This is a genomic window from Psychromonas sp. MME2 (assembly GCF_040566515.1).
GTDB lineage: Bacteria > Pseudomonadota > Gammaproteobacteria > Enterobacterales > Psychromonadaceae > Psychromonas.
On sequence record NZ_JBEWXI010000002.1, the window covers coordinates 1 to 57,671 of the forward strand.

General features: G+C 38.9%; 47 protein-coding genes, 1 tRNA gene, 2 rRNA genes and 2 pseudogenes. 20 read left to right on the plus strand and 32 right to left on the minus strand.

Going from position 1 to position 57,671, the window contains the following annotated elements:
* The 3 genes from AB1A03_RS00280 to AB1A03_RS00290 form a co-directional block, all read right to left on the minus strand.
* A 23S ribosomal RNA gene (locus tag AB1A03_RS00280) occupies positions 1-2,054 on the minus strand; the annotation flags it as partial.
* A gap of 522 nt (positions 2,055-2,576) precedes the next feature.
* Positions 2,577-2,651: transfer RNA gene (locus tag AB1A03_RS00285), tRNA-Glu, on the minus strand.
* A 72-nt stretch (positions 2,652-2,723) separates the two neighbouring features.
* A 16S ribosomal RNA gene (locus AB1A03_RS00290) occupies positions 2,724-4,265 on the minus strand.
* Positions 4,266-4,811: 546 nt separating this feature from the next.
* Here AB1A03_RS00290 and AB1A03_RS00295 point away from each other — a divergent pair.
* Positions 4,812-5,357, plus strand: coding sequence for a gamma carbonic anhydrase family protein (locus AB1A03_RS00295; RefSeq protein WP_354622610.1), 546 nt, complete (start codon positions 4,812-4,814; stop codon positions 5,355-5,357).
* 49 nt (positions 5,358-5,406) lie between these two features.
* On the opposite strand, the gene argH is transcribed toward AB1A03_RS00295, so the two are convergent.
* The 5 genes and pseudogenes from argH to argC all read right to left on the minus strand — a co-directional run bounded on the left by argH (position 5,407) and on the right by argC (position 11,373).
* The gene (gene argH / locus AB1A03_RS00300; RefSeq protein WP_354622611.1) at positions 5,407-7,281 is read right to left on the minus strand and encodes an argininosuccinate lyase; all 1,875 of its coding nucleotides are present in this window, start codon (positions 7,279-7,281) and stop codon (positions 5,407-5,409) included.
* A 142-nt stretch (positions 7,282-7,423) separates the two neighbouring features.
* Positions 7,424-8,630, minus strand: a pseudogene (locus tag AB1A03_RS00305) (argininosuccinate synthase).
* 4 nt (positions 8,631-8,634) lie between these two features.
* Entirely contained in the window at positions 8,635-9,546 is a 912-nt protein-coding gene (locus AB1A03_RS00310) for an ornithine carbamoyltransferase (RefSeq protein ID WP_354622612.1), read from the minus strand.
* A 19-nt stretch (positions 9,547-9,565) separates the two neighbouring features.
* A complete protein-coding gene (gene argB / locus AB1A03_RS00315; RefSeq protein ID WP_354622613.1) occupies positions 9,566-10,345 on the minus strand; it encodes an acetylglutamate kinase in 780 nt (259 codons plus the stop codon).
* 14 nt (positions 10,346-10,359) lie between these two features.
* Positions 10,360-11,373, minus strand: a complete 1,014-nt coding sequence (argC, locus tag AB1A03_RS00320) for an N-acetyl-gamma-glutamyl-phosphate reductase (protein ID WP_354623457.1) — start codon at positions 11,371-11,373, stop codon at positions 10,360-10,362.
* A 390-nt stretch (positions 11,374-11,763) separates the two neighbouring features.
* Here argC and AB1A03_RS00325 point away from each other — a divergent pair, with 390 nt between their 5' ends.
* From AB1A03_RS00325 to tusA, 4 genes are all read left to right on the plus strand, one after another.
* Positions 11,764-12,903 (plus strand): HAMP domain-containing protein, encoded by a 1,140-nt coding sequence (locus tag AB1A03_RS00325; RefSeq protein WP_354622614.1) that lies wholly within the window; start codon positions 11,764-11,766, stop codon positions 12,901-12,903.
* A gap of 323 nt (positions 12,904-13,226) precedes the next feature.
* Positions 13,227-14,375 carry an acetylornithine deacetylase gene (gene argE / locus AB1A03_RS00330; protein WP_354622615.1) on the plus strand — a complete coding sequence of 383 codons (1,149 nt, stop codon included), beginning with the start codon at positions 13,227-13,229 and terminating at the stop codon, positions 14,373-14,375.
* A 137-nt stretch (positions 14,376-14,512) separates the two neighbouring features.
* Entirely contained in the window at positions 14,513-17,155 is a 2,643-nt protein-coding gene (gene ppc / locus AB1A03_RS00335) for a phosphoenolpyruvate carboxylase (RefSeq protein WP_354622616.1), read from the plus strand.
* 78 nt (positions 17,156-17,233) lie between these two features.
* Complete coding sequence (tusA, locus tag AB1A03_RS00340) at positions 17,234-17,470, plus strand: sulfurtransferase TusA (protein ID WP_354622617.1); 237 nt, start codon at positions 17,234-17,236, stop codon at positions 17,468-17,470.
* 38 nt (positions 17,471-17,508) lie between these two features.
* On the opposite strand, the gene galU is transcribed toward tusA, so the two are convergent.
* From galU to AB1A03_RS00355, 3 genes and pseudogenes are all read right to left on the minus strand, one after another.
* Complete coding sequence (gene galU / locus AB1A03_RS00345) at positions 17,509-18,333, minus strand: UTP--glucose-1-phosphate uridylyltransferase GalU (protein WP_354622618.1); 825 nt, start codon at positions 18,331-18,333, stop codon at positions 17,509-17,511.
* A 45-nt stretch (positions 18,334-18,378) separates the two neighbouring features.
* Positions 18,379-19,389: pseudogene (gene galE, locus AB1A03_RS00350) on the minus strand (UDP-glucose 4-epimerase GalE).
* A 173-nt stretch (positions 19,390-19,562) separates the two neighbouring features.
* Positions 19,563-19,880 carry a ComEA family DNA-binding protein gene (locus AB1A03_RS00355; RefSeq protein WP_354622619.1) on the minus strand — a complete coding sequence of 106 codons (318 nt, stop codon included), beginning with the start codon at positions 19,878-19,880 and terminating at the stop codon, positions 19,563-19,565.
* 161 nt (positions 19,881-20,041) lie between these two features.
* Here AB1A03_RS00355 and rfaH point away from each other — a divergent pair, with 161 nt between their 5' ends.
* From rfaH to AB1A03_RS00370, 3 genes are all read left to right on the plus strand, one after another.
* Complete coding sequence (rfaH, locus tag AB1A03_RS00360; RefSeq protein WP_354622620.1) at positions 20,042-20,554, plus strand: transcription/translation regulatory transformer protein RfaH; 513 nt, start codon at positions 20,042-20,044, stop codon at positions 20,552-20,554.
* Positions 20,555-20,557: 3 nt separating this feature from the next.
* Positions 20,558-20,956, plus strand: a complete 399-nt coding sequence (locus tag AB1A03_RS00365) for a hypothetical protein (RefSeq protein ID WP_354622621.1) — start codon at positions 20,558-20,560, stop codon at positions 20,954-20,956.
* A 152-nt stretch (positions 20,957-21,108) separates the two neighbouring features.
* Positions 21,109-21,402: a rhomboid family intramembrane serine protease gene (locus AB1A03_RS00370; RefSeq protein ID WP_354622622.1), complete on the plus strand. Its 294-nt coding sequence runs from the start codon at positions 21,109-21,111 to the stop codon at positions 21,400-21,402.
* Between the two features lie 13 nt (positions 21,403-21,415).
* On the opposite strand, the gene AB1A03_RS00375 is transcribed toward AB1A03_RS00370, so the two are convergent.
* Complete coding sequence (locus AB1A03_RS00375) at positions 21,416-21,706, minus strand: flagellar basal body-associated FliL family protein (protein ID WP_354623458.1); 291 nt, start codon at positions 21,704-21,706, stop codon at positions 21,416-21,418.
* Between the two features lie 225 nt (positions 21,707-21,931).
* Between AB1A03_RS00375 and AB1A03_RS00380 the strand changes: the two genes are divergently transcribed.
* Together AB1A03_RS00380 and ubiA are read left to right on the plus strand one after the other, a co-directional pair.
* The gene (locus tag AB1A03_RS00380) at positions 21,932-22,492 is read left to right on the plus strand and encodes a chorismate--pyruvate lyase family protein (protein ID WP_354622623.1); all 561 of its coding nucleotides are present in this window, start codon (positions 21,932-21,934) and stop codon (positions 22,490-22,492) included.
* The gene (gene ubiA, locus AB1A03_RS00385; RefSeq protein WP_354622624.1) at positions 22,489-23,352 is read left to right on the plus strand and encodes a 4-hydroxybenzoate octaprenyltransferase; all 864 of its coding nucleotides are present in this window, start codon (positions 22,489-22,491) and stop codon (positions 23,350-23,352) included. The genes AB1A03_RS00380 and ubiA overlap by 4 nt, the downstream gene beginning before the upstream one ends.
* Here the strand turns inward: ubiA and AB1A03_RS00390 are convergent.
* The 3 genes from AB1A03_RS00390 to hldE all read right to left on the minus strand — a co-directional run bounded on the left by AB1A03_RS00390 (position 23,349) and on the right by hldE (position 27,236).
* Positions 23,349-24,800 carry a dihydrolipoyl dehydrogenase gene (locus tag AB1A03_RS00390; RefSeq protein WP_354622625.1) on the minus strand — a complete coding sequence of 484 codons (1,452 nt, stop codon included), beginning with the start codon at positions 24,798-24,800 and terminating at the stop codon, positions 23,349-23,351. The two genes, ubiA and AB1A03_RS00390, sit on opposite strands and share 4 nt — an antisense overlap.
* A gap of 123 nt (positions 24,801-24,923) precedes the next feature.
* Entirely contained in the window at positions 24,924-25,655 is a 732-nt protein-coding gene (locus AB1A03_RS00395; protein ID WP_354622626.1) for a glutathione peroxidase, read from the minus strand.
* A 150-nt stretch (positions 25,656-25,805) separates the two neighbouring features.
* Positions 25,806-27,236, minus strand: coding sequence for a bifunctional D-glycero-beta-D-manno-heptose-7-phosphate kinase/D-glycero-beta-D-manno-heptose 1-phosphate adenylyltransferase HldE (gene hldE / locus AB1A03_RS00400; RefSeq protein ID WP_354622627.1), 1,431 nt, complete (start codon positions 27,234-27,236; stop codon positions 25,806-25,808).
* 185 nt (positions 27,237-27,421) lie between these two features.
* On the opposite strand from hldE, the gene AB1A03_RS00405 reads away from it, so the two are divergent.
* Entirely contained in the window at positions 27,422-27,955 is a 534-nt protein-coding gene (locus AB1A03_RS00405; RefSeq protein ID WP_354622628.1) for a hypothetical protein, read from the plus strand.
* Positions 27,956-28,028: 73 nt separating this feature from the next.
* Complete coding sequence (locus AB1A03_RS00410) at positions 28,029-29,363, plus strand: ATP-binding protein (RefSeq protein WP_354623459.1); 1,335 nt, start codon at positions 28,029-28,031, stop codon at positions 29,361-29,363.
* A 10-nt stretch (positions 29,364-29,373) separates the two neighbouring features.
* On the opposite strand, the gene AB1A03_RS00415 is transcribed toward AB1A03_RS00410, so the two are convergent.
* The 6 genes from AB1A03_RS00415 to ffh form a co-directional block, all read right to left on the minus strand.
* The gene (locus tag AB1A03_RS00415) at positions 29,374-29,745 is read right to left on the minus strand and encodes a YbaN family protein (protein WP_354622629.1); all 372 of its coding nucleotides are present in this window, start codon (positions 29,743-29,745) and stop codon (positions 29,374-29,376) included.
* A 277-nt stretch (positions 29,746-30,022) separates the two neighbouring features.
* Entirely contained in the window at positions 30,023-30,376 is a 354-nt protein-coding gene (gene rplS / locus AB1A03_RS00420) for a 50S ribosomal protein L19 (RefSeq protein WP_354622630.1), read from the minus strand.
* Between the two features lie 41 nt (positions 30,377-30,417).
* Positions 30,418-31,164: a tRNA (guanosine(37)-N1)-methyltransferase TrmD gene (gene trmD, locus AB1A03_RS00425; RefSeq protein ID WP_354622631.1), complete on the minus strand. Its 747-nt coding sequence runs from the start codon at positions 31,162-31,164 to the stop codon at positions 30,418-30,420.
* Between the two features lie 19 nt (positions 31,165-31,183).
* A complete protein-coding gene (gene rimM / locus AB1A03_RS00430) occupies positions 31,184-31,711 on the minus strand; it encodes a ribosome maturation factor RimM (RefSeq protein ID WP_354622632.1) in 528 nt (175 codons plus the stop codon).
* 24 nt (positions 31,712-31,735) lie between these two features.
* The gene (gene rpsP, locus AB1A03_RS00435) at positions 31,736-31,984 is read right to left on the minus strand and encodes a 30S ribosomal protein S16 (RefSeq protein ID WP_354623460.1); all 249 of its coding nucleotides are present in this window, start codon (positions 31,982-31,984) and stop codon (positions 31,736-31,738) included.
* Between the two features lie 234 nt (positions 31,985-32,218).
* Complete coding sequence (ffh, locus tag AB1A03_RS00440; RefSeq protein WP_354622633.1) at positions 32,219-33,637, minus strand: signal recognition particle protein; 1,419 nt, start codon at positions 33,635-33,637, stop codon at positions 32,219-32,221.
* A gap of 163 nt (positions 33,638-33,800) precedes the next feature.
* Between ffh and AB1A03_RS00445 the strand changes: the two genes are divergently transcribed.
* Together AB1A03_RS00445 and AB1A03_RS00450 are read left to right on the plus strand one after the other, a co-directional pair.
* Positions 33,801-34,592: a cytochrome C assembly family protein gene (locus AB1A03_RS00445; protein ID WP_354622634.1), complete on the plus strand. Its 792-nt coding sequence runs from the start codon at positions 33,801-33,803 to the stop codon at positions 34,590-34,592.
* 509 nt (positions 34,593-35,101) lie between these two features.
* Positions 35,102-36,121, plus strand: coding sequence for a porin (locus tag AB1A03_RS00450; RefSeq protein ID WP_354622635.1), 1,020 nt, complete (start codon positions 35,102-35,104; stop codon positions 36,119-36,121).
* Between the two features lie 78 nt (positions 36,122-36,199).
* Here the strand turns inward: AB1A03_RS00450 and AB1A03_RS00455 are convergent, their stop codons facing one another.
* On the minus strand, positions 36,200-36,760 hold the full coding sequence (locus AB1A03_RS00455; protein WP_354622636.1) for a hypothetical protein: 561 nt from the start codon (positions 36,758-36,760) through the stop codon (positions 36,200-36,202).
* A gap of 17 nt (positions 36,761-36,777) precedes the next feature.
* On the minus strand, positions 36,778-37,140 hold the full coding sequence (locus AB1A03_RS00460; protein ID WP_354622637.1) for a hypothetical protein: 363 nt from the start codon (positions 37,138-37,140) through the stop codon (positions 36,778-36,780).
* 225 nt (positions 37,141-37,365) lie between these two features.
* Here AB1A03_RS00460 and AB1A03_RS00465 point away from each other — a divergent pair, with 225 nt between their 5' ends.
* The 4 genes from AB1A03_RS00465 to AB1A03_RS00480 are packed head-to-tail and all read left to right on the plus strand — an operon-like array spanning position 37,366 to position 42,640.
* On the plus strand, positions 37,366-38,412 hold the full coding sequence (locus tag AB1A03_RS00465; protein WP_354622638.1) for a polysaccharide deacetylase family protein: 1,047 nt from the start codon (positions 37,366-37,368) through the stop codon (positions 38,410-38,412).
* 15 nt (positions 38,413-38,427) lie between these two features.
* The gene (locus tag AB1A03_RS00470) at positions 38,428-40,341 is read left to right on the plus strand and encodes a methyltransferase domain-containing protein (RefSeq protein WP_354622639.1); all 1,914 of its coding nucleotides are present in this window, start codon (positions 38,428-38,430) and stop codon (positions 40,339-40,341) included.
* Entirely contained in the window at positions 40,338-41,486 is a 1,149-nt protein-coding gene (locus AB1A03_RS00475) for a glycosyltransferase (protein ID WP_354622640.1), read from the plus strand. The genes AB1A03_RS00470 and AB1A03_RS00475 overlap by 4 nt, the downstream gene beginning before the upstream one ends.
* Before the next feature lie 23 nt (positions 41,487-41,509).
* Positions 41,510-42,640 carry a glycosyltransferase family 4 protein gene (locus AB1A03_RS00480; protein ID WP_354622641.1) on the plus strand — a complete coding sequence of 377 codons (1,131 nt, stop codon included), beginning with the start codon at positions 41,510-41,512 and terminating at the stop codon, positions 42,638-42,640.
* On the opposite strand, the gene AB1A03_RS00485 is transcribed toward AB1A03_RS00480, so the two are convergent.
* The 8 genes from AB1A03_RS00485 to AB1A03_RS00520 all read right to left on the minus strand — a co-directional run bounded on the left by AB1A03_RS00485 (position 42,637) and on the right by AB1A03_RS00520 (position 52,631).
* Positions 42,637-43,452 (minus strand): polysaccharide pyruvyl transferase family protein, encoded by an 816-nt coding sequence (locus AB1A03_RS00485; RefSeq protein ID WP_354622642.1) that lies wholly within the window; start codon positions 43,450-43,452, stop codon positions 42,637-42,639. The genes AB1A03_RS00480 and AB1A03_RS00485 overlap by 4 nt on opposite strands.
* A 46-nt stretch (positions 43,453-43,498) precedes the next feature.
* Positions 43,499-45,196 (minus strand): right-handed parallel beta-helix repeat-containing protein, encoded by a 1,698-nt coding sequence (locus AB1A03_RS00490; RefSeq protein WP_354622643.1) that lies wholly within the window; start codon positions 45,194-45,196, stop codon positions 43,499-43,501.
* 142 nt (positions 45,197-45,338) lie between these two features.
* On the minus strand, positions 45,339-46,679 hold the full coding sequence (locus tag AB1A03_RS00495) for an O-antigen ligase family protein (protein ID WP_354622644.1): 1,341 nt from the start codon (positions 46,677-46,679) through the stop codon (positions 45,339-45,341).
* A gap of 88 nt (positions 46,680-46,767) precedes the next feature.
* Complete coding sequence (locus AB1A03_RS00500; protein WP_354622645.1) at positions 46,768-48,024, minus strand: glycosyltransferase; 1,257 nt, start codon at positions 48,022-48,024, stop codon at positions 46,768-46,770.
* A gap of 7 nt (positions 48,025-48,031) precedes the next feature.
* Positions 48,032-49,243, minus strand: a complete 1,212-nt coding sequence (locus tag AB1A03_RS00505; RefSeq protein ID WP_354622646.1) for a hypothetical protein — start codon at positions 49,241-49,243, stop codon at positions 48,032-48,034.
* 253 nt (positions 49,244-49,496) lie between these two features.
* Entirely contained in the window at positions 49,497-50,819 is a 1,323-nt protein-coding gene (locus tag AB1A03_RS00510) for a lipopolysaccharide biosynthesis protein (protein ID WP_354622647.1), read from the minus strand.
* A 1-nt stretch (position 50,820) separates the two neighbouring features.
* A complete protein-coding gene (locus AB1A03_RS00515) occupies positions 50,821-51,807 on the minus strand; it encodes a sulfotransferase domain-containing protein (protein WP_354622648.1) in 987 nt (328 codons plus the stop codon).
* A 23-nt stretch (positions 51,808-51,830) separates the two neighbouring features.
* Positions 51,831-52,631 (minus strand): WecB/TagA/CpsF family glycosyltransferase, encoded by an 801-nt coding sequence (locus AB1A03_RS00520; RefSeq protein WP_354622649.1) that lies wholly within the window; start codon positions 52,629-52,631, stop codon positions 51,831-51,833.
* Positions 52,632-52,918: 287 nt separating this feature from the next.
* Here AB1A03_RS00520 and AB1A03_RS00525 point away from each other — a divergent pair, with 287 nt between their 5' ends.
* Both AB1A03_RS00525 and AB1A03_RS00530 read left to right on the plus strand, forming a co-directional pair.
* On the plus strand, positions 52,919-54,415 hold the full coding sequence (locus AB1A03_RS00525) for an exosortase C-terminal domain/associated protein EpsI (protein WP_354622650.1): 1,497 nt from the start codon (positions 52,919-52,921) through the stop codon (positions 54,413-54,415).
* Positions 54,416-54,424: 9 nt separating this feature from the next.
* Positions 54,425-56,431, plus strand: coding sequence for an alginate lyase family protein (locus AB1A03_RS00530; RefSeq protein WP_354622651.1), 2,007 nt, complete (start codon positions 54,425-54,427; stop codon positions 56,429-56,431).
* Positions 56,432-56,438: 7 nt separating this feature from the next.
* Here the strand turns inward: AB1A03_RS00530 and AB1A03_RS00535 are convergent, their stop codons facing one another.
* Positions 56,439-57,536 (minus strand): GNAT family N-acetyltransferase, encoded by a 1,098-nt coding sequence (locus tag AB1A03_RS00535; RefSeq protein ID WP_354622652.1) that lies wholly within the window; start codon positions 57,534-57,536, stop codon positions 56,439-56,441.
* Between the last annotated feature and the right edge of the window lie 135 nt (positions 57,537-57,671).

A 57,671-nucleotide genomic window follows, 5' to 3' on the forward strand; every position in this document is an offset into this window, starting at 1 on the left:
TAGCCGCGGGTACACTGCATCTTCACAGCGATTTCAACTTCACTGAGTCTCGGGTGGAGACAGCATGGCCATCATTACGCCATTCGTGCAGGTCGGAACTTACCCGACAAGGAATTTCGCTACCTTAGGACCGTTATAGTTACGGCCGCCGTTTACCGGGGCTTCGATCAAGAGCTTCGACCTAAGTCTAACCCCATCATTTAACCTTCCGTACCGGGCAGGCGTCACACCGTATACGTCATCTTGCGATTTAGCACAGTGCTACGTTTTAATAAACAGTTGCAGCCATCTGGTATCTTCGGCCGCCAATAGCTCCATCCGCAAGGGACTTCACCGTCAGCCAGGTAACCTTCTCCCGAGTTACGGTACCATTTTGCCTAGTTCCTTCACCCGAAGTTCTCTCAAGCGCCTTGGTATTCTCTACCTGACCACCTGTGTCGGTTTGGGGTACGATCCTTATATTTCTGAAGCTTAGAGACTTTTCCTGGAAGCATGGCATCAATGACTTCATCACCTTAGTGACTCGACATCGTAATCCCAGTGTTAAGAAAACCCGGATTTACCTGAAAGTCTTCCACCTACATACTTAAACCTGGACAACCATCGCCAGGCCCACCTAGTCTTTTCCGTCCTCCCATCGCAAAATATAAGGGTACGGGAATATTAACCCGTTTCCCATCGACTACGCCTTTCGGCCTCGCCTTAGGGGTCGACCGACCCGGCCCCATTAACGTTGGACAGGAACCCTTGGTCTTCCGGCGGGGAGGTTTTTCACCCCCGTTAGTTCGTTACTCATGTCAACATTCGCACTTCTGATACCTCCAAAGGACGCCTTACAGCTTTCCCTTCGACGGCTTACAGAACGCTCCTCTACCATGCCTATAAATAAGCATCCGCAGCTTCGGCGATATGTTTAGCCCCGTTAAAATCTTCCTGGCGCAGGCCGACTCGACTAGTGAGCTATTACGCTTTCTTTAAAATATGGTCCTGCTTCTAAGCCAACTTCCTAGCTGTTCAAGCCTTCCCACATCGTTTCCCACTTAACATATACTTTGGGACCTTAGCTGGCGGTCTGGGTTGTTTCCCTTTCCACTTGAGTTGCGTTAGCACCCGCCGTGTGTCTCCCGTGATTGCACTTGTTGGTATTCGGAGTTTGCATGGGGTTGGTAAGTCGGGATGACCCCCTAGCCCAAACAGTGCCCCCACCCCAACAGTGATACACTAGGCGCTACCTAAATAGCTTTCGAGGAGAACCAGCTATCTCTTGGTTTGATTGGCCTTTCACCCCCAGCCACAAGTCATCCCCTAATTTTTCAACATTAGTGGGTTCGGTCCTCCAGTTGATGTTACTCAACCTTCAACCTGCTCATGGCTAGATTACCAAGTTTCGGGTCTAATCCCAGCAACTATTCGCCCAGTTACAAATACTCGGTTTCCCTACGGCTCCCCTATACGGTTAACCTTGCGATCTAATGTTAAGTCGTTGACCCATTATACAAAAGGTACGCAGTCACCGAACTAAGTCGGCTCCTACTGCTTGTACGTACACGGTTTCAGGTTCATTTCACTCCCCTCACAGGGGTTCTTTTCGCCTTTCCCTCACGGTACTGGTTCACTATCGGTCAATTAGGAGTATTTAGCCTTGGAGGATGGGCCCCCCATATTCAAACAGGATTTCTCGTGTCCCGTCTTACTCGTTTTCACTGTAAAAGAGTTGTCATATACGGGACTATCACCCTGTATCGTCGGACTTTCCAGACCATTCTACTAACTTCTAAACAGCTTAAGGGCTGTTCCAATTTCGCTCGCCGCTACTTCTGGAATCTCGGTCCATTGGCTTTTTCCTAAGGGTACTTAGATGTTTCAGTTCCCCTCGTTCGCTTCGTTAAGCGTACGCATTCACCTAACGATGACACTAAGTGCCGGGTTGCCCCATTCGGAAATTCCAGGATATAACGCTTGTTATCAACTCCCCTGGACTTATCGCAGATTACCACGTCCTTCATCGCCTCTAATTGCCTAGGCATCCACCGTGCACGCTTATTCACTTAACCATACAACACCGTAAAAGTGTCAAACGCAGTGATGCGTTTTAGGTGTTGTTCCCAACAAGAGATTGACGTCTTTTTGTCAATGTCTGAGTGGGCAACACCATTTGGCATCACTACTTAATACTGATTTTTGTTTTGTATGTCGTTTCCAAGACGCTTGCGATTTCTCATATTTTACAATACAAAAAACAACATTCGTTTTTCGTGCACCTATCAATGATAAGATTGAATAGATACGTACTGTTCACATTTCACTACGTGAAAAATGAACTTTTTATTTTTGCTTGATTACAATGATTAATAAATTAATCATTGAGAACAATTTCGTTTCGTTTGAACATATTGATATCTATATCGATACGTTCAAACAGAACTTTATCAGCTTTCCTAATTGTTAAAGAGCAGTGTTAAAAAACACTTTATAAGCATTAAAACTTAATGTTTATAAAGTGACTTTCACTTAAAGCGTAAACTCAGTTCCTACCAATGGATGGTTAAAAAGATTGAATATCTTTTTTATCGTAGTGGTATCCCCAAGGGGATTGAACCCCTGTTACCGCCGTGAAAGGGCGGTGTCCTAGGCCTCTAGACGATGGGGACATAGAACTTCTGCACTTCTTCAGTCTAATCAAACAATCTGTGTGAGCACTCATTATTGTGAATTTCTTTACGTAAGGAGGTGATCCAGCCCCAGGTTCCCCTAGGGCTACCTTGTTACGACTTCACCCCAGTCATGAACCACACCGTGGTCATCGCCATCCCGAAGGTTAAGCTAATGACTTCTGGTGCAGCCCACTCCCATGGTGTGACGGGCGGTGTGTACAAGGCCCGGGAACGTATTCACCGTGGCATTCTGATCCACGATTACTAGCGATTCCAACTTCACGGAGTCGAGTTGCAGACTCCGATCCGGACTACGACAAACTTTATGAGATTCGCATACCCTCGCAGGTTAGCAACCCTTTGTATTTGCCATTGTAGCACGTGTGTAGCCCATCCCGTAAGGGCCATGATGACTTGACGTCGTCCCCACCTTCCTCCGGTTTATCACCGGCAGTCTCCCTGAGTTCCCGGCTTGACCCGCTGGCAAATAAGGATAGGGGTGCGCTCGTTGCGGGACTTAACCAACATTTCACAACACGAGCTGACGACAGCCATGCAGCACCTGTCTCAGAGCTCCCGAAGGCACTCATCAATCTCTTGGTGATTCTCTGGATGTCAAGGGATGGTAAGGTTCTTCGCGTTCGCATCGAATTAAACCACATGCTCCACCGCTTGTGCGGGCCCCCCGTCAATTCATTTGAGTTTTAACCTTGCGGCCGTACTCCCCAGGCGGTCTATTTAATGCGTTAGCTTTGAAACCCACGGCATATAGCCACAAACTTCTAATAGACATCGTTTACTGCGTGGACTACCGGGGTATCTAATCCCGTTTGCTCCCCACGCCTTCGCGCCTCAGTGTCAGTCTCTGTCCAGGTGGCCGCCTTCGCCACTGGTATTCCTTCAGATCTCTACGCATTTCACCGCTACACCTGAAATTCTACCACCCTCTACAAAACTCTAGTTAACCAGTTTCAAATGCAGTTCCAAGGTTGAGCCCTGGGCTTTCACATCTGACTTAATTAACCACCTACGCGCGCTTTACGCCCAGTAATTCCGATTAACGCTCGCACCCTCCGTATTACCGCGGCTGCTGGCACGGAGTTACGGTGCTTCTTCTGCGAGTAACGTCACAGATACAGGGTATTAACCTGCACCCTTTCCTCCTCGCTGAAAGTGCTTTACAACCCGAAAGCCTTCTTCACACACGCGGCATGGCTGCATCAGGGTTTCCCCCATTGTGCAATATTCCCCACTGCTGCCTCCCGTAGGAGTCTGGACCGTGTCTCAGTTCCAGTGTGGCTGGTCATCCTCTAAGACCAGCTAGGGATCGTCGCCTTGGTAGGCCTTTACCCTACCAACTAGCTAATCCCACTTGGGCTCATCTTGTCGCGATAGCTTATAAATAGAGGCCACCTTTGATCAAAAGACATTATGCGGTATTAGCAGTCGTTTCCAACTGTTGTCCCCCACAACAAGGTAAATTCCCAAGCATTACTCACCCGTCCGCCACTCGTCAGCAAAATAGCAAGCTATTCTCTGTTACCGTTCGACTTGCATGTGTTAAGCCTGCCGCCAGCGTTCAATCTGAGCCATGATCAAACTCTTCAATTTAAAGTTTAATTTGTATCTTTCGATACGACTCAATATTACTGACTAAAACTAAAGAACTTACGTTCTTTTTGTTATTCTGAATTAATGAATTAATTCGTGTGTCACTTCTATTGATGTTACCTAAACAAGTTAGGTGTAACTTTCTGCAAGCAGAAACGTTACTTTTTGATTATTTGAAATCACATCAACAATAAGTGCCCACACAGATTGTTTGATTAAATTGTTAAAGAGCGCGCCTTGCGGCGAGGTGCGTATATTACGCCCCTTTCGAACAATGTCAACGTCTTATTTTACGTTTCTTACGAAGCGATAAATGCGTTTGTTTTATTCTCAAACTGGTTGCTAACTTGCGTTACGCCCCGTGTCTGTGGATGCGCATTATAGGGATTCAGATCACATTGGCAAGGTTTTTTTTGCTATATTTCAGTTATTTTTAAAATAAATTTTTATACCTTAATTACAAACACGTTATCCACAACTTAGCTTTTGTTATCCACACAAAGTTATCGTATAGTTTCTTTTTCTATCCTATTTGAAGAGGTTTTTATGCTTCCTGTTTTACGCCCTTATAGGGGCATTTTTCCAAAAGTTGCCGATTCTGTATATATTGATCCCTTTTCTTCTATTATTGGCGATGTTGTATTAGATGAGGACGTCAGTGTTTGGCCTATGTCAGTATTACGTGGCGATGTGAATAGCATTAAAGTAGGAAAACGCACAAATATTCAAGATGGTTCCGTTTTACATGTTGCACGTAAAGGTGAAGCGAATATAGATGGTTACTCTTTACACATTGGTGAAGATGTTACCGTAGGCCATAAAGCAATGCTTCATGCTTGTAAAATCGGTGATCGCGTTTTAATTGGAATGGGGGCCATCGTTTTAGATAATGCCCATATTGATGACGATGTTATCCTCGGCGCTGGAGCATTAGTTCCACCAAATAAACATCTTGCAACGGGTTATCTATATGTTGGTTCGCCAGCAAAAGCGGTAAGGAAACTTAGCGAAGATGAACGAGCATTTTTGAAGCGCTCTGCTGCTCATTACGTTAAGCTAAAAAATGAGTACCAACAAGAAAGTTGTAATTAAATCGCTCAGCCAAAACAAGGCCACAGGGCTGTGGCCTTGTTTTTAAAAATTACAGTATTTCTTTATGAATTAAAGTACTGCTATTAATATGAAATTCTAACGCAACTTCATCGCAGGCATGCTGACGAATACACATTGCGCAATCTTTCATCACTTTTTCAGGCATTAATGATTTGCTTGTAGGGCTAAAACCTAGTTTCATAAAAAACTCAGGCATACGTGTTAAGACAAATACACGTTTAATAGCTAGTTTTTCAGCGCGTTTGATAATCCGTTCAACAAGAATTCGTCCCTGCCCTTTACGTTCATAACCAGGTTCAACACCTAACGAACGGATCTCAGCAAGTCCTGTGTCATAGACATATAATGAACCACAGCCAGTTACTTTCCCTTCATATTCAGTTACCGAAAATTCACCAACCGATTTTACCAAATCAGACTTATCTCGAGGTAAATTTTCCCCCTTTTCAGCCCAGTGATTGACCATCGATTCAATACGCTCTAAATCAGTTAAGCGAGCTGTACGAATCACTAACCCACTCGTATCACGATCTGTTAAACGTTGTTCCGCTTCGGTTAGTGCATATTCTATTTGTTCTGGAGCCACGCCACCTTGAGCTTTACGTGCAGATAATGTCGCTTCTAATGTTAATACAGGGTAAACATCTTCTTCTATAACTTGTGAAAACGCTTTGAATTCAGGCACGGTTAACCCTTCAAGCGGCACTCCTTTTTCAATAGCAGCGACCACGGCAACGCCAACAATATGATGCGCTTCTCGGAAGGGGATCCCTTTTGCCACAAGGTAATCAGCCAATTCAGTGGCATTTGAGTAACCGCCTTGTGCGGCTTCCTTCGTACGCGCTTCATTTACTTTAAGGTCAGTCAATGCCATCGCGGCCATTTCTAGACAATCCCCCCATGTATCTAACGCATCAAATAGTCCTTCTTTATCTTCTTGCATATCTTTATTATAGGCAAGAGGCAACGCTTTTAAGGTCATTAACATTCCAGCCAAAGAGCCAAATACACGACCAGATTTCCCGCGTATCAATTCCATCGCATCTGGATTTTTTTTCTGTGGCATCAGAGATGAACCTGACGTAACTAAGTCAGACATTTCTATAAACGCAGACTCGCCACTGTTGTAAAAAATTAAATCTTCAGCCATTCGTGATAAATGTACCATTGATAGTGTTGCACAACTCATCAATTCCACGACATGGTCTCTGTCTGAAACAGAATCTAAACTATTTCGTGTGGCTCTAGCAAAACCTAATGAATGTGCCAATGCAGTCCTGTCTATAGCATAAGCAGTACCTGCTAATGCCCCACTTCCTAGCGGACAGGTATTTAGCCTATCAATACAGCCTTTTAAACGGCTATAATCACGTTCGAGCATTTCTAAATAAGCAAGGCACCAATGTGAAAATGTCACTGGTTGTGCTCGCTGCAAGTGCGTATACCCTGGTAATACAACATCTTGATGAATACGCGCCAATTCGATCAATTTTTTTTGTAACGTATCGAGATGCAATACTAATTCTTGTGCTGTTTTTTTACACCAAAGCTTTAAATCAGTTGCAACTTGATCATTACGACTCCGCCCAGTGTGTAATTTTTTACCTAAATCACCAACACGATGAATCAGCTGAGTTTCAACCCAAGAATGTATATCTTCTGCATCGGATTGCAATACTTGACTTGGGTTTAGTTGAACTGAAATTAATAATTCATTTAATGCTGATTCTAACTGTTTTTGCTCTTCTTCAGTCAAAACATTCACTGATTGCAATGATTTAGACCAAGCTATTGAACCAATTATATCCTGCTCTGCAAGACGATAATCGAATTTTAATGAATCATTAAATAGTTTAAATTTAACGTCTGCCGCTTGGCTAAAACGCCCACCCCATAATGCCATGTTAATGCTCCATCACTTAGTTTGTTTTTTTATTTATATAGAATCTTGATTAAATCAGGTTTTAGAACCTATATAAATAGAAATTCCTGTTTGCCTATACAACAAGGTAAACAGGAATAGAATAGAAATCTAGTTGCTTAAATTATTTACTATTTAACTTACGAATACGACTAGATAGTGAATATAAACGGATAAAACCTTCGGCATGTTTTTTGATCATACACGTTGTCATCACCAAATGTAGCAAACTCCTCTGAATAAAGGCTATTTGGCGAACGTTTCTGTACTGCCGTCACTTGCCCCTTATACATTTTAACAACAACTTCACCATTAACATCTTTTGCTAATGCTTCAGAAGCAGCTAGTAAAGAGCCGCATAAAGGTGTAAACCAACGACCATCATAAACTAAATGCGCAAATTCTTGCCCAACTTGATCTCGCCATTTACGTGATGGCTTGTCATGAACTAATTCATCAATGCCACGCAGTGCTGTTACCATTACGGTGCCTCCTGGTGTTTCATAACAACCTCGAGACTTCATACCAACAGTACGGTTTTCTGTAATATCAATACGACCAACACCATGAGCAGCTGCTTTTTTGTTTAATAGCATCAATGCATCGTATGGTGATAACTCAACACCATCAACAGCAGTAACACGCCCACATTCAACTTTAATGGTTAAATATTCGGGTTCATTAGGGGCATCAATCGGATCAACCGTTAACGTCCACACACCTTTACTTGGCTCATTCCACGGGTCCTCTAATTCACCGCCCTCATGAGAAATATGCCATGCGTTTGCATCTCGGCTATATATCTTAGCTGCACTCGCCGTTGTTTTAATATTACGTTCAGCAAGGTAATCAAGCAGATCTTCACGCGAAACCATATCCCATTCACGCCATGGCGCAATGACTTTTAATTCTGGCGCTAATGCTGCGAAACAACTCTCAAAACGAATTTGGTCATTACCTTTACCAGTACAACCATGGCAAACCGCATCCGCCCCAACTTTAAGTGCAACTTCCACTTGTGCTTTGGCAATAATTGGACGCGCCATCGATGTACCTAATAAATAAGTACCTTCGTATACGGCACCAGTTGCCATCGTTGGATAAATGTAGTCTTTAACAAACTCTTCTTTAAGATCTACAATATGACATTCAGAAGCACCTGATGCTATCGCTTTCTCATGTAAACCAACTAATTCTTCTGCACCTTGACCAACATCAGCACAAAAAGCAACAATTTCACAATCATCATAAGTTTCTTTTAACCATGGAATGATTGCTGAAGTATCTAGACCACCCGAATAAGCGAGTACCACTTTTTTAACTTTACTCATTTGATTATTTTCCTTTGATCAGTGTCAGCATGATAGCATTTTGAATATGCATTCTATTTTCTGCTTGGTCAAAAATCAACGAAGCAGGACCATCCATTACCTCTGATGTGATATCTAAACCACGATGGGCTGGTTGGCAATGTAATACGTGTTTAATTCCCGTTAAATTCAGTAATTCTCGGTTAATTTGGTAAGGCATAAATTTACTTTTTATTTCTGCAAGAGGAGTCGCGTCCCCCATAGATATCCAAGTGTCGCCGTATACCACATCATAACCTTTAATATCATTAATATCGTTAGTAACTCTGATACTACCGCCATTTTTGGCAGCTATCTCTTCGGCCATTTTCATTACTTGTGCATCAGGGCTATGACCGATCGGACAAACAGCTGTGACCTCTGCTCCCAATATGGCACCAGCAATAAAAAGGGAATGAGTGACATTATTGCCATCACCAATATAAGCTAATTTGACCTTAGAAACATCATCATATTGCTCAGAAATAGTTAAAAAATCTGCCATCGCCTGACACGGATGGTAAAGGTCACATAGCGAGTTAATGACCGGCACGCTCGAGTATTGTTGCATTTCAAGTAATGTATTATGATCAAAAACACGTGCAACAATACAATCAGCCCAGCGAGAAATATTAGCGGCAAAATCTTTAACATCTTCACGGCTACCCATGGCACCATTTGTTTGGTCTAAGTAGACAACATGCCCCCCTAATTTATTGACACCAATATCAAAGGTAACACGCGTTCGCAATGATTGTTTTTCAAATAACGTCACCACACTTTTGCCAGCTAATGCTTGATGATATTTAGCAGGATTTGCTTTTAACTCTTTGCCTAATGCAATCAGATCCAATGCCTGTTGCTGCGTCATTTCCATACCTGTTAATAAATCTTTCATCGCTTTACTCTCTACTTAACTACTTTTGTTCCACGGCTTGCCCTGCAAGCAATGACACTAAATTTTCAGGATTCTTCCAACTAGCCAACATAACATAACCTAGTTTATCTGCTGCCTGTAGCGCAGCTTGCACTTTCACAACCATACCGTCTTTGATTACTTCATCGGCGATAAGTGTATCAGCTAATTGTGTATTTAGCTCAGCTATGACCTGTTTATTCTCATCCCATACGCCATCGACATCGGACAAGAATACTAATTCGGCACCAATCAATTCACATATAGCAATGGCAGCTTGATCTGCATTAACATTATATAAGCGGCCATCATCACCAATTCCAATAGATGATATAACTGGTAAATGTCCTGCAGCTAATAAGCCATTTATTAAGGTTGGGTTGTTAGCACTGCAGACACCAACGGCTCCTAGTTCAGGATCGAGCTGCGTCACTTTGCAACTAAAACCATCGGCAAGCGAAAGCCCAACCGCCGAAAGCCCAGACTGTAGCGCCTGCGCCATTAGCAATTTATTAGATGTTCCAGCTAATGCTCCGGCAACATAAGGTATTTGCTCGAAGGGCGTTATGCGTAAACCATTTTTTTTTTCACTAACGATGTTCATTTTGCGCAATACATCTTCAACAATAACGCCGCCTCCGTGCACTAATAACAAAGGACGCTGTTGATCTTGTAAATAGACGGTTAAAGCTGAAAATAAATTAGCTAAGGCCTGTTGGTTTTCAAGCACAGCACCACCCAATTTTATCAGTAATGGCTGTGTAGACAAAGGTTGAGTCATTTTTATTATTCCACTTAAATAAGAGACGTTGTCATGGCAAATCCAAAACGTATATTAATACATTGTATCGCCTGCGACGAAGCACCTTTCAATAAATTGTCAATTGCGCTAAACACGACCAGATCGTTACCATCTACAGCCCATCCCAAGTCACAAAAAGGAGTATTAACAACATTTTTTAATGCAGGATATTTACCATGAGGCATCAAACGAACAATTTCTTTATCTGCATAAGCGTCGTGATATGCTTGATCAACCTGAGCGTTGCTCACCCCTTCTTTGAGCTGCACATTGATACTTGCTAAAATACCACGCTTGAAACTACCTAAATGCGGAGTAAATACAACAGGAGTTCCTAGATGTTGATCTATTTCGGGTTTATGGCGGTGATTGAATACACCATATGGCTGTAAACTTACTTCACAAAAACTACTCGCTATACTCGCTTTTCTACCTGCGCCACTTACCCCACTGGTTGCATTAATGGTTGGTTTGCAACCTTCTTTAATTAACCCAGCTTCAAATAATGGCTTAAGTGCCGTTAACGATGCAGTGGTATAACAACCAGGTACGGCAATTAAATCTGTTTTTTTAATTGCGGCGACATTCCATTCAGCTAGACCATAAACAGCTTTATCTAACAAATCTGGGTATTGATGAGTAAATCCGTAATACTTATCATAAAAACCAGAGCTTTGGACTCGGAATGCACCGGAAAGATCGAAAACCACGGTATTTTGTTCAAGAAAAAGAGCTGCCAAATCATGACTTACTTCATGTGCAGTCGCTAAAATGACAATATCAATACCCGCACAAATAGTGGCAACATTATCACTTGCAAGCGGCTGTAATGGTAAATCAACAACACCTAGTAAGTTTCCATAAAGGTCTGATATTTTTTTTCCTTTATCGAGACTATTCTCTGAAACATATAAGCCACTTAATTCAATATATTTATGACGAGTTAAAAAAAGAGCCAATTCAGCGCCAGTATAACCACTTGCACCAACTACAATTGCTTTTAACATAGGGAGTCCCTGTTTCATCTGCTCAATAAAAATAGAGAGCCCCATTTTGGCACTCTCCGTAGTATGAAGGGCATTCTAATAAGTTCTGAGTATTTATTCAATATTTATGAATAATTATATAAATGAATTTAACCAGCACAGAGCGAAAACAGAATATTTACAAATTACCTCTATCAGGTGCAAAGTATGTGTTATTAAAAATAAAAATAAGCAAACATGTATAAATTTATTACTTTTGTTAAGTTAGCTCACAAAAAGCTATTTATTAATATAAATTGTACGCCATAACCTGCCAGTTCTTAGTAAGATGTGCAAAAAATTATTGGCAGCAACAAAAACAATAATTATATTTAGTTACATTCATTTTCATTCAAAGGGAATTCAACACAAATGTTAATCAAACAAAAATTAAGAGCCTCTACTCTTGTAACAGCAGTCAGTATGCTAGCTATGCTATTGCTAATGACCTTCGCTGCCACATCCTTTAAACAGGATATTGTCCTAACAGAAAATATCGGCAAAATTGAAACCAGCATTTGGAAATTAAGAACACACGAAAAGGACTTTTTAGTCAGTAAAAAAAATGAATATTATGAAACCTTCAACAACGAAATATTGGCATTACAAACACAAATCAACAAATTGGATTATGACCTGAGAAACATTAACCGCTCAAGTGAAGAACCGTTGCGATTAGGTAAATTACTCAATGAATACCAAAATATCTTCATTGAAGTATTTAATACACAAAAACGTATAGGATTTGATTCACAAAGTGGTTTCTATGGTCAACTTAGAGAGACAGCACATACGGCAGAGGTCGAGATTGGTGACTCAGTGATGTTTCATAAAATGATGCTGAATGTTCGCAACAGTGAAAAAAATTACATGCTACTGCTTGACGATAAATATATCGATATCTTTACTGAAGACTTTGATAACTTTTATGCTGACGTGAAAAAAAGTTACTTAGTAACACCGCAAAAAAATGCGATTTTAAGTGCCCTTGATGCATATAAAAATGCGTTTATGTCATTAATAGCAGCACAACAACAATTAGGTTATAACGACAACGATGGTTTACGAAAAAAATTAAATGAAACAGTATCAAAAATTAGCATAGTGCAAGCAAGTCTAGTAACAACAATTAATGATGTGATCACTGATTATATAGATTCCATGAAACAGATGACCTATATCTTGTTCGCCGTTGCTTTATTTATTTCAATGATTGTTACTTGGTTTATTTCTCATAGTATTATGGGTGCAATTTTGCACATTAAAAACTCAATTATAAAAATATCAGAGACCAATGATTTAACGATATCCGTTTCAACAAAGAGTAATGATGAACTTGCTGATATGGCAAAGGCATTTAACTATATGGTTTCTAATTTCCAGCGTTTATTAGCATCAGTAAAAAAATCAGAGGCAACCTCTGCCGATAGCAAAAAAATATTAGAAGAAAATCCTCTTTGGGCAGATTTTATCTATGATGAATTACTTGAAGGCTCTAAAGATAAAAAATAAATAGCACCTTTTACTCTATTATTCACTACGCCTGTGAATAATAGAGTCCTCAACCATATTAAACTTATTCCTCTTAATAATTTACTCTACCACTACGCTTATCTATTTTTTATATTGAGAATAAAGGTGTATATTTACTATAAAATAATACGTGAAGATCTCATACCAATCCGCATAACATTGAAGTCATCGCTTGTTGAAGTAAAAATTTATTTTTTTAACCAACAAGATAGACCTGATAATGATACAGATTGATATAATCAAGCATTGCTTGAAAATTGATTATTTACCCTCTCTTTCTCATACCCTACTGAAGGTGTTATATGTCATTACCATCATTTATTAATCTCTACCAAGATCTTATCGCAATCCCATCAATTAGCTCGACAGACTCTGCTTGGGATCAAAGCAATTTACCCGTTATTAACCAACTTGCGACTTGGTTAGCTGAACTTGGTTTTAAAAATGAGATACGTGAAGTAGAGGCAGCCCCTGGAAAATATAATTTAATTGCGACGTTTGGTGAAGGTAAAGGAGGGTTATTACTAGCTGGACATACCGATACAGTACCATATGACGCGGGTCAATGGTCTACAGATCCCTTCAAGGTTGTTGAAAAAGATAATCGCTTATACGGTTTAGGGACTATCGATATGAAAGGATTCTTTGCCTTTGTTATTGAAGTACTTAAAGGCATTGACCTACATAAATTAGATAAACCATTATACATATTAGCGACAGCCGATGAAGAAACAACCATGTCTGGGGCACAAGCTATCGCTGAGCAAAAAGCAATCAAACCCGATTACGCTATCATTGGTGAACCAACAGGATTAACTCCAGTTGTTATGCATAAAGGCCATATGTCTGAAGGAATTCGCATAACCGGACGTAGCGGCCACAGCTCAGATCCAGACAAAGGATTAAATGCAATTGAAATTATGTATCTAGTGATTGGTGAATTAAAAAAACTACAGCAAAAATTTAAAGAAAAATATAACAATGAACACTTTGCGGTTCCTTATCCAACGCTTAATTTTGGCGCAATACACGGAGGCGATAGCCCCAACCGTATTTGTGGCTGCTGTGATTTGCATATTGATATGCGACCAATTCCCGGCGTTAGCACCAATGAACTTTTTATTAGTGTAAAACAAGCACTATCGGAAGTTGAAAAGCGTTATCCGAACTGTGTTGATATTTATCATATGCACGAACCAATCCCTTCATACCAATGCCCAATGCATTCAGATTTAATTGATCAGGCTCAGATCTACACGGGAAAGCAAGCTCAAAGTGTCAATTACTGCACTGAAGCACCCTTTATAGAACAACTTGGCTGCGACACCATTGTTTTAGGCCCTGGACATATCGCACAAGCACATCAACCCAATGAATACTTAGACTTAGCTTTTGTTAAACCAACCCAAGAGGTTATTGAAAAATTAATTCATCGCTATTGCCGTAATTGAGTTTCAGAATCATTATTTATTATCAAAGAACAGTAAACTTTTATGGACAAATATTGACTGTGTAGCACGTTGTGTTAATTTATCCCACTATTGAGGATGAAATAATGTAATTTTATTACAGGGCATAAAGGGGTTGTATGACAGAGCAATACGCAAATTTACGCAGTAATGTTGGTTTATTAGGACAATTACTCGGCAAAAGTATCAGTGACCATTTAGGTGATGAGTTTCTTGAAAAAATAGAATATATTCGTCAGCTATCTAAGTCTTCTCGCGCAGGCAATCAGGAAGATGGTAAGGAATTAGTCACAGTACTGGCAAATCTTTCCGATGAAGAGTTAGTGCCCGTTGCACGTGCTTTTACTCATTTTTTAAATCTAGCGAATATCGCCGAACAGTTCCATGGCATTTCTCGCCAGTGTGACAGTGGTGTCTGTGCGCCAGATCCTATGCAAACTCTTATTGCTAAATTAAAAAATGCTAATGTTTCTCAAGAAACAATGCAACAGGCAGTCTCCGATTTACAAATGAATATGGTGCTAACTGCTCACCCGACAGAAATAACACGTCGTACTTTAATTAGTAAACATATTGCCATTAACGAATGTTTAAGTTTATTAGAAATAACTGAAATATCAGATAAAGAACGAGAGCAATTACTAAATCGCCTAGAACAATTAATTACCCAAGCTTGGCATACCAACGATATTCGTAAGAATCGTCCGACCCCCGTTGATGAAGCAAAATGGGGTTTCGCTGTGATAGAGAACAGCTTATGGGATGCGGTTCCTCAATATGTTCGAGAGCTAGAAAGTAAACTCCAAAATGAGCTAGGTTTATCTCTACCAATAGATTCCTCTCCAATTCAGTTTACTTCTTGGATGGGGGGAGACAGAGATGGGAACCCATTTGTTACAGCAAAGGTAACACAGGAAGTGCTATTAACTAGCCGTTGGGTGGCAGTCAGCCTATACCTCCAAGATATAAAACAACTTACCACAGAACTATCTATGGATAAGTGCGATGAAAATTTACGCACAACCGTTGGCGATGATACCGATGAACCATATCGTTATATTTTACGTAAATTACGCGCAGACTTAAAAGAGACATTAACCTCTCTCAGTGCACAATTACAAGGGTTAAATACCAACGCACAAGATATCGTAACCCGAACAGAACAGATAAAAGAGCCGCTCGAGCTCTGTTATCACTCACTTAAAAATGTCGGATTGCATTCAATTGCCAATGGATTAATTTTAGATATCCTACGTCGCATAGCCTGCTTTGGTATTAATTTGGTTAAGCTCGATATACGCCAAGATGGCGAACGTCATGGTAATACATTAGCGGAATTAACTCGTTACTTAGGATTAGGTGATTATAACGCTTGGAGTGAAGCGGATAAACAAGCCTTTTTATTACAAGAGCTAAATAGTAAACGGCCATTAATACCTGCATCGTGGCAGCCATCTGCAGAGGTTCAAGAGGTCCTAGATACTTGCAAAGTTATTGCACAAACGGATCAACAAGCGCTTGGTATTTACATCATATCAATGGCACGACAAGCCTCAGACGTACTATCTGTCCAGCTATTATTAAAAGAAGTGGGCTGCCCATTCCGCATTCCCGTTGCGCCATTATTTGAAACACTTGATGATTTAAATAATGCTGCGGATGTTATTTCACGCCTTTTTGCCGTAGATTGGTACCGTGGTTATATCAATGGCGAGCAACACGTTATGATTGGCTACTCAGATTCAGCAAAAGATGCAGGAGTGATGGCGGCGAACTGGGCTCAATACACCGCACAGGAAGCATTAGTAAAAATCAGTGCAGAAAATGATATTAAGCTGGTTCTATTCCATGGTCGTGGCGGTACAATTGGACGCGGTGGAGCTCCAGCACACCAAGCGCTGTTATCACAACCACCAGGCTCCTTAAAGGGTGGGTTACGGGTAACCGAACAAGGAGAAATGATCCGCTTTAAATTCGGCTTACCAAAAGTAGCAATACAGAGCTTAAACCTTTATACATCCGCTATTTTAGAAGCTAATTTATTGCCACCACCGGCACCAAAACAAGAGTGGCGCGATATAATGGAGCGATTTTCTGAGGAATCATGTCAAGAGTATCGTCACTTTATTCAAGATGAGCCTCAATTTGTTCCCTATTTCCGTAGCGTCACCCCAGAACAAGAATTGGGTAAACTTGCGCTTGGCAGTCGTCCTGCAAAGCGTAAACCAAATGGTGGCATTGAAAGTTTACGTGCTATTCCTTGGATTTTTGCTTGGAGTCAAAACCGATTAATGTTGCCAGCATGGTTAGGCGCAGGCACGCCACTTAAGAAGTTTCTTGATGAAGGTAAAAAAGAACTGATCCGAGATATGTATCAACACTGGCCTTTCTTCCATACCCGTTTAGAGATGCTTGAAATGGTCTTTATGAAGGCAGATGAAGAGTTAACACAATTCTATGAAGAGCGCCTGGTACCAGAAGATCTATGGCCGTTAGGTCAACGCCTACGCGAAAACTTGGTATTAACACGTAACACTGTGTTAGAGGCTATTCCTGACCACATGTTAATGCAGGAACAACCTTGGATTAAAGAGTCAATATCACTCCGCAATCCTTATGTTGACCCACTCAATATGTTACAGGCCGAGTTACTTTCCCGTTTCCGCAGTCACAACGAACAAAATGAAGTATGTCCGGTTGTTGACCAAGCGTTAATGGTAACTATTGCAGGTATTGCGGCAGGTTTGCGCAATACAGGCTAATTCAATCAAGTAAAATAATTATTAACCTCACGCTATTGGTGGGGTTAATATTTTTAACACAAACAATAAATGAAAACGATGAATGAAGAGCAGCCGAAAATACTAGATACGCTTGGACTACGTTGCCCAGAGCCTGTCATGTTACTTCGTAAAACGGTTCGGAAAATGCAGCAAGGCGATTTATTACTTGTCATTGCTGATGATCCAGCAACGACTAGAGATATTCCTAGTTTTTGCCGCTTTATGGATCACACATTAGTGAAAATAGAAACACAAGATATACCTTATCGATACCTCATTCGCAAGGGAGCTTGAGCACAAGACTCAAGCATTCGATCTTTATTAAAAAACGGTTAGTCTTTATATATATTTTCATATACATAATTGGTTGCCTCAATAAAACCCGGCACACTACCACAGTCAAAACGCTTTCCTTTAAATTTATATGCCAACACACAGCCTCTTTTCGCTTGCGTTAATAATGCATCGGTAATTTGAATTTCACCATTTTTCCCGGGAGGTGTATCTTCAATAATATCAAAGATGTCTGGGGTCAATATATAACGCCCAATAATAGCAAGATTACTCGGAGCAGTACCCGGTGCTGGTTTCTCAACCATATCATCAACACGATAAATATCGTCTTTGATCATTTCACCTTTAATCACACCATATTTATGAATTTCACTCTCAGGGACTTCTTCAACGGCAATAATCGTACAACGAAATTGGTTATACAGACCGACCATCTGTTTAAGTACCCCTTCTTGCTCATTCACACAAAGGTCATCGGCCAATACGACAGCAAATGGTTCATCGCCAACAAGCTCTTTACCGATCAAAATAGCATGACCAAGACCACGCATTTCTCGTTGACGAATAAAAGAGAAGCTCGCTTTATCCATAATCGCGCGAATATCTTTTAACTTCTCTTCCTTTGGCGTACCACTAATTTCGCGCTCTAATTCATAATTCAGGTCAAAATGGTCCATTAATGAGTGCTTACCACGCCCAGTAACAATGCACATTCCTGTCATACCTGCTTCTAATGCTTCATCGACACCAAATTCGATCAAAGGTTTATTGACAACCGGCATCATCTCTTTCGGCATAGATTTAGTAGCGGGCAAAAAGCGAGTTCCATACCCAGCGGCTGGAAATAAACATTTTTTTATCATATAACCTCAATTATCAATAGAATTTAAAAACGTAAAAATGGTTTTTTAATAACCATTTGGATTGTTAGATTGCCATCGCCATGTATCTTGCATCATATCACTCAAGCTGCGTTGTGCTTGCCAACTCAGCTCTGACATTGCTTTATCAGGTGCCGCATAACAAGCGGCAATATCTCCCTCGCGACGAGGTGCAATATGATAAGCGACCTGCTTTTCGCTAGCTTGCTCAAATGCATTGATCATATCGAAAACCGAATACCCCTTTACCGGTTCCTAGATTATAGATAAAGACACCCGTATCTTGATTTAATTTATCTAAAGCACGCAGATGCCCAAGAGCAAGATCCACGACATGGATATAATCACGCACCCCAGTCCCGTCCTTTGTCTCATAATCATTACCAAACACGGCAAGTGACTTTAATTTACCAACGGCAACTTGCGCAATATAGGGTAATAAATTATTTGGAATACCATTGGGATCTTCACCAATTAAGCCTGAAATATGTGCCCCCACAGGATTAAAATAGCGGAGTATAGCAAATCGCCAACGTGGATCTGATTTAGCGACATCCTGAAGTACCATTTCAACCATCAATTTCGAGCTACCATAGGGATTAGTCGTCCCCCTACCGGCGCATTTTCACTAATAGGTAAAGTAGCGGGATCACCATAGACAGTAGCAGAGGAGCTAAATACCAATTTAAAAACACAGGCTGTTGCCATCGCATCTAACAGTGTTAAGGTGCCTTGAACATTATTTTGATAATAAGAAACGGGCTTAGCAACGGATTCTCCCACGGCCTTTAAACCAGCAAAATGGATCACCGCATCAATATCGTTTTCGCTAAATATAGAGTCGAGGAATTTTTAATCTAAGATATCACCTTGATAAAAAAGCGCTTGTTTACCGGTAATTTTAGCTACTCTGTGTAACGACTCTAGTGAAGAATTACACAGATTATCAACAACAACAACCTCTTCACCTGCTTGCAATAACTCCAAAACGGTATGCGAACCAATATATCCTGCACCACCTGTAACTAAAAAAGCCATACACCCTCAACTCACGAGAAATCAATATTCAATTATCAAGTACAGAGCCTTTAATATCAAGCCATTATCATTTGCACAGTTCAAATAAGGTCGAAAATGAGGCTCAACACAAAGGAGAAATATCTTTATCACCCTTCCCTATATCAATGAAGGATGATAAAGATGAAGCTTAATTATAGTGTAAGAAAGGGTTCTATTTTGGCCAGTGTTCCCGTCCCGATGCCTTTAACATTAGTTAATTCATCAAGGCTTTTAAAATGGCCATTTAGTTCTCGATAATCAACAATTGCCTGCGCTTTTTTATTGCCCAACCCCTTTAAACTTGCCAACTGTTCATTACTCGCTGTATTGATATTAATTTTTGTTGTAGCCTGCGCTGAGCTAAGCTCCCCTTTGTTTATGCTGTTATCTGCAGCATAGACTGAAATGCCACCTGAAAAGATAAATAGCAATAAAAAAACTAATAGCCGATTAATTGGATAAGTTAACATACACACTCCTTTTCTTGATTAAATAAAGTCAAAATTTAGACTAAAAAATGATTTTATCAATAAATATAAATTTACTTTTTATCAAACTATGTAGATAACAATAAAAAATGTAGACTGATATCACTTAGTAATAGTATGGATAATGACGAACAAGAGGAAATATGATGGCCAAGAAATGGTTTGTTATCTATTGCAAAAGTCGTGAAGAGCAACGAGCAGTAGAAAATTTACAACAACAGGGCATTGACTCTTTTTTTCCAAAAATAAGCAAAGAGAAAATACTTCGTGGCAAAAAAAGCATTATTCAAGAAGCGCTCTTTCCCTCCTACTTATTCGTATTTATTGATCCCAAAGATGCCGCGTTTAGCTCTATTCAATCCACACGAGGCGTGCTCGATTTTATCCGCTTCGGTGCGAAAATAGCACAAGTCAATATCGACTTAATCGAAAAATTAAAAAACATATGCGCATCAAACAACGCATTACAGAGCTTACCAGAGCAATTTTTATCCTATGGCGATAGTGTTGAGATATTACATGGCCCTTTTCAAGGACTATCAGCCATCTTTTCACAAACGGATGGTTTAGAACGTTCAGTATTACTTCTTAATGTACTCAATCAAGAGAATAAGATATCGTTTCGTAATAGCGACATTAATAAATTGGAACATTAATCAATGCAAATATTACATGAATTTCAAAATTTACGTGCTGCACAGGCATTTTCAGACTATTTACATTCACTCGGTATTGCCAATCATATTGAGGATAATGAATTTATTTATCCTTTACTAATAGAAGAACAAACGCAATATGATGCAGCTAAAATGGAACTACAGACCTTTTTGCACAACCCCAATAAAGAGAAATATCTCGCTGCGAGTTGGCAAACAGGCTCAACCAATCAGATTTCGCCTTCGTTGTCTGCTGAAAATAGTCATTTACTGGCCAACTTTATTGCCCATGGTGGTTTACTAACGAATTTAATTATTGCCATCTGTATCGCCATTTATGCGCTAACTAGCTTAGGGCTCTTCGATCCCATTCAATCATCACTCGCTTTTTTTTACCAATAATCACTTTAATTATTGGCAAAGTTGGCGATTTGTTACCCCTGCATTCCTCCATTTTAGCGCCTTGCATATTATTTTTAATCTTTTATGGTGGTGGCAGCTAGCTGGAATTATTGAAAAAATAGAAGGTAAACAACGTTTAACCTTGATTCTTTTTGCTTACCGCTATTATTTCAAATTTTGCACAGTACCACTTAGTTGGCCCCTATTTTGGTGGTTTAAGCGGCGTAGTATATGGGTTAGTCGGCTATTGTTGGTTATTTGGAAAGCTTAATAAACAGAGTAAAATTAATTTACCCAATGCTTATTTTGGATTTTTACTTGGGTGGTTAGTATTAGGTTTCATCGACATATTACCTGTAAATGTGGCCAACTATGCACATCTTGCCGGTTTATTTACAGGTATAATATTGGCAATTATTTGCTCATTACCGATTTTTAAACGATAAAAACTAGCCACATTTACTCATATAGGTATTTAGTGAACAATAAATCTGCAAGCGGGTTATTAACAGTTGGTGTTGATAACATCGCATTAATTTCATTCAGGCAACGTAGGCGGATATTTTCTCTTTCAGCGATTGATTTGACCATATCCTCACTTTGTTCACCCAATATTGTAATGATTTTATCGCGAATTAACGGTTCATGACGCGCTAATAACGCATAATTAGTACTAGATTTAGCCATTAACTCTACAGAAACTCGAATATAGCCGATTCTTTTACCCTGTTTATCGTAATTAGTAATAATATCGGGATGATTAAGAGGTACTCATAATAATTTACCTCTTCCGTTGCAGCTTCCTCTGCAACAATATGCACGGGAAAAAACGAAAAACAGAATAGGCAAAAGAGCATTTTTTTAAACATGATTATTTCCTTACAACAAAGCTAAACGATTTCTATATTTGGGTGCTACAATAGCAAATTATTTTGCTTTTATCCTCTTTAACATATTTAATAAATAAAGGTTTTCATGCTTAATCAGTTGCTTCCTATCAGCTTCTCAAATACTTGGTATAGCGAAATAGACACTGGCGAATGCTCAGAAACGTTACGCTCATGGTTATTTGATCAGAGTTCATTGACAGAGAAACTCGAACAACAATGCAATAAATTCCACGTACGACTAAGACAACAAATAGCAATCAACCCCCAAAAAAATCCACTTTCAGGTTATTTCTTAAATGAAAAACAGCTATTAGTCCGCGAAGTATTGCTCTATTGCGATGATGTAGCAATGATTTGTGCGCAAACTGAAATACCTTTCTCAACATTAACAGCACAACAAGCGACATTAGCAAATCTCGGCGAACAATCACTAGGTCGAGTGCTATTTCAAGATGCTAGTATGCAACGAGGCACTATAGAGGTATGCCAATTTCCCGAAAAATCAGCGGTGCATCAATTTACAGCAACGATTAATCAAGCATGCGAATATGCACTATGGGCAAGACGATCATTTTTTTACCTTAATAATAAACCTCTGTTGGTCAGTGAGCTATTTTTACCTGCTTCGGGGGTATATCAAAAATGACCATTTTTACTCAGCAAAAAATTCATGCTTATGCACAATTAATGCGTATCGATAAACCAATCGGCACCCTATTATTACTTTGGCCTACCCTCTGGGCGCTATGGATAGCTGCACAGGGAATCCCTGACCTCTCGGTTTTAGCAGTTTTTGTAACGGGTGTATTCATTATGCGCAGCGCGGGTTGTGTGATCAATGATTTTGCCGATAGAAATGTAGATGGTTTTGTAGAACGCACTAAAAACAGACCTTTACCTTCAGGGAGAGCGACAGGGAAAGAAGCCATCTGGCTATTTGTTGGGCTAATAATCTGCGCATTTTTACTGGTTTTAACACAGAATAAGTTGACTATTACACTATCTCTTGCAGCCCTATTACTGGCGTTTTGCTATCCATTTATGAAACGTTTCACACATCTTCCACAGTTTGTATTAGGTCTCGCTTTTAGCTGGGCAATCCCCATGGCGTTTGCAGCACAGGCCAACCAACTTCCTTCGGTAGTATGGATTCTATTTTCCATCAATATTCTCTGGACCATTGCTTACGATACCTTATATGCCATGGTTGACCGTGATGATGATGTGAGAATAGGGATAAAATCAACGGCCATTTTATTCGCTGATTACGATAAATTAATCGTTGCCTTATTACAGCTAAGTTGCCTTATCTTATTACTCATTGTTGGTATTATTGAATCGTTAAGCAGCAGCTATTATGTGGCTTTGCTCATCGTTTTTGGCCTATTTGTGAAACAGCAAATGGATATAAAAGAGAGGGATAAAAAGGCCTGCTTTAAAGCCTTTTTAGATAACAACTATGTCGGATTAGTGATTTTTCTTGCTCTATTTATAAGCTACCTCTAACAGCCAGGCCCACACTCCATGCATTGATTTGCCATCGAGCTGCCTAATTTCAATTTGGCATTAAGGTCTCGCAAAGCTGTACGAACACCTTCTTCAATAACAGGATGGTAAAAAGGCATATCAAGCATCTGCGAAATAGTCATTCTATTTTGATGCGCCCAAGCTAAAAGATGTGCCAAATGTTCTGCCTGTGGGCCAATCATCTCAGCTCCCAGAAAACGTCCCGTACCATGTTCCCCATAAATATTTAATAACCCTTTATTTTTCAGCATGACGCGACTACGCCCCTGATCTTCAAAGGAGACACTGCCTGTCTCAAAACAATGGCAACCCGTATACTTTTCACTCACCTGCTTATACGTTAAACCAACCATTGCCAGCTGTGGGTCAGTAAATACCGCTGCTAATGGTGTACGACGCAGACCAGCACGCACATTAGGATAAACAGCTGCGTTACTACCTGCAATTTTACCTTGATCAGCCGCTTCGTGAAGTAATGGAATTTGGTTACTGGCATCTCCAGCGATAAATATAGAGGGCTGCGAAGTTTGCATGGTATAGGGATCGGCAATCGGTACGCCTCGCGAATCACTATCTATCTCTATATTTTCTAAGCCTAAATTATCAATATTTGGTCGGCGACCAGTAGCAGCAAGCACATAATCAACTCGGCTTATTTGCTCTACGCCAGTTTTATCAATGTAAGTAATTTCAACAACATCACCTATACGAACCATATTGGTGACATTCGCATCCGCATCTAAATAAAATTCATCGGAGAAAGTTTTCTGCGCATAGGCCATCACTTTAGGATCGGTAAAAGGACCAACTTGCCCACCCATGCCAAACATTAGCACCTTAACACCAAGGCGATGTAATGACTGACCTAGCTCCAAACCAATCACCCCTGGACCAAAAACAGCCACAGATTTAGGCAAATCAGTCCAATTAAAAAGGTCATCATTAATAATCAGCTTATCGCCTAATTCGTTCCAAACAGGTGGATAAGCAGGTCGAGATCCGGTCGCAATAACAATGCGATCTGCGATTAACAGCGTATGATCATCAATCTGTAACGTTTTTTCATTAATAAAGCGTGCTTTACCAATAATTTTATCTTGAGTCGGAATACCTTCTACAGCATCAACCACAAAACCGACAAAACGATCCCGTTCATCGCGCACACGCTGCATCACTTTCTGTCCATCAATGCGCACATCACCATCTACAAAGACACCAAAAGGCGCCGTATGCGCCGCACCATGCGCCGCCTCTGCCGCTGCAATTAGCAATTTGCTAGGCATGCAGCCGACACGGGCACAAGTAGTGCCAAATACGCCTCCTTCAATAAGCACAACCGAATCGTTTTTTTCTTTAGCGGCACGGTATGCTGCTAATCCAGCGGTCCCACCACCGATTACTGCTACATCTACTTTAATTTCATTCATAAATCCTCCTAACAGCTGATTTATTCCCTATTTATGCTGCACGTTACGAAATTTAGGGTCAAAAAAAGCGCATTTTCAAAATCCTGAAAATACGCTTAAATATTGGTCTTATTTAAGGAAGTATTAACCTTTAACGTAGGCGACTACTGCATCGCTATCACCAATATGTTTTCCATCAACAAATAGTTGTGGCACAGTGGTTGCCCCTGTCACAGCTTTAAGGCTAACACTCGTTGCATCTTTACCTAATACAATTTCTTCAAAAGCAATATTACTTTCAGCTAAAACGGCTTTCGCTTTCGCACAGAAAGGGCAACCAGGCTTAGTAAAGAGAGCAACTGCAGCAGGTGCTTTCGCATTAGGGTTAATATAATTAAGCATGGTATCTGCATCTGATACTTCAAATGGGTCGCCCGGCTTGTTTGGCTCAATAAACATTTTTTCAATCACGCCATCTTTAACTAACATGCTGTAACGCCAGCTGCGCTTACCAAAACCGATATCACTTTTATCAACTAACATTCCCATACCTTCAGTAAAGGTTCCGCAGCCATCTGGTACAACCGTGATATTTTCCGCTTCTTGATCGGCAAGCCATGCATTCATAACAAAAGTATCATTAACACTAATACAGACAATTTCATCAACGCCATTTTCTTTTAATACACCAGCTAATTCATTATAGCGAGGTAAATGAGTAGAAGAACAAGTGGGTGTAAATGCACCGGGCAGAGAAAACACTGCCACCGTTTTGCCAGCAAATAATTGATCCGTTGTGATCGTTGTCCACTCATCGCCTTTGCGAGCAGGGAATGAAACATTTGGTACTTTTTGTCCTTCGATATTATTTAACATTGCTATCTCCTAATTATCAGTAAAATTGAATAAATAAATTTAAAATTGATTAACTTAACGACTTACCCGTCCCTATGAAAACATTATGGTGAAAAACATGCGAAAGGTAAAATCGTTTATATTTAAAAAATTAATAGCTAAAACCTATTATTAGCGGTGATTGCGAATAGCTTTAATTATTTCTGTCGTTGAACAACCGTCTTTAAATTGTAAAACCCTTACTTCACCACCATTTGCGATGACTTCAGCGCCCCCTGCAATATCCTCAGGTTTATAATCCCCGCCTTTAACAAGCAAATCGGGTAATATTTGTGCAATTAAACGTTGTGGGGTCTCCTCACTAAACTCAACAACCCAATCAACTGCCCCAAGTCCGGCTAAAACAGCCATTCTTCTATCAACAGGATTAACGGGACGCCCCTCTCCCTTTAAACCACGTACAGACTGGTCACTATTAACAGCAACGATCAATCGATCTCCCTGTTCTCTAGCTGTATTTAAATAGGAAACATGCCCCGCATGTAAAATATCAAAACAGCCATTAGTCATAACCACTTTTTCACCACGATGCTGTGCCAGTTTAACAGCTAGCTGTAACTGCTCTTGACTAAGCACACCAAAACCAATCTCTTGCTGACTATAAACGGCATTGGCAAGTTCAATAGTATTCACCGTAGACGTACCTATTTTACCCACTACAACCCCTGCGCCAGCATTGGCAAGTGTGCAGGCATGTTCGAATGAACTACCCGCGGCTAATGATGCTGCTAATACTGAAATAACCGTATCCCCAGCCCCAGTAACATCATAAACCTCTTGGGCCTGAGTTGGCAGATGAAATGCCTCGTGGCCACGGCGAATTAATGTCATGCCATGCTCACTACGTGTCACCAAAAGCGCTTGTAATTCATATTGTTCGATTAATGCTAAGCCTTTATCGACTAATTCTTGATCATTTTTGCAATGACCAACAACCGCCTCAAACTCAGCCAAATTAGGAGTTAATAATGTCGCACCACGGTATTTTTCAAAATTAGTACCTTTAGGATCAACCAATACAATCGCACCAGCATTTTTAGCCAATTGAATCATTTTTTGTACATCGGTGAGAGAACCTTTGTCATAGTCTGAAAAAATAACAACACGTAAGCCATTATCAAGACTCACTTGCATTTTATCTAATATCAAAGCGCTATCAATATCATGAAATCCTTCTTCAAAATCTAAACGCAATAATTGTTGATGGCGACTAAGTACGCGTAACTTAGTGATGGTAGGAAAGTCATTTAAGGTAACTAAATCCGTCTTTACATGAACTGATTTTAAGCCACTTGTTAATGCATTAGCAGCTTCATCGTTTCCGACTAAACCAATTAAAGTCGCCTTTCCACCTAAAGCTGCAATATTAAGAGCAACATTCGCAGCACCTCCAGGACGTTCTTCAATCGATTCTACTTTAACTACAGGCACTGGCGCCTCTGGAGAAATTCTCCCAGTCGGCCCCTGCCAATACCTATCAAGCATAACATCGCCAACAACTAAAACCTGCGCACTCTCATATTCTGGTAATGTTATTTTCATAGGATCTCTCTTCTAGTTTTAAGATAATTTAGATAAACATTAAGATTACCATATTCATCGTAAAATCACATTTTCCATGAATACAGATAACGACTTTTGACTTAGATCATAGGATAAAAAAGAGCTTCTTACAGATGCCACTCAGAAACCTATACTTAAACGTTCATCTATCAGGACTATCTGCTATGTTAACTATATTATGTATCGACAATGATCAACAATGTCTCACTCAATTGCGACATGACTTACAACTATTATTTACAGAAGCATTCGCTATCAGTACAGCAACTGATTTACAACAGGCCGATCTTTTTCTGTCACAACAATATACACAGGTAGCACTAATTTTATGCTCACAAAAATTAATATCAGCTAACCCCCTCTCCATTTGGCAAAATGAAAAATATCAGGCCATCCGTAAAATCATTTATGCAAGAGAAGCAACCGCAGAACAATTAGTCGATAGCATCAATATTGCCCAATGCAACTACTTTTTAGCACTCCCTTACCACACAAAGGTACTACAAAAAATTATTAATGCGCAAATAATTGATTACAACAAAAGTATCATAAATAAATGCAGTAACAGATTACAATCAAGCGATAATAGCGGGAAAGATGAAGTTATATTAAAACAAACAGAGAGCAAATTAAGCCACCAATTCCAAGAAAAATTTCTCGATTACTCTTTATATAGTGACTCCAACTATCCCATTTAGTCATTGAATTTTTGTATAAAATTCTAGAAAAAAAGATGAGAATATAGTTTGGCGAAAATACAGTGCGAATCACATATTAACTCGCGAAGGTGAAAAAAATAACTTTCTTTGGTTTATCACAAAAGGGGAAGTCTTACTTAAAAAACGTAATGCACACGGAGAAAGTCAAGACATCACGGTAATGCAAGCAGGCATGATGGTCGGCGGTATGTCTTTTTTAACGGGTGAAGCTGCATTTAGTACAGGTATTACCCTTGTCGATAGCGAAGTAATTAAAGTTGATAAAGCGGTTTTTTCACAAATAATGCAATCGAACTCAGCATTACTTGCTCCCTTTACTAATTTATTATTGCGTAATTTCAATCGTCGTTTACAGCATAGTATTTCGACAGAATTAGCATTACAAGAGACATTAAAATCTTTAGAAGCGGCACAGAATCAACTCGTCGAAAGCGAAAAAATGGCTGTTCTTGGACAATTAGTGGCGGGAGTTGCACATGAATTAAATAATCCGGTTGCTGCTATATTACGTGGTTCAGACAGACTCACTACGCTTATATTATCCTTATTGCATTGCAATCAGGAAGGCGAATTTTCTAATTTAGCACGTCACACACTACGCCAAGGTTTAACACTCACACCACTTTCTACATCAGAAATTCGTCAACGAACAAAAATATTAATGAATAAGATGAATGACAAAAAACTGGCTAAGCAGCTTGTTAATATGAATTTAGACGAATCAAAAATTCCACTTATAGCGGGGCGTAATTTACATGAAAGTATCGCTGTGCTGGACCAATTTCACCAGGTTGGTACTATTTTACGCAATAGCAACGCTTGTGCTGTGCGTATTTCAGATTTAGTGAAAAGTTTAAAACATTATGCAGGACAAGATAACGATAAAACCGTAACGGCCGATATTCATGAGGGATTAGAAGAAACGCTTATCATCTTTGAAAACAAACTAAAACACTATGAAGTAATAAAAGAGTATCAAAATATCCCCAAAATAGATTGTCACCCGATTGAGATCGAACAAGTCTGGACTAATATTATCGCTAATGCGATTGATGCTAAACAAAGTACACCCGGCAAGGGAATATTAAAGATATCAACAAAAGACCAACCCTTTGGTGAAACACCTACCATTCAAGTAATCATTGAAGATAACGGCCCAGGAATACCAGAAAAGATACGCAGTAAAATATTTGATCTTAATTACACAACCAAGCGAGAAGGTAATTTCGGACTAGGTATTGGGTTAACCATTAGCTCAGAAATTATATACCGTCACCATGGATTTATTGACATCGAATCAAAGGAGAACCAATTCACACGTTTTATTGTCACTTTACCCGTATTTAACCCTTGTATAGAGAGTAGCCACATGCATTTTGTAAGATAAAAAGACAACGCTATTTTTCAGGAATGCGAGCAATAAAAAGCAGCAACAGGGTAAGAATCAGCAGTAGCAAAAGTTGCAATAACAGATGCCCTTTTAGGAGTAATATGGAGATTAAAAAAGTAACCAATATCGTTAAGTAAATTTTTTTCTTGCGTGATGTAGTTATTTTTTTATCGGCCTCCCAATCCTGCAGAACCTCACCAATATAAGGTGTTGTTAATAGCTTTTTATGCAGATAGGGAGAGCTACGTGAAAAACAGGCGAGAGCAAGAATAAGAAAAGGGGTCGTCGGTAACACGGGCAAAAAAACACCTAACACACCGAGAACGATGGACAAACAGGCAATAAAAATTAATAAATAACGGTAAATAATATTAGTCATCAGCGCGTCTTTTAATACCAATTCCGGTAAGTATGTGATCTAAATTTTGCGCAGGAAAAGCAGCTTAATTCAAGGCGTAATTTGACGTAAATGGTTATTCCCTTTGCGAAAATTACAACGCAGCAGTAAGTTGTTTTAACCAGTAAAATAGATCAGCTATTTATCGGAATTGGTATAATAATTATTGGAATTTAAACAAAAAAAAGCTCGCCATTGGCGAGCCTCTTTAAAGTCTGTTGAGATAAAACCAAACAGACTAAGGTAGCAATTTGAAAAATTACTTCTTACCAAGCTTCTCTTTAATACGAGCCGCTTTACCAGTAAGTTCACGTAGGTAGTATAGTTTAGCTTGACGAACCACACCGCGACGTTTAACTTCAACGCTTCCTACAATTGGGCTGTGAGTTTGGAATACACGCTCAACACCTTCACCGTTCGAAATTTTACGAACTGTGAATGCAGAGTGTAAACCACGGTTACGTTTCGCGATTACAACACCTTCAAATGCTTGAAGACGCTCTTTACCACCTTCTTTTACTCGTACACGTACAACAACAGTATCACCCTGTGAAAATTTAGGGATATCTGTACGCATTTGTTCTTTTTCAATTGCTTGTATAATATTGCTCATTTTAATACCTTTAATACCTAGTTAGCTAATAACATCGCTAGTTAGTCGGAGCTACTTTCCAGTGCAGCAAGCAATTTTGCTTGCTCGTCAGTCAGAGCTAGGTTAGTTAATAAATCAGGCCTTCTCTGTTTCGTGCGTAACAGTGACTGTTGCAATCGCCACAGGCGAATCTTCTCATGATCACCGCTTAATAAGACACTCGGAACTTGCTTTCCATCTAACACCTCTGGACGCGTATAGTGCGGGCAATCTAGCAAGCCATCCGCAAAGGAGTCTTGCTCGGCTGATTGCACATGACCTAAAACACCCGGTACAAATCGTACCACAGCATCAATTAAGATCATGGCAGGCAACTCACCACCACTTAACACATAATCACCAACAGACCACTCTTCGTCTATCAAGTTTTCGATTACACGCTCATCAATCCCTTCATAACGCCCTGCCACTAATATCAACGCATCGCTGCTCGATAAGGACTGTGCACCACAATGGTCTAAACGTTGTCCTTGAGGAGAAAGGTAGATAACCTTTGCCTCATGTCCTGCCTCTCTTGCGGCCTGCTTTGCTGCTAAAATGGCATCCTGTAAAGGCTGCACCATCATCAACATACCAGGGCCACCACCATAGGGACGATCATCGACCGTTCTATGTTTATCTAATGTAAAATCACGCGGATTCCAACACTCAATAGAGAGCAGTTTATTCTTTACCGCTCGACCTGTTACCCCATTTTCGCTGATGGCCCGAAACATTTCCGGGAAGAGGCTTACAACCCCAATCCACATCGCTTATCTCCTAGGGTAATCAGAAATCAGGTTCCCAATTAACTTCAATTAGTTTATTTTTAATATCTATATTAGAAATAACTTGCTGTTCAATAAACGGAATTAACCGTTCTTTTTGTCCAAAAGCATCGTTCGAGTTGGCTTTTACAACAAGCACATCATTCGAGCCTGTCTCCATCATATCGGTGACAACACCTAAATGATAACCTTTGTCAGTGTGAACCTGACACCCGATTAAATCGCGCCAGTAGAAATCATCTTCCAATTCAGGAAGTTCTTTTGAGTCAACAAACAGTTCCAAACCCACTAAGGCTTGGGCATCTTCTCTGACATCAAATTCTGCTACTTTTGCAACAAAACCATTATTGTGGCGTTTCCAATCCGTTATAATAACATCTTGAAATTGCCCCTTTGATTTCATTAGCAGCGGCTTATATTCAAAAATACTTTCAGCATCATCGGTGTAGGAGTGGACTTTTAACCAGCCTTTGATGCCATATACCGCACCAAATTTACCTATTACAATTGGCTCTGCTACTTTGCTCACCTAAGTCTCCTCACCAGACTGCAATTATGCAGCTACAGCGTTATCTTTTACTAATTTAGCTACACGATCACTTAGCTGTGCGCCAAGACCAACCCAATGGTTGATACGATCTGTATCTAAACGTATTTTTTCTGCTTGACCTTGTGCGGTAGGGTTAAAGAAACCTACTTTCTCAAGGAAACGACCGTCACGCGGGCTACGGCTATCAGTTACTACCACTTGGTAGAATGGGCGTTTTTTTGCGCCACCACGAGCTAAACGAATAGTTACCATATCGTCCTCTATTTTATTGTTAAACGTCATTAGTCAGAACATTCTGACCACCAGCTTTTGTAGAAAGCCGCAAAATTATACTCTTCTTAAGCAAAAGAACAATCAAAATCACACTTTGATCTGTTTTTTGATGACTTGAACAGCTCGATTTCGTTAATTAATAACGAAAAATAAAAAGCCTCTTGGTTGAATGAACAACGAAAGAGGCTTAATAAACAGATCAATAAGAGATCGCTATTTCTTTTTAAAAGCACCTAATCCGGGAGGCATTCCCATCCCCCCCATACCACCCATACCACCCATACCAGGAGGTAACATGCCTTGCATGCCACTCATCATTTTACGCATTCCGCCCTTCGCAGACATTTTCTTCATCATTTTTTGCATCTGCGTAAATTGTTTAAGCAATTTATTTACATCTTGAATTTGCGTCCCCGAGCCAGCTGCAATGCGGCGCTTACGCCCACCTTTAATTATTTCGGGTTTAGCACGCTCTTTTTTAGTCATAGAATTAATAATGACTTCCATTTGGTTGGTGCTTTTATCATTGACTTGGTTTTTAACTGCATCAGGTATTTGCCCCATACCTGGCAATTTATCCATCATGCTGGTCATACCGCCCATATTTTTCATCTGCACTAACTGTTCACGGAAATCATCAAGGTCAAAACCTTTGCCTTTTTTAATTTTATTCGCTAACTTTTCGGCTTTCTGCTTATCTACTTTCGTTTCAATTTCTTCGATTAACGAAAGCACATCACCCATTCCTAAAATACGCGATGCAATACGATCTGGGTAAAATGATTCTAAGGCATCTATTTTTTCACCCATACCGATAAATTTAATCGGTTTTCCAGTGATATGACGAATAGATAGCGCGGCACCACCTCGAGCATCACCATCGGCTTTAGTCAAAATAACGCCCGTTAATGGCAGCGCTTCATTGAACGATTTTGCCGTATTAGCCGCATCTTGGCCGGTCATAGCATCAACAACAAATAACGTTTCAATTGGATTGATGGCCTGATGAAGTGCTTTAATCTCATCCATCATCGCACTATCAACATGCAAACGACCAGCCGTATCGACGATCACCACATCAATGAATTTTTTCTTCGCATGTGCAATCGCAGCATTGGCAATATCAATTGGATCTTGCGTAATATCACTAGGGAAAAACTCAACATCAACCTCGCCAGCTAATGTTTCTAACTGCTTAATTGCCGCAGGGCGGTATATATCAGCACTAACAACCAGCACACTTTTTTTATCTCGCGTTTTTAATAAACGCGCCAATTTAGCAACAGAGGTCGTTTTACCAGCCCCCTGCAATCCTGCCATTAATAAAATTGCTGGCGGCTGTATTGCTAAATTTAATGATTCGTTAACCTCACCCATCGCCAATTCAAGTTCATTTTGGACGACTTTAATGAAAGCTTGACCGGGGCTTAAACTTTTAGCAACTTCTTGACCTACTGCCCTTTCTTTTAATGCCTTAATAAAATCACGAACAACAGGTAAAGCAACATCTGCTTCTAATAAAGCCATACGTACTTCACGTAAGGTCTCTTTAATATTATCTTCTGTTAAACGTCCTTTACCGCTGATATTCTTCAGGGTTTTCGACAGTCGATCGGTTAAATTCTCAAACATGGTCTGCTCTCGTTGCTAAAAATAAAATTAGATTATACGCAATTCTGCTTTTTCAAAATAGTATTAATAACAATTTGCTCAATAAAGCACACAAATACACTGTTTTAAGGGCAAAGCTATGCGTATAATTACTATTTATAAGTCATTATTTTAGTAGGCTGATATGGATTATATTGCATTAATTAGCATTGTTTTTTACATTGCAGCAGGCGGCATTAGCACATCAAAATTATTCTCAACACAAAGCGCCCTGCCAACATCGTTTTTTATCTCTATTGGTATCGCATTAGCTGCCCATGCAAATTGGCTATATGAACATATATTTTTATTGCACGGTCAGAATCTACCGATGCTTAATGTGCTTTCATTAATAACTTTTATCATTTCGCTACTTTCAACGTCTGCGGCGAAACGTTTAAATACAGGCATGCTATTACCTGTTGTGTATGGATTTACTGTACTTAACTTTATCGCGGTCAGCTATATACCAAGCCACTATATTACTCACCTCGAAACACATCCGCAGATTGGTGCACATATTATTTTTGCGCTACTAGCCTACTCAATGCTAACCATTGCTAGTTTATTTGCCCTACAACTCGCTTATTTAGACTGGCGTCTCAAACATCATAAGGCACCATTAACGACCACCCCAATGCCTCCATTAATGACCTTAGAAAAGAGCTTATTCCAATTTATTCTTTTTGGCTTTATTTTACTCACCTGCACATTACTCACAGGCTTTATATTTTTAGATGATATGTTCGCACAAGGGAAAGCCCATAAAGCGATATTATCAATGATTGCATGGGTAATTTATGCAACGTTACTTTGGGGACACTTTCGCAACGGATGGCGTGGTCGATTAACGGTCTATATCACCATTATTGGCTCATCGTTATTAACGCTCGCCTATTTTGGTAGCCGTTTTGTACGTGAAATTATTCTTAATTAGCAATAACCTATCACCAGAAAAGTATCTATTTATCATATTAGGGGTACCCCATGATGCCCCTATTTATCACGTCATAAAAATGTAACAATCTTGTCGTATAGTCAAAAACCTCAAAACATCACATTGAAGTAAATCACAAAAATAGAAATTAATTATCGGACATTTTTCAATTTGTTACTCTTTTTTCAACGAAAAAGATAACAAAACAATGATTTTAATTACGTTGAAAAATCGAATTCGAGGCATGATTTCTATAAAAAAATAACGCAACAACAGGCATGACCTGTGGTGTTATTGGCAATAAAAATACATAAAAAGAGTCAATAAAAGTCAACATAGTGAGCACACCCCTTTAAAATCAAGTGATTCATAGATTTTAAAAAAGTTCAAATTTTTATTGCAAAAATGTGATTGCTTAGATAATGTATGTTTAGTGATCGGGCATAGCACGATTACACAGGGACTAATGGAATGATTTACTCAACTAATTTTTTATAAGGTAATGGAAAATGAAAAAGACTATTCTAGCTGCTTCAGTAGCGGCACTATGCTCAATCTCTGCACAAGCTGCAAATGTATATAACGCTGATGGCGTTTCTGCTGACGTATACGGTCGTATGCAATTTGATATCAAAAATGATGATGGCGATACAGACGGTGTTGGTTCAGCACGTATGGGTTACAACGCTAGTTCAGTAATCACTTCTGACCTTAAAGCTGTAGCTAAAGGCGAATGGCAAATTGATGCTGAATCTGAAGGCGATTCTAATGAATCTAAATTTACAGCTCGTCACCTATACGTAGGCGTGGCATCTGCTGAATATGGCCAAGTGGTATTTGGTCAAAGTGATACAGCATTCTACCAAGCGGTAGCTGCCACTGATATCTTCAACACTTACGGTTATGAAGCATTTACTGCGATTGAAGATGGTCGTCAACCAGGCCAAATTATCTATAACGGTTCTTTTGATGGATTTTATGTAGGTGCATCTTACCAATTCCAAGATGACAACTATACCTTCCAAATTGGTAACCCAGATAATCCAGAAGATGTTAATGATGCAGGTCAATTAGACGGCTCTTATGCATTAACATTAGGTTATGAGTTTGATTTCGGTTTAGCTGTTTACGGTGGTTACCATCTTGAAGAGTTCCAAAACGATGACAAACATAACTATGCGCTATCTGCAGCATACACAATTAATGAGCTATACTTAGGTGCCGTATTTGCTATGGCTGACTACGATAGCAATAAATTGTACGGTTATGACTTCGTAGCTTCTTACGATTTAAGTGAATTAACAACTGGTCTGTCTGTATACACGGGTTATGCAACTCAAGATGCACAAGATGGATGGGAAACTTTAGCAGGAACAGATTCACCTACAGAAGCACTTAAACTAGGTCTACAATACAAATTGAACAGCAATGCTAAAACTTGGATTGAATTCAGAAATGATTCAAGCGATGTAGCTAAAGATGCAAATGAAGAGCAACAAGTTACTGCAGCTATTCAATACAACTTCTAAGATTATTTAATAATACCTTGTTATTAAATAACTGATTGAAAGCTCGCTACGGCGAGCTTTTTTGTGGCTGAACTACAATCAGTTCGATAGTAACTCTACTTTAGATATATACAAAACAAGTGGCTGCTGCAAGTGATACATATAAAAATCAACTCCAGACATCTCTGATAAATCCATCTCTCTTTCTGTTGGTGCATTTTTTATATCGTTTAACGCGATAATAAATTCACCCCACCCCGGTTTAATCATCAACCACTGTCCAAATCTATCATTATGATTAGATTTTGCTTGGTTATAAGCCCGATCCGTCATAATTAACCTCACCTGCAGAACATGATCGTTAGGGTTAAAAAATGAAAACTTAATGGATTTGTAGCCTTGCCAATCTCCAGCAAAAAATCGCAAAACGACACGGCTAGCATCTTTAGAGGAAAAAATAGCTTTCATTAAATCAACATTTTCATGCATGACAACTGGCAATTTACCACTATTAACAATAGAAAGAGGTAGATCAGACTTCCAACGGGTTAACTCGATCCCACTAGCAAACTTAGCAAGGATGGGAAAATCGACTCTTATTGCATATTCGTCTTTAGCAGCCTGTATTGCGGGAAACAAGAGGTATAAAAATGTTAACATGTAAATTACACGAAATATCAACATTCCGTGATGAGGCTTGCTAAAATCACCAAAAAAAGATAAATAGCCAATGCACCAAATAAATTATAATAAATATCCGTAAGTTGCCGACTACGAGAAAAAAGCGGCTGAATCAATTCAATAGCACAGCCAACAATAAGTGTAGCCAACAATAAAATGAGTAATTGTCGTTGACTGTTACTACTCTTTATCTTTGTATTAAATGAAATTAATAACCAAGCCAACAACGAAAAACAGACAACATGCCCAATAGGCCAAAGAGCCCAAATAAGTCGTGGTGCTATTAAATCAGGTATATGGCCAAAAAGTAAAATAATCAAAACACAGGCAAGCAATATTATTATTATTTTTTTAAACATATCTGAACTCATTACTGATGTGTCTTGTAAAAAGATAAACTATCTATCTCTAATACCTTATATTTAAGCTTGGCACAGAAAATAAAAAGCACCGAATTCATTGACCTTAATCGTATAACATCACTAATAAAGGCTTTAATTGTTGTTAAATTGTTATCAAAAAGATATTATCAAACCTAGTAATTTTTAAGCAATACAACGGGTTAATGGAGCTTATTTTAATAAATGGACTTAATAAAAACGCTATTGCTACAGCTTATTTTTAAGCTCGGGATATTCTCACTTTTCCATTACCTTAATCGGCATAATATTACGATTTTATATCTACATAGCATTTTCCCAAGCGACCACTCTCCCTTACCATCGTGGCAACCATTACGTACACCACATAACAGCAAAGACCTCGATTTCACACTTAAAACGTTAAACCAACATTATCAATTTATCTCGCTAACAACTGCGCTCAATATTTTGCAGAAAAAAATTCCGCCTATTAATAATGGCTTAGTTATCACCTTAGATGATGGCTATTATAATAATATAGATGCAGCTGCTACTATATTTGCTAATTATGCTATTTATCCAACCATTTTTGTTGCGACTAAACATACCGAAAATAATATTCCATTTTGGTTTGATAGGCTGGATTATGCATTGCAGCAAATTGAAGAGAGCACATTTACTAGCGAGCTTTTACACCACCCCTTCACATTCGATTGTTCATCTCGGCAAGCGCTGAAACAGAGCTATGCTCTCTTCCGTAACAGAATAAAACTCGAATTCAAGTGTGATACTACCATGCGAGATTACCTTGAAAAATTATCAATCCAAATAGAACAATATACGGGTAAGGCTCTCAGCCAAATTATAGAGCAAGACAACCATGCCAAATTGGCCTCATGGCAACAACTAAAACAAGCTCAGCAACAATTTGATTTTGAAGTTGGCAGTCATACTGTAAATCATGCAAGATTAGCCTTAGTTGCTAATAATATTGCAGAAACCGAACTATCAGAATCAAAGCGTCACATAGAAGGGCGACTCAAAACTCCTTGTGATACCTTTTGTTATCCAGACAATAGTTATAATGAATCCACAGAGAAACTAGTCAATAAATACTACCAATGTGCATTAACTACCGATGCGCAGTTAAACAAAATCGGTCAGAATATGATGCGATTAAAACGTTTCAATTTTCCTACTGACAAGAATCCACTTAAAATTTTATTTAAGATCTCCGCATTACGTCAGTTTTTACAAAACAACCGTTAGGATAGTTAGGGCTTTATGAAGATATGCATAGTTGCACATTACGCTTATGGCGCATTAACTGGCGAAGAGTCAGGCCATATTGGTGGCGTAGAGAGACAAACGGCTCTGTTAAGCGAATGGTTATCCACAAATGGGCACCAAGTAACAGTAATCACTTGGGATGAAGGAGGCCCCAAGATTGAGTTGATAAACAATATTAAGATTGTAAAACTATGTAAAGTTAGTGATGGCTTACCTATGCTGCGTTTTTTTACTCCTCGCTGGACTTCTCTAATAAAAGCATTACGAATTGCTAATGCGGATGTTTATTACCAGAACTGCGCTGAGTATGTGACAGGGCAAGTTGCTATTTGGTGTAAGTTTAATAACAAACCTTTTATTTATTCTGTCGCTAGCGATGCAGACTGTGAAGCGCCTTTTACCAAACTCACAACCAAACGTGACCAATGGTTATTCCTATATGGCTTAAAAAATGCCAATAAAATAATTTGCCAAACCAATAAACAAAAAAAATTACTCCACGAAAATTATAAGCTCAACGCTGAAATGCTGCCTATGCCAGGAACACCACCAAAGGGAAAAGCCGACCCCGTGCATCAATTTTCAGCAAATAATGTAATATGGGTAGGCCGAATTCAAACCGTTAAACGTATCGAATGGTTAATTGATATCGCAGAGAAATTACCAGATATTAATTTTTCAATTATCGGTCCGACCGATCATAACCTTTCCTACACTACGCACACCTTGCCCAGAGCCAAGCGATTAAAAAATATAAAATTTTTAGGCAAAATTAGCCGACAAGAGATGCCAGATATCTACAAAGATGCCACTGTATTATTAAATACATCGATTTATGAAGGTTTTCCTAATACTTACCTTGAGGCATGGAGTTACGGTGTACCAACAATATGCACTATTGACCCTGATAATCTTATTAACTCATTCAACTTAGGTTTTGCATCTGCAATACAGGATGAATTAATTACTGCGCTAAAAGAGACAGTCACCAACCAAAAACAATGGCAACTATATTCACATAATTGCCTTCAATACTATCAATCAAATTACGCCTTTGACACCGCTCAAGGGAAATTTGAAAGAACATTTTTAGCATTTTCGAGCAAAAAGCGCACTCAAGAACAATTTAACCAACAAAGCCAAAGCTGGTCCGAATATTATAATATTGAAGCGCAGTCAATATCACATTTAGATTTACAAGTCAGAGCAAAATATGCCTTACAATATTTGCAATCATCAACGATACATAAAGATGATAACTTGTTAGATGTTGGCTGCGGTACAGGTAATAGTACGCAGTTATTTAAAAAGGCAACAGGGTGCGAAACCTTCGCCATTGATTTTGCCCCAGATATGATTGCTCAAGCGCAAAAAAATGATACCAACAACATCAATTTTCAAGTTGCAGATGCAACGAAACTTCCCTTCGAGAACAAGTTTGCCAAATGTATTATCTCTCTTGGTACATTAGAATATATCCCTAGTGACATGCTGGCATTAACAGAATATAACCGTGTTTTACAAGATGATGGCCAGTTAATCATTTCAGTTCCCAATAAACATTCATTCTTTAGAAAATTAAGAAATTTAGAAAATAAACTATTACTACTTTTAAAAAGGCTATTTACTTCTAATAATGAAATACATTTTCAGGGATATCATAAACAATGGGATATTGATAGCTTGACCTTACAACTCAATAAGAGTGGTTTTGCAGTTACTGATAGTGTTTTTTTTACTTATGGTTTTTTAAGCCCAAAGTTAGTTCACTCAAGAGCAAATTTAGCACTCTGCCGCTATCTAAATGAAAAAATACAACCACAGGATAGGTTAGCTAAATACCTTGCTCATTCATTAATACTGAACATGAAAAAAGTAACGACTACAGAGGTCATAGATAGGAAATGACAAAAAAAACAAACGTCTTGATAGTGATTAGCAATATGGAATTCGGTGGTGCACAGCGACAAATTGTCGAACTTGTGAATAACATTGATAACAGTAAATTTAGCGTATCTGTTTGCTCCCTTTCGCAATACACACCGCTTGCAGAACAATTTAATAGTAATATTCCTTTATATGTGATCCATAAAAAGTCAAAATTTGATTTTTCCGTCGTATTTAAATTAGCAAAGTTAATACGCAAACATAAATTTGATATCATACACAGTTACTTATTTGATGCAGAGATTGCCGCTCGATTAGCAGCCAAACTATCATTTACCTCGATAAAGATTATTGGCTCAGAACGTAATGCCAATTACACATTAAAGCCTATTCAAAAACGCGCCTATATATTCACCAAACATCTAGTCAATGCGATTGTTGCTAATTCTCAAAGTGGTGCAGAATTTAATGCAAAACAAACTGGTCAACCTAAGAGTAAATATCACGTCGTTTACAATGGTGTAGATACAAACAGATTCAAGCCACAGAGTAATCAAAATATTCGAGCTGAATTAGGTATCGCAGAAAGTGCTCAAGTGATTGGTATGTTTGCAAGTTTTAAAAAGCAAAAAAATCATCCATTTTTAATAAAAGCATTACAACAAGTAAAAAAACAAGGGGTAAATTTTAAACTGCTGTTAGTTGGTGATGTATTGTATGGCGGTCTACATGGCTCAGATAATTATACCGTTGCACTAAAACAATTAATTCAGGAAAGTGGTTTTTCCCAAGACGTAATTTATTTAGGAAATAGAGACGATGTTGAACGTCTTTATCCTGCTTGTGATTTTACGGTATTACCATCACTGTTTGAAGGCACTCCCAATGTGGTACTAGAATCAATGGCCTGTGGTGTACCTTGTATTGCAACTGACGTATCAGATAATGCTAGGATAATAAAACACACTAGCTCTGGTTATATCGTTGCTGTAGATGATATTGACTCACTTAGCCAATACATCTTAGGGCTAATTAATCAGCCCAATCTACTAAACGAACTCTCGAATAATGCACAGCAAACTATAATAGAAAAATTTTCATCCTATAAATTGTCGGAAAATATGGAAGCAATATACAGTTCAGTAAGTTGTAAAAATAGATTGTAATTTTAATAATAATGGTATTTAACATGCTGAAAAGTAAGAAAATTGGCTTTTTCAAAATGGGGAGTTTTTCTCATACTAATGAGAAAGTAAAAAATATTTTAATTGAAAATTTTCCAGAATATGACATTGAAGTTATCGATATCTGGGAAGACTTAATTAGCATTAAAAATCCACTACTTTGGTTCGCCTGTTTTAAAGATTATTTCATTTCAGATTTAATCAAAAGGCGCACCTTTGTAGACAGCGTATACCGTACAGAATTCTTTTTCCGTTTAGTAAGAGAGAAAGCACAGCAGCTGATACAACAAAAAGGTTACGAATTTACTTTTCAGACTCAGTCCTTTTTTGATGTTAGCTTTCCAGGAATCGCAAACTTTCTCTATACAGACCACACTCACTTAGCAAATTTATATTATCCTGCATTTTCCCCCAAGAAACTCTACCCGCAAAAGTGGATTAATCTTGAGAAAAGCGTTTATAACAATGCTGCTATCAATTTCACTATGAGTAATCACGTATCGAAATCAATGTATGAACACTATAACTGTCCGAAAGAAAAGATTTGCAACGTATATGTAGGGAGTAATGCTGGTTCTGCCAAAACAAAACTTAACCATGAGCGTTATAGCAAACAAAATATTCTATTTTTAGGTGTTGCTTGGGAGCGTAAAGGCGGGCCGCAATTAGTTGAAGCATTTAAAAAAGTAAGGGAAACATTACCTAATGCCACGTTAACAATTGTGGGTTGCTCACCAGAAATAGATGTTAAAAATTGCACTATAGTGGGACGGATTCCACTTGATCAAGTTAATCAATATTATCAACAGGCAAGTGTATTTTGTTTACCGACACGATTAGAGCCTTTTGGGATTGTCTTTATTGAAGCTTTTAATAATAAATTACCCATAATTGCTTCTAATATTGGCGCTATTCCTGATTTTGTCCACAGTGGAGAAAATGGCTATACAGTTGATCCTGATGATATAACAGCTCTGGCTGAGTGTTTAACAATACTATTGTCTAATCCTAAGATGTGTGAAGAATTCGGTTCTGCTGGATACCAATTGATTAAAAATAGATATACTTGGGAGGCAACGGGAAAAAGGCTACGTAAAGAGATTACGCAGCATTTAACAAATATGAAGGGTAACTAGCTAGCCCTAAATGGACAATTTTCCATCAATAAATCAAGATTGATTTTAATATCATCTCCATTGACCTGTTGGATAATATCGCTAATTGTCGTTGTACGCTCTATAATAAATGGCCCAGAATATCTTTTCTTTACAGACTGATAGTAGTCATAAAACTTGAATTGAGTATGTGGTACAAAGCCGTTGAAATTCACATGCACATTGGGAATGTTATAGCTATCCGCGATAATAATCCCATGCAACGAACTAGAGGCAATACAATCACACTCATTAATACTTTCAATGACTTTTGCAACAGAGTCTGCAACGCTAATAACCTTAATATCATCAGCGTGCCTCACTTGCATTTTTAACCACTCCTTAAAAAAGCTATTTTTTGCTTCGGCATAATGGGCAATGATGCCAAGTTTATATCTCTTTTTACTTGAAACACTAAATAAACGAGAATATAACAAAGCAGGATCACCATAAACCTCAGGACAATCAACCCCTGACTTTAATAATTCATTACGCGTTAATGGTCCCCTTACCGCTTTAATCCCAATAGGTTTGGAAATAACTTTACTGCCCTTTTCGGCAAATCCAGGCCCCCAAACGATTGTATTTTCATCTGCCCAATGCAAAATACTTCCAATAACTAAATGACAAGGTTTAATTATCTTCTTAGGGAGCTTATCTAAACGAACCGCTCTCTTCTTCGCAATAGCCTCAACAATAACGGGATTTAAGTCATCCCCGAAATTCTTAGGTAAAATCCCAAGCAGTGATAATTTACTTTTTCTTTGGAACCATTTTACGTAAATATTTTCCATAATAACCTAATTTTTATGCCTCAAATAAATAACCAGATCCACCTTATTAATTAACTTCTATGTTAATTATCTCTGGTGATAACGGTTTTTCTTGGCCACCACCAGACTGAGAATCTTGATCTTCCATTGCTCCTATGTCAATCCCACCAACAACTCTTTTACCTTTATATATATCCTGAGTTAACTCCACACCAAAAACATCCTTATACTTATCTAGATAACTTTGGATATTAAAACCAGCACCAATAGCTGCTGAATTAGATGCAAGCGATACATTTTGTGATAAATCAGAAAATAATGGATCTTCATATAGGCAGGCAACACAGGTAACATTAGTCTGTTTTAATGAGACTGATTTAGAATAGACTACGTTATTGTTCACTAAATTAGATGACTGGGTGGACTCAACAAACAGATCATTGCCCATTTCGCTATTACGATTAAATAAAATATTATTTATATATACGTACTCACCTGTAGCAGCTTCTATACCTTTATCATAATTAATAATGGTATTATTAATAGCACCACCCGAAGAGCCTCCTCGGAAATGAATCGCCATACCAGAATCATATAAACCTCCTGCCCACTCAACATCCCAATCGGGGTGCTGCACATTTTTTATGACGTTACCAATTACCCATGTATCTAATGAGCTATCTGTCGCTGCAATACCACTCGCTGCATCACTAACTTCATTATTAATAACCCAGGTGTTGTTAGCCCCATTATGAATAATAATGGCTCCGCCCGTGGAACTGTTATTTTTATGCTTTTTCCAATCCCATATTCTATTATTAATGATCAATGTATTATTTGCTTCTTTAACGTCAACGCCATTTTCTAGATTACTATAAAAATCATTATCGGCAATATAGACATAACTCGGACGATTCACATCAGCTGTAGAAGCAATGCCAACCTGCACGGAATCTCCGCCCAAATTATATATTTTATTACGCAATATCCATACTCTATCCACATTAGATCTGGGAATAACACCATGGTAGTCGTTTTCAGAAGATACTCCATCAGCAGGATTAACATCATCAAAATCATTGCCAAATGCAGAAATATCATTATTAAAAACAACTAAATCGTGGAACCTATTATCAAGCCCACCATAAATTGCAATCGCAGCTGCATTACCAACATTCTCCCCATTACCACGAAATACAGAATTACGAATAACAGCATGATGCAAGTTGCTACCATTATGACTACGGAAACTTACATTTTTTTTCGGCAGGTTATATTCTAAATTTTCTAGAATGACATATTGCCCCTTAATAATAGTTTCACCACTAATTATAGCCCTATTATCTTGGTCAACCCCTCTAATCCAGACAGGCTTATCGGGTGTTCCATCGGCAGTAATTATTAATTGTCCCCCACCATCATATGGTCCACCATGAATTTCAACATATGCCCCAGCTGCATAAGTTCCTTCCATAATCGTTTTACGAGGTTTATCCGGCGAACCAAACTCATTATTTGTATTTGTCGCATCAGGATGACTTGAGTCGACATAATAACTTAGCAAACCTTGTTCGTTTGCAGCAGCCCAATTTGCAGGTGCTTTACCCGTAATTGGATGAACAATATCACCTACATAACCATTCGGAGCCCACGTATTGATAGGATCTGGAACACCGTTACCCACTTTATAATCTTCAGCAACCAATGTAGATGAACAAAGTAAGCTAACACCTAATAATCCAACCTTGCAATAATTCTTAAACATGTTAATCCCCTTTGTAACAACAGTACCACAATACATTTAATTAAAGATAAACATAAAATTAAATGTAACCATCCTATTAAATATAACCATGTAATGATAACTTACCAATTATCTAGCCACTAAAATGGTCATTTTTTGCGCATTATTTTTCTGACACACTAACTAAAAGGCTTTTTTCTCCTAAACGCACTGCTTTTCTTTCTATATAAACCCTGAGCATTAGGGCAATAGCAACCCACATTCCTACAGCACCCTCGCGTGGATAAAAAGTTTGACTACCAATAGATGCAATTAAAAATGCAAGTATTAATGCGAGACTCATTCCCCCTGTTACAACATAAATTTTATGGCTGCCATCTCGAAATAATGACCATGAATATCTAACTAATAGCAAGTAAAACCAAAAAACAGGTATAGCACCAATCAAGCCATTATCTTGAAGCCATTGCAAATAGGCATTGTGAGGGTGTGGAAAACTTTCGCCCTCACCATGCTCAAGCATTATTTGCAGAGTGATGCCTTGATTTTTCATCGCTTCTCGGCCATATCCTAACCAAGGAGCCTCACTTATAGACTCCCAAACTAATGGCCAAGCAACAACTCGCCCCGAAGTCACTGCGTGAAGATTTGCATTTCCTTCATCAAAATTTATATGATTAACTTGACTTTCATAAGAGGTATCTTGCTCAACTACCCCGTACATGAATCGTTCAACTGTAGAAGGGGCATAGATCAAAACGGCAAAAAACATAACGGGTACCAAAAATAAATATCTACGCCATTTAAAAATACAATACATGGCACCTAAAACAGCCCATGTTGCATACCCGGTTCGCCCTCCAGTCATTGCCATCGCAATTAAAATAACAAGACATGCTGGGAGAATAAATAAAAAAAAGCGCCTATTGCTTACATATTCTTTTAGACAAAAAACCAACCAAAAAGCACCGCTCATCATCATCGACATGTTTACACGGTGATAGCCCACACTTCTTGATATAACTTTTAAAGCTCTCCTTTGTAAACTCTCACCACTCATTGTTAATGAACCAAATTTCATTGCTTTGATTACCTGCAATGCCAAAAGAATAAACATCAATGCTAAGGCAATGACGGCAAAATCATATTGTTTTCTATTACGGCACCCATCAAAGATAATCATTGCGGGTAAAACCCATTTGAAACAGTTGAAAAGGTACTCGTTAAGAGCACTTAGCCCAGTATCCGCTTCTAACCCATAAACTTGCATCAACTCATCGACACCACTATGATCAGACAAATAACGGACTAAGCTGATAAAAATAATTAGGCCATATAAAAACAATAAAAAATTTAGATTTTTTGGCATATCCCAAGTAAAATTCTGCTGTTTTCGATGCAAAAGCCAAGAAAAAAAGGTATTAATAAACAAAAAATTCCAGTGATTTAAACCAGGGACACCTGCTATAGCTTTAGGCATATCAGGATGCTGAAAAACAGCCATAAGTAACACAAGCCAACAAGCAGCACGAAACCAATCTCTCCATGCATAGACACTTAGATAGGCAATAAGTAGAGTTAATAATGTAATTCTAATCACGCTGTAGCCCATTCTTAATTTGAAGTTCAGAAAATATTTTATGCCAATGTAATTCCACCTGTGCAAAGCTAAATTCTCGCGTATCTTGATATGCTTGTTTTGAGAAATCGAATTGCGAGCTTTGCGCTTCAAAAAATTTAATATAAGCAGAAGCAAACGCATCTTCTGTTAATGGGGAAACTAGATACCCATTTTTCCCCTCTTTTAATAAATCGCCAAGATCACCAACATCAGAAGTAATGGCAGGCACACCGACCATCATTGCCTGAATAAGAGCCTGTGACAAACCCTCTGAGTCAGAAGTTAGAGAAAAACATTTTGATTTTTGCAACCATTCATGAACATTATTCTGCCAACCAGCAAAATGAATATTCTCAGCAATTTCCAAACGTTCTGCTAAATATTGTAGAGCCTCTTTATCTGGACCATCACCCACAATAACAGCATTTAAATTAGGCAGAATTTGTTGCGCCTTTTTTATCGCTAGCAGAAAACGATCCACTCGCTTTATTTCCGATAAACGACCAATTAATATCAAGTCATAAATTTTGCTAACATTCTCATCAGGACAAAAAATAGTATCATCAAATCCACCCGGTACTATTTCACAAGGCGCAGTGATTCCTTTTTCTTGAAAATAGTTAATAGCGGAAGCACCCATCGTGACAATTAAACTCATGGTATTAATTGATTTTAGTAATAAGTTTTCAATAAAGAGATCAGCTTGACCAATACGGTTAAAGATACGATTCTCCGTTTTAATGCCGCCCCCTTGCACTTCTCTTGGGCCTCCACCACAAATATATATTGATTTTGCACCTATTAACCTTGCCAACAACGCAACAAAAAGACCGTTAATTAAAATATGAAAACCAACTAAGACATCGGGCCTTTCTTTAATCGCAATCCATGAAAAATAAAGCAAACGAGCGCCGACTTTACCCGTTATTTTTTGTAACCATTCGGGGGCGTAGGCACCTTGAACATTATTTATTTCGGGCACTTCAGTAGCAGCAACCATAGTCAGTTGTGCGCAATTACTGGCATTCGCCATGGGTTTTAAATGAGTAATTAGCCAGTGATCTGAATAAAATGTCCCCGTGACAAGTATTTTTACCTTTTTCGGTACCTTCTTTTGCGGCATGATTTTAAATAGGGTCAGTAAACAGTAATAAATAGTGAGTACAACTCTAATCATCCACCTATAAATATGCTGTCCCAACGAAGAGGAATTATTTGTATTTGTCATTGTATTATCATAAATTATTTGGAAAATTTAACGGTACCCAAGCAATGGATACGCTACTGCGATTTGTTTGATCAGGTTGATTAATTTGTAAATTTACGTATTGTTCACCATTGATAAAAACACGTGTTTTATCGGGTTTTTCCACATACCAAGTCACCCCGCTAAGGTCATCACCATGATAGTCTGTGGTGACGTAAATATGGGTTTCTTCTCCCTCTTGCTTTACCACAAAATCTAACTCTTCGGTCGTGCGCAGATAACCTAATAACCGCCGAGTCGTAGTAACCAAAATCTTTTGTTGGCCTTGGTAGCGAGCTAATAACTCAAAGGCTTTTTTTGTCTGTTCAGAAAAGGGAGCTTGTTCAGAAAAAACTTTTCCTAAATGGCTATAAAAGAGACTGCACCCTTGTTTATTAACTAATGTATTTAAAACTGACTCTGTCAGTACATTATGTATACCGCGAGCGGTATCGAACATAGATACGCCCCCCCATGAAGGGTTACAACGCAGAAATTCTAAAACAGGCGAGCCATCTATCAAGGTGGTTCTTCTTAATACTTTATTGGCTTTATGCATGGCATATTTTCGATGACCAAAACGTGCTAACCAGCCCTTGATAAACTCCAACAGGATAGTTTTAATTGATGCTTTAACTTGTTTACGATTAAAAATACTCGCGTAACTACGCTTAGCATTTTGGGCAACACAACTAGTTACCCGTCCCTTCCAAACAAAAGGTAAAGCCCCTGACTGTATGGTTAAATCCGCATGGTAAGCATCCGCACCTATTTCAGCACCATGGCCTTGCATTATGTCGTTATCTAAATTACTAGTCGCTTGAGCATGGTCGATCCATACTTCAATTTTTCTCGCACCTTGTCGAATTTCAAACCAGTATTTTTCTATTTGTGCTCGGGTCGTGACGAAATCACCAAAAGAATGTAAACAATCAATGTGACCCGATTGAATAAGTTGAAGGATTTTAGAGCGCCCATCATCATCCGTATTAGTATAAGAAAAGTTATGCTTAGGCATGTCAAAATAGATTGTATTACCTACCTCCAAACCAACGCCCTTTCCAAGTAGCGTATCTTCCGTGGTATTCAGATAACGCGCAGTCTCAAAATAGATCTCTTTATTTGGTGTTTCATCTAAATCACTGCAAATCGCAAGCATTGCCTGATAGGGATAAGGGTATTTTCGTAAAGATACTATCATTAACGTTTATTTCCCCATTCGAATTTAATTCTACGACAAGCAAACAGACATTTTCTCTGTAGTTCAGCAGGAAGCAAATAGATAAAATAAATAAACAGGGTCACGATAAGGGCTAAAATAAAAGCAAATAAGGCGTAACGATAATGATTCAACTCGAAGTAATATCGAGAGCAAGACAATAATGAAAAGAACGGTAACAAGTAAAAAATGGGTAATAATAAGCTTTGCAATAAATATGAAAAATAAGGTACACCTAGCTGACGGCAGGTATATGTTGGCACCAGATCCCATACACTATGCTCATCGGCACGACAAACAATAATGCAGCGGTTGTTAATGCTAAATTACCAACGCCTGTAAATAAAAGACCAATAACAAAAAGCGTCATTAGACTCAATAATGCAATGACTGAAATTCTACCATGTCGATTCATGCCCATTAGGATTCTGATTGAGCTATCTTGCCCCATTGAAAGTAATAAACCTGCCGATAAAATCATGATTAAATGCTTCGAGGCATAATCATCTCCCATCCATAAAGCAAGTATTTGATCACCATAAATAAACAAAAAACCTAGCGACGGTAAACAAAAAGCAAAGCTTAATTTAGTTGTATTAATAAATAGCGCTTGAATTGCTTGTGGATCTTTACTCCCTAACATAGCACCAGTAGTAGGAGTCAGCATTAAAGTAAATTTAGCCATAAATGTTTTTATTTGCTTGGTAAGCGCCATTGGTCTCGCAAAAACAGCCAATGCAGCAGGACCTATCGAACTGACTAGAATAATGCTAATTGTTTGCAACAAAATTATCGGGGGGACATTTGATAACATACTTTTTATACCAAATTTTAACATCTCTTTACAGGTAGCAAAATTGGATAAACGTAGGTTAAATGTAAACTCTTTACATATTTTTTTAACTGAAATAAAACGTAACGTTTCAAAAGTAACCGTTGATATAAAGTATCCAATCGCCATTCCCACCACACCTAATTCAGTGAAATATAAGGCAAGCACCATTAATATCAACGAAAAAACACTATCCCCGGCATGCAAGCTATTGTGAATATCCCAACGATGGTAACCTGTTAATAACCCTCGTGCTGAGCCAGATAACATCTGCATAGATAAACTAAACCCTAAAAACAGTATAACCCATTGACCAGTATGAGTGTGCTCTTGCAAGGATTCAGAAAAAAAGTATGGCAAGGAAAAATAAAACACAACCGTCGTTGTCACTACCACAGAGGCAATAATTAATTGCACAAAGACAACCGAATTAGCTACTTTATTCAGATCTTTTATCTCATTTGCTGCTCGATGCATCGCAATATAACGATTAAAACACGCCCCCATACCAAAACCAACCAACGTTAAGTAGCTAACAAAAGACCAGCCAAAATCCCATATACCTAATGCCGCTTGCCCCACTTTTTCATCGACTAAACGAGGCATAATAAAACCAGAAAAAATCAGCACTAACTGACTTATCCAGCTGATCATCAGATTCCATGCAAAACGGCTTTGTCCCGTTAGGTCTTCTGGTTTTATTACTACTGTCGGCTTTATCTCCATATTATTTTGTATAACCTAACTTTGTATGATATTCGCCAGCCACATCGTAAAATCGCTTAAGATCCGATTCGCTCATCTGTTCTTTCCAACGATCATCAAGCTTAATAACTTCAGAATCATCCAAACGCATACCATTACCGACAACATGGTGTTCAACGGTTTTAAAATCTAACCGCTTTTTGTTTGGGTCAACACCAATAAACTCAAAGAGAGTATCAAGCGTTTGTTCGGTGTTATTACAAATATCTTCATAATGCACCTTAATCCACTTATCTCTATCCATGGTTGCCAACACCGCTTGCGTTTCTTGATTACACCGCACCCATTCATGTGCCCCAACTTCAATCGAACGCCCTTTTTCTTGGGTTTTACCTGCCCCCCCGCCTCGCAACTTAGGATCTTTTGCATCAGCAAAATCTGAAGGATTCTTATAGGCTAATGCGACACCTCTACCGTCCCTTACCACCCAAATGACCTTAATGTCGAGGTCTTTGTTTTTCAGTAAATATTTAAGGCGAATACCAATTTTTGAAGAGTCTACAACTGCCTCAACATTCGCCTGTTCAGCGATTGCGCTGACATAATCAGCATTACGCTTTTGCAATTTGGGCAACTGTTTACGCCATGTCGGAGATGGTGATAATAAAATATCTCTAATAAACTCAAGGAATGGACCACGAACCAAGGGTTTAAGCAACCGTAATATATATGGTGTTGCTCCGGTTCGGATATCGGTCTCAGCGCAAGTGATACAAAACTCCTGCCCACGCTGCGCCATCTTTTCACTTACTCCTTTCCAGAATGAACATTGAGAGACCAGTGTTTTACAAGAACAAAGATAGCTATCTTGATCCCCTAAATGCACCGCCTTCAACTCTCCTACACTGCATAAGTCTGGATGAGCACCGAGTAACATCGCTGTCATCGTCGATCCGGAATGGCTAGCTGCTGCTAAATAAATTAGCTGTTGTTTTTTATTCTTGATCATCTTTAATGCGCGTCCATGACTAACTAAAGGGGTTTACTTGGAAGAAAAAATTCTTTGATTAACAAACCTAAAAACAGGGTATTGGTCACTAAATAGCGCTTCCATAAACGCCTTGGCTCCTGCTTGACTCGATATAACCACTCCAATCCCCATTTTTGCCATAGCAGCGGTGCTCGCTCTACTTTCCCAGCAAAGACATCAAAGGATCCACCAACACCATGCACAACAGGAACGCGCATTGTTTTATTCCAGCGCGCCATAAATTGTTCTTTTTTAGGTGAGGTGATGGCGACAAATAAAACATCCGCTTGAGAATCGGCAATTCTCTGCGCCACCGCCGCTTCTTCATCGTCACTAAAGTAACCATGCTGAGTTCCCGCAATAACGACACCGGGATAGGTTTTACGAATTTCAGCTTCGACTTTAGCAGAGACCTCCGGCGTTGCTCCGAGACAAAAAACGCGATAGCCCTCTGTATTCCCTTTCGCTAAAATACTAAACATTAAATCAATACCAGCAACACGTTCAGGCAATTTTTTTCTTAATAACTTACTCGCGAGCACTACCGAACTACCATCGGCCAAAATCATATTCGAGCTGAGAACATCATCATTTAATCCAGGATTTCGTTTCATATTGACAATTTTCGCAGCATTTAACATGCCGATATGCAGTGATTGTCTGTTCTTGATCGCGCTGTCAATATTATTGATAGCCTGATCTGAAGTTAATGCATGAATAGCAATACCAAATAAAGATACTCTACTATTCTTGACATCAAATGTTGAAAGGGGGGTGCTTGATGCACCTTGTAATACTGACATAAACCACTCTCCCTAGTCGAAAATATCATGATGCTATTGTTGTGTGAAAGCTGCGTGTACAATTAACAACCTTTCCGCCTTGTAAAAAGTAAACTCTTTAAAGGCAATATTTTATTAAAATAACACGAGATGACACAATAAGCAGAGTCTTTTTTGATGGAGCCTTGATATTTATGCGGCATAAGTTGAAAAACTGCGCTTTACATGAAAAATATAACTAATATCATAAACACCATTCACAACAAAAATAAGATAATGGTAGATAATATCATATTAGGGATAATTATATGTGGGCATGGAATAGAATTACAGTAGCATCATTTTTCCTTTTAAATTTTCTACTCCTTTTAATTATTAATTCATCGGCTGTTTTTGAGGTGTTCGATGAGTGGTGGAGTACCGGTCCCTATAACCATGGTTTATTAGGATTAGCGGTGGCGATGTATATCATTTGGCAGAAAAAAGATATCTTTGCTGAGCCACAGGTTAATCACTTTAGCTTGCTGTTATTGTGTGCCAGTAATTTACTCCTCTTTGTTGCTAATATTGCAGCTATTGGTCAATTACAGATAGCCAGCCTATTTCTTGTCCTGTTATCTTTATTGGCAAGCTTCTGGGGCTTCAAAATAGTCAAGAAACTATTTTTACCACTTGCCATGATACTGCTCATTCTCCCAATCTGGAGCATAATACAACTTCCGTTGCGCTCTATTTCAACTTGGGTAAGCTTCCACCTTGTTGATCTCTTAAACTTTGAAATAATCCGAAACGGGTATGAACTACTAACCCCCGGAGGTACTTTTATTGTTGAAGAGGCATGCTCTGGATTGGGCTTCTTTTTAGCTTCAGCACTATATGCGCTTTTTGTCGCACAAATCAATCACCTTTCACGTAAAGCTGGCATCCTATTCTTTTTTATCGCTATCACCGTGGCGATTATTGCCAATTGGATCCGTATATCAACCATTATTATTGTCGGCAGCCAAACAGCCATGCAGCATTTTATCGTGCAGGACCACCTCACTTTTGGTTGGCTCGTATTTGCAGGGTGCTTTATACCAGTGATCATTATAGGTAATACTTATTTTGGCGAACAAAAAGTAGATAAAGTAGATATTGTCGAAAAAATTAAAACAACGGAGTCACTCGACTATATTAATAAATGGTATCTATTAGGGATTCCGACCATCATCATCGCCTTTGCAGTTTGCACACACTTTATCTCCTCTAATTTTGATCCTAAATACAAATTTGTATTGCCAAACATTCCACATTATAAACTGATTGTCATCAACAAGGCAGAAAGCCACAATTGGTTCCCCCTCTCAATTGGCGCTGCAAATGAAGAATTCAGCTACTATAGCCAGAATGAAAACTTAATACAGGTTTACCTAGCAAACTATGTTCGACAACAACAAGGTGCTGAAATGATTTTTGTAGGGAATCGATTATTTGATAAAAATCGCTGGGTTATCGTAGACCAAAAAAGAGTTACTCTAAACCACTCAAAACTGCAACAAATCAACCTAATAACGCTTCGTAAAAATAGCTATCGTTCTCGAATTATTGCCTATTGGTATTACGTTGATGGCCGTTTTGTAGCCGATAAAAAACAGGCAAAATGGCATGAGTTACTGGCAGCACTAAAGGGCAAACCAGGGGCTAGTTTAGTTGCTATCGCATTCGATTATAATAGCGAAAATGAGCAATCAGCATTAAAAGCGACCACTGACTTCGCGGTCGCATTCGCTAATCAGCCTATTCATATTGAAACATCCCAATAAGAAGATTTTATGCAAACACTCTCTTGGTATATAAAACGTATTAAAACCATGTCGCCTAAAGAAATAATTTGGCGTATCACTTCATTGTCATCGGCACTTATTGAACATTATCGGGTCAAATGCAATTGCATATCTCAAGCAAAATTTATTGCTGCTTATCAAGAAAAGGCCCCCTTCGCGCCTCCCTTCCGTGTTTTTGTTGGTGAAATAAACGATTTCATTCCCCAGTGGCGTCCTGCGTTAATCAATAAAGCGGATAAGGTTTTACAACACAAACTTAGCTATTTTGACCTACAAGATCATGATTTAGAAACGCCTATTAATTGGCATAAAGACCATGCAACGGGGATGCAAACAAGCCTCGCCCCGATTATGTCAGTCAATTATAGGGATATTAGTAAAAATGGCGATTGCAAATTGGTTTGGGAGCCAAATCGTCACCATCAACTTGTTGTTTTGGCACGCGCTTACCAAGTTAGCAAAGAGTTAAAGTACGCACAGGGTATTGTCTCACAAATCACCTGCTGGTTAGACGCTAATCCTTACGGTTATGGCATGAACTGGCGCAACCCTCTTGAATTAGGCATCCGAATGATTAACTGGGTCTGGGCAATTGATTTAATGCTAGATTCAGGTTTATTTACTGGGGAATTTAAAAGACGCGTATTACAGTCTGTTTATTTACATTGCCGCGATGTCAGTGGTAAGTTTTCACAGGGATCATCAGCAAATAATCATTTAGTTGGAGAAGCGGCTGGCGTTTACATTGCCGCCAGTTATTTTTCTATGTTCAAAGAGGCTAAACATTGGCGAGAAAAAAGTAAAGCCGTATTAGAGAGAGAAATTCAAGCACAAACATTTATCGATGGCTGTAGTAAAGAGCATGGTTTTAGCTACCAATTTTTTGTCTTCCAGTTTTACCTATTTTCATCACAAATGGGCGAATGGCAAGAAGTTCGCTTCTCAGATGATTATATGCACACACTAAACAAACTTGCTGAATTTATCGCATTAGTTGCACAGGGGGGGGACAATTATCCGATGGTCGGCGACCAAGATGATGGCTATGTACTTGATCTGGGAGACCATGTCCACAATATCAATGCACTCTGTGACCTTGCAGGTCATCTCTATGGCAATGAAATATTTGCCATCAACTATGAGCAGCCAAGTGAATCGGCATTTTGGTTATTTCATCAACGTAAACAAAGAAAACTGCAGCCGTTGGCACATGCAACAACACCTTTGCTGTCACGCCAGTTTATAGAATCTGGATACTTTTTATTGCAAGCGGGATGTTTAGATAATCACGATCAGGTCAGTGTTTTATTCGATTGTGCCGAACTCGGCTACACTTCGATTGCAGCACATGGACACGCTGATGCACTTAGTTTGGTGATGCGAATCAACGGTAAAGATCTATTAGTCGACAGTGGCACCTATGATTATTACAGCTTTCCAAAATGGCGAGATCAGTTTAGAAAAACCCAAGCACATAATACATTGGAAGTAGACGGTTTAGACCAATCTGTCATGACGGGACCCTTTATGTGGGAACAACATGCACATGCACAATGCTTACTTTGGGAGCCAACGGAGAACGGTGGAGTCGTATCGGGTCAACACAATGGTTACCAGAGACTATCTTATCCATTAATGCATCAACGAACAGTAGAATTAAATTCACAGAAAAAACAATTGCATATTTACGACAAGATTGTATCGCAAGGCGCGCATGATATAGCCATCTATTTTCATCTATCGGAATATTGCCGCGACCTACAAATATCAGACCACACTTGCCGCTTAATTTTAGGAGAAAACAGCGTTGTTATCTCACTGCCTGAAAATTTAACCGTACAAAGCATTCACGGAGAATGGCATGACGACCCCAACCATCCATCATTAGGCTGGGTAAGTCGCGGTTACCACCAACGCACGCCCATAACCGCGCTGGTCGTTAAAGGAAAAGTTAGCGGAGAGCAAACATTTAACACCACCATTAAGTGGCATTAAATAGTGCTTACAATGGTTGTAGATAACGTCCCGTAGGCCATATTTCTTTTACCGCAAAGGGGGTGTTTTTCATTTTATTTTGCCAAATGAAAAGGTTAACCCCCAATTTTTTCTCGGCAAGCCAGCGCCTTTTATGGTCGGTATAAACGCCTAAAAAATCATAACAGTCGAGCCCTTCTCGAAGACATTGATTAAACGAATAATGGCGTAAAACTTGCCCTATTCCCGGTATAAAATCGGGATTGTAACCTTCTTGAATGGCCAAAAACTGATTGTTATAGACATAACCGAGCTGCATCGCTTGAATTTCACCCTGACTCTCAAGTCTAAGCAACCATAACCACCCTTTTTTTAGCGCCAACGGCACAAAGTGACGATAGAAATCAACCAATTCAGGACGTCTTTGAAACGTCCCGCCACCCGCATTCGCCCAATGTTTATTATGTAATTGAAATAACATTTCAAGGGTTTCACTTATATCGTCAACCATGTCACTAACCACAATTTTCCATGGACCAGTCTTATCCAAACGACGGCTAGTTTGGCGAATATTCGTGCGTAAACTCTTCGACAATTTAGGCAAAAAATCGGTGGGCCACGCGTTTAAATACGTTTGCGCAAACTCAACTTTACGGCGATGACTGTGCAGCTTTTTAACGTTCGCCAGCGATTGAAGCAGGGTCTCTCCCCCCTTTGTCCAAGCAGAGATATTACTGAACCAGATAAAATCCCAATCATCTTTGCGCTCAGGGCTCAATAAACTGCCCCATAATAAAGTTTTTAGCTCATCACTCCGCTCGGCTTTAACAATGAAATTCGCATATTCAGCTCCAGAATTTTTGTCACCAAGACAGCGCAATGCTTTATAAGTTACTAAATTTACCAATCGATACATTTGCATATAGAATGGGGCGATTGCAATCGGTTTGAGATCTTCTTGAATGACAATAATATAGGGTTTTAGTGGGGCTTCCTGCGCCTTTTGCCAGCAATTAATCCACTCCCAAGTGAGAAAAATATTGTCTGCATCTGATTGCCTCAGTAAAGCCTCCCAATCATCTTTGAGAGAATCGAAATCTCGCCACTCTGTAATGACTTTAATCACAATAGAACCTCACTGCAAACTATTCCGTAAAATACCGTTTCACTTATCATGATAAAAAATATAACACATTTATATCAACAAGATAATTGAAGTTTTCTCCTCACTAAGGTTTAATATACAGATAATTTTTCACAA

Excerpts from the sequence above, each read along its gene's own strand:
- AB1A03_RS00465 (WP_354622638.1), top strand. The coding sequence starts at position 37,366 with ATGGACTTAATAAAAACGCTATTGCTACAGCTTATTTTTAAGCTCGGG.
- AB1A03_RS00475 (WP_354622640.1), top strand. The coding sequence starts at position 40,338 with ATGACAAAAAAAACAAACGTCTTGATAGTGATTAGCAATATGGAATTC.
- AB1A03_RS00390 (WP_354622625.1), bottom strand. The coding sequence starts at position 24,800 with ATGAATGAAATTAAAGTAGATGTAGCAGTAATCGGTGGTGGGACCGCT.
- AB1A03_RS00520 (WP_354622649.1), bottom strand. The coding sequence starts at position 52,631 with ATGTCAGTATTACAAGGTGCATCAAGCACCCCCCTTTCAACATTTGAT.
- AB1A03_RS00510 (WP_354622647.1), bottom strand. The coding sequence starts at position 50,819 with ATGGAGATAAAGCCGACAGTAGTAATAAAACCAGAAGACCTAACGGGA.
- AB1A03_RS00460 (WP_354622637.1), bottom strand. The coding sequence starts at position 37,140 with ATGTTTAAAAAAATAATAATAATATTGCTTGCCTGTGTTTTGATTATT.
- AB1A03_RS00490 (WP_354622643.1), bottom strand. The coding sequence starts at position 45,196 with ATGTTTAAGAATTATTGCAAGGTTGGATTATTAGGTGTTAGCTTACTT.
- AB1A03_RS00445 (WP_354622634.1), top strand. The coding sequence starts at position 33,801 with ATGGATTATATTGCATTAATTAGCATTGTTTTTTACATTGCAGCAGGC.
- AB1A03_RS00525 (WP_354622650.1), top strand. The coding sequence starts at position 52,919 with ATGTGGGCATGGAATAGAATTACAGTAGCATCATTTTTCCTTTTAAAT.
- argB (WP_354622613.1), bottom strand. The coding sequence starts at position 10,345 with ATGACTCAACCTTTGTCTACACAGCCATTACTGATAAAATTGGGTGGT.
- trmD (WP_354622631.1), bottom strand. The coding sequence starts at position 31,164 with ATGTGGATTGGGGTTGTAAGCCTCTTCCCGGAAATGTTTCGGGCCATC.
- AB1A03_RS00355 (WP_354622619.1), bottom strand. The coding sequence starts at position 19,880 with ATGTTAACTTATCCAATTAATCGGCTATTAGTTTTTTTATTGCTATTT.
- rpsP (WP_354623460.1), bottom strand. The coding sequence starts at position 31,984 with ATGGTAACTATTCGTTTAGCTCGTGGTGGCGCAAAAAAACGCCCATTC.
- AB1A03_RS00295 (WP_354622610.1), top strand. The coding sequence starts at position 4,812 with ATGCTTCCTGTTTTACGCCCTTATAGGGGCATTTTTCCAAAAGTTGCC.
- rplS (WP_354622630.1), bottom strand. The coding sequence starts at position 30,376 with ATGAGCAATATTATACAAGCAATTGAAAAAGAACAAATGCGTACAGAT.
- AB1A03_RS00505 (WP_354622646.1), bottom strand. The coding sequence starts at position 49,243 with ATGATAGTATCTTTACGAAAATACCCTTATCCCTATCAGGCAATGCTT.
- AB1A03_RS00310 (WP_354622612.1), bottom strand. The coding sequence starts at position 9,546 with ATGAAAGATTTATTAACAGGTATGGAAATGACGCAGCAACAGGCATTG.
- tusA (WP_354622617.1), top strand. The coding sequence starts at position 17,234 with ATGAATGAAGAGCAGCCGAAAATACTAGATACGCTTGGACTACGTTGC.
- AB1A03_RS00365 (WP_354622621.1), top strand. The coding sequence starts at position 20,558 with ATGCAAATATTACATGAATTTCAAAATTTACGTGCTGCACAGGCATTT.
- ubiA (WP_354622624.1), top strand. The coding sequence starts at position 22,489 with ATGACCATTTTTACTCAGCAAAAAATTCATGCTTATGCACAATTAATG.
- AB1A03_RS00325 (WP_354622614.1), top strand. The coding sequence starts at position 11,764 with ATGTTAATCAAACAAAAATTAAGAGCCTCTACTCTTGTAACAGCAGTC.
- AB1A03_RS00470 (WP_354622639.1), top strand. The coding sequence starts at position 38,428 with ATGAAGATATGCATAGTTGCACATTACGCTTATGGCGCATTAACTGGC.
- ffh (WP_354622633.1), bottom strand. The coding sequence starts at position 33,637 with ATGTTTGAGAATTTAACCGATCGACTGTCGAAAACCCTGAAGAATATC.
- AB1A03_RS00380 (WP_354622623.1), top strand. The coding sequence starts at position 21,932 with ATGCTTAATCAGTTGCTTCCTATCAGCTTCTCAAATACTTGGTATAGC.
- hldE (WP_354622627.1), bottom strand. The coding sequence starts at position 27,236 with ATGAAAATAACATTACCAGAATATGAGAGTGCGCAGGTTTTAGTTGTT.
- AB1A03_RS00415 (WP_354622629.1), bottom strand. The coding sequence starts at position 29,745 with ATGACTAATATTATTTACCGTTATTTATTAATTTTTATTGCCTGTTTG.
- AB1A03_RS00500 (WP_354622645.1), bottom strand. The coding sequence starts at position 48,024 with ATGACAAATACAAATAATTCCTCTTCGTTGGGACAGCATATTTATAGG.
- AB1A03_RS00405 (WP_354622628.1), top strand. The coding sequence starts at position 27,422 with ATGTTAACTATATTATGTATCGACAATGATCAACAATGTCTCACTCAA.
- AB1A03_RS00485 (WP_354622642.1), bottom strand. The coding sequence starts at position 43,452 with ATGGAAAATATTTACGTAAAATGGTTCCAAAGAAAAAGTAAATTATCA.
- ppc (WP_354622616.1), top strand. The coding sequence starts at position 14,513 with ATGACAGAGCAATACGCAAATTTACGCAGTAATGTTGGTTTATTAGGA.
- AB1A03_RS00395 (WP_354622626.1), bottom strand. The coding sequence starts at position 25,655 with ATGTTAAATAATATCGAAGGACAAAAAGTACCAAATGTTTCATTCCCT.
- AB1A03_RS00455 (WP_354622636.1), bottom strand. The coding sequence starts at position 36,760 with ATGTTAACATTTTTATACCTCTTGTTTCCCGCAATACAGGCTGCTAAA.
- argE (WP_354622615.1), top strand. The coding sequence starts at position 13,227 with ATGTCATTACCATCATTTATTAATCTCTACCAAGATCTTATCGCAATC.
- rfaH (WP_354622620.1), top strand. The coding sequence starts at position 20,042 with ATGATGGCCAAGAAATGGTTTGTTATCTATTGCAAAAGTCGTGAAGAG.
- AB1A03_RS00515 (WP_354622648.1), bottom strand. The coding sequence starts at position 51,807 with ATGATCAAGAATAAAAAACAACAGCTAATTTATTTAGCAGCAGCTAGC.
- galU (WP_354622618.1), bottom strand. The coding sequence starts at position 18,333 with ATGATAAAAAAATGTTTATTTCCAGCCGCTGGGTATGGAACTCGCTTT.
- argH (WP_354622611.1), bottom strand. The coding sequence starts at position 7,281 with ATGGCATTATGGGGTGGGCGTTTTAGCCAAGCGGCAGACGTTAAATTT.
- AB1A03_RS00450 (WP_354622635.1), top strand. The coding sequence starts at position 35,102 with ATGAAAAAGACTATTCTAGCTGCTTCAGTAGCGGCACTATGCTCAATC.
- AB1A03_RS00530 (WP_354622651.1), top strand. The coding sequence starts at position 54,425 with ATGCAAACACTCTCTTGGTATATAAAACGTATTAAAACCATGTCGCCT.
- argC (WP_354623457.1), bottom strand. The coding sequence starts at position 11,373 with ATGTTAAAAGCAATTGTAGTTGGTGCAAGTGGTTATACTGGCGCTGAA.
- AB1A03_RS00480 (WP_354622641.1), top strand. The coding sequence starts at position 41,510 with ATGCTGAAAAGTAAGAAAATTGGCTTTTTCAAAATGGGGAGTTTTTCT.
- AB1A03_RS00495 (WP_354622644.1), bottom strand. The coding sequence starts at position 46,679 with ATGGCTGTTTTTCAGCATCCTGATATGCCTAAAGCTATAGCAGGTGTC.